Origin of the sequence: Klebsiella sp. JN_Kp126 (genome assembly GCF_033843325.1) — a bacterium.
In the GTDB taxonomy this organism is placed as follows: Bacteria; Pseudomonadota; Gammaproteobacteria; order Enterobacterales; family Enterobacteriaceae; genus Klebsiella; species Klebsiella michiganensis.
Window position 1 is genome coordinate 1 of record NZ_JAWXQV010000102.1, and the last position, 46,803, is coordinate 46,803.

The 46,803-nt window shown below is 57.4% G+C and carries 53 protein-coding genes and 2 pseudogenes; 5 read left to right on the forward strand and 50 right to left on the reverse strand.

Annotated features, from left to right (window positions below; translation table 11 throughout):
• From SIK97_RS28745 to SIK97_RS28950, 43 genes and pseudogenes are all read right to left on the reverse strand, one after another.
• Positions 1 to 1,225: pseudogene (locus tag SIK97_RS28745) on the reverse strand (hypothetical protein); the annotation flags it as partial.
• A 9-nt stretch (positions 1,226 to 1,234) separates the two neighbouring features.
• Positions 1,235 to 2,110 carry a tail fiber assembly protein gene (locus SIK97_RS28750; protein WP_319610980.1) on the reverse strand — a complete coding sequence of 292 codons (876 nt, stop codon included), beginning with the start codon at positions 2,108 to 2,110 and terminating at the stop codon, positions 1,235 to 1,237.
• Positions 2,110 to 2,865: a phage tail protein gene (locus SIK97_RS28755; protein ID WP_319610981.1), complete on the reverse strand. Its 756-nt coding sequence runs from the start codon at positions 2,863 to 2,865 to the stop codon at positions 2,110 to 2,112. The genes SIK97_RS28750 and SIK97_RS28755 overlap by 1 nt, the downstream gene beginning before the upstream one ends.
• 2 nt (positions 2,866 to 2,867) lie before the next feature.
• Positions 2,868 to 3,452, reverse strand: a complete 585-nt coding sequence (locus SIK97_RS28760) for a YmfQ family protein (protein WP_049086209.1) — start codon at positions 3,450 to 3,452, stop codon at positions 2,868 to 2,870.
• A complete protein-coding gene (locus SIK97_RS28765) occupies positions 3,437 to 4,513 on the reverse strand; it encodes a baseplate J/gp47 family protein (protein ID WP_319610982.1) in 1,077 nt (358 codons plus the stop codon). Before SIK97_RS28765 ends, SIK97_RS28760 begins: the two co-directional genes overlap by 16 nt.
• Entirely contained in the window at positions 4,500 to 4,952 is a 453-nt protein-coding gene (locus SIK97_RS28770) for a phage GP46 family protein (RefSeq protein ID WP_049138372.1), read from the reverse strand. Before SIK97_RS28770 ends, SIK97_RS28765 begins: the two co-directional genes overlap by 14 nt.
• Positions 4,949 to 5,488: a phage baseplate assembly protein V gene (locus SIK97_RS28775; protein ID WP_049138374.1), complete on the reverse strand. Its 540-nt coding sequence runs from the start codon at positions 5,486 to 5,488 to the stop codon at positions 4,949 to 4,951. The genes SIK97_RS28770 and SIK97_RS28775 overlap by 4 nt, the downstream gene beginning before the upstream one ends.
• On the reverse strand, positions 5,479 to 6,570 hold the full coding sequence (locus SIK97_RS28780; RefSeq protein ID WP_049138377.1) for a phage baseplate assembly protein: 1,092 nt from the start codon (positions 6,568 to 6,570) through the stop codon (positions 5,479 to 5,481). Before SIK97_RS28780 ends, SIK97_RS28775 begins: the two co-directional genes overlap by 10 nt.
• On the reverse strand, positions 6,563 to 7,819 hold the full coding sequence (locus SIK97_RS28785; RefSeq protein ID WP_049138380.1) for a DNA circularization protein: 1,257 nt from the start codon (positions 7,817 to 7,819) through the stop codon (positions 6,563 to 6,565). The genes SIK97_RS28780 and SIK97_RS28785 overlap by 8 nt, the downstream gene beginning before the upstream one ends.
• A complete protein-coding gene (locus tag SIK97_RS28790; RefSeq protein ID WP_049138383.1) occupies positions 7,819 to 9,705 on the reverse strand; it encodes a phage tail tape measure protein in 1,887 nt (628 codons plus the stop codon). Before SIK97_RS28790 ends, SIK97_RS28785 begins: the two co-directional genes overlap by 1 nt.
• Positions 9,706 to 9,803: 98 nt before the next feature.
• Entirely contained in the window at positions 9,804 to 10,187 is a 384-nt protein-coding gene (locus tag SIK97_RS28795; RefSeq protein WP_049138386.1) for a phage tail assembly protein, read from the reverse strand.
• A gap of 3 nt (positions 10,188 to 10,190) precedes the next feature.
• The gene (locus SIK97_RS28800) at positions 10,191 to 10,544 is read right to left on the reverse strand and encodes a phage tail tube protein (protein ID WP_049138388.1); all 354 of its coding nucleotides are present in this window, start codon (positions 10,542 to 10,544) and stop codon (positions 10,191 to 10,193) included.
• A gap of 9 nt (positions 10,545 to 10,553) precedes the next feature.
• The gene (locus SIK97_RS28805) at positions 10,554 to 12,035 is read right to left on the reverse strand and encodes a phage tail sheath subtilisin-like domain-containing protein (protein WP_319610983.1); all 1,482 of its coding nucleotides are present in this window, start codon (positions 12,033 to 12,035) and stop codon (positions 10,554 to 10,556) included.
• A gap of 1 nt (position 12,036) precedes the next feature.
• Positions 12,037 to 12,267, reverse strand: a complete 231-nt coding sequence (locus SIK97_RS28810) for a DUF2635 domain-containing protein (RefSeq protein WP_049138393.1) — start codon at positions 12,265 to 12,267, stop codon at positions 12,037 to 12,039.
• A 2-nt stretch (positions 12,268 to 12,269) separates the two neighbouring features.
• Positions 12,270 to 12,881 (reverse strand): hypothetical protein, encoded by a 612-nt coding sequence (locus tag SIK97_RS28815; RefSeq protein WP_319610984.1) that lies wholly within the window; start codon positions 12,879 to 12,881, stop codon positions 12,270 to 12,272.
• Positions 12,878 to 13,420: a phage virion morphogenesis protein gene (locus SIK97_RS28820; protein WP_319610996.1), complete on the reverse strand. Its 543-nt coding sequence runs from the start codon at positions 13,418 to 13,420 to the stop codon at positions 12,878 to 12,880. The genes SIK97_RS28815 and SIK97_RS28820 overlap by 4 nt, the downstream gene beginning before the upstream one ends.
• Positions 13,420 to 13,860 (reverse strand): gp436 family protein, encoded by a 441-nt coding sequence (locus SIK97_RS28825; protein ID WP_016807456.1) that lies wholly within the window; start codon positions 13,858 to 13,860, stop codon positions 13,420 to 13,422. The genes SIK97_RS28820 and SIK97_RS28825 overlap by 1 nt, the downstream gene beginning before the upstream one ends.
• Positions 13,860 to 14,486, reverse strand: coding sequence for a hypothetical protein (locus SIK97_RS28830; protein WP_227508092.1), 627 nt, complete (start codon positions 14,484 to 14,486; stop codon positions 13,860 to 13,862). The genes SIK97_RS28825 and SIK97_RS28830 overlap by 1 nt, the downstream gene beginning before the upstream one ends.
• Before the next feature lie 75 nt (positions 14,487 to 14,561).
• Positions 14,562 to 15,461 (reverse strand): Mu-like prophage major head subunit gpT family protein, encoded by a 900-nt coding sequence (locus tag SIK97_RS28835; protein ID WP_104897177.1) that lies wholly within the window; start codon positions 15,459 to 15,461, stop codon positions 14,562 to 14,564.
• 2 nt (positions 15,462 to 15,463) lie between these two features.
• Positions 15,464 to 16,435, reverse strand: a complete 972-nt coding sequence (locus SIK97_RS28840; protein WP_181147499.1) for a phage protease — start codon at positions 16,433 to 16,435, stop codon at positions 15,464 to 15,466.
• Between the two features lie 232 nt (positions 16,436 to 16,667).
• Entirely contained in the window at positions 16,668 to 17,510 is an 843-nt protein-coding gene (locus tag SIK97_RS28845; protein WP_049138408.1) for a phage minor head protein, read from the reverse strand.
• Positions 17,503 to 19,074 carry a DUF935 domain-containing protein gene (locus tag SIK97_RS28850; RefSeq protein WP_049138410.1) on the reverse strand — a complete coding sequence of 524 codons (1,572 nt, stop codon included), beginning with the start codon at positions 19,072 to 19,074 and terminating at the stop codon, positions 17,503 to 17,505. Before SIK97_RS28850 ends, SIK97_RS28845 begins: the two co-directional genes overlap by 8 nt.
• Positions 19,074 to 20,645, reverse strand: coding sequence for a terminase large subunit domain-containing protein (locus SIK97_RS28855; protein WP_407028916.1), 1,572 nt, complete (start codon positions 20,643 to 20,645; stop codon positions 19,074 to 19,076). The genes SIK97_RS28850 and SIK97_RS28855 overlap by 1 nt, the downstream gene beginning before the upstream one ends.
• A 26-nt stretch (positions 20,646 to 20,671) precedes the next feature.
• Positions 20,672 to 21,247: a DUF3486 family protein gene (locus SIK97_RS28860; RefSeq protein ID WP_049138412.1), complete on the reverse strand. Its 576-nt coding sequence runs from the start codon at positions 21,245 to 21,247 to the stop codon at positions 20,672 to 20,674.
• Entirely contained in the window at positions 21,237 to 21,524 is a 288-nt protein-coding gene (locus tag SIK97_RS28865; RefSeq protein ID WP_077258652.1) for a hypothetical protein, read from the reverse strand. Before SIK97_RS28865 ends, SIK97_RS28860 begins: the two co-directional genes overlap by 11 nt.
• On the reverse strand, positions 21,525 to 21,812 hold the full coding sequence (locus tag SIK97_RS28870) for a hypothetical protein (RefSeq protein ID WP_016807465.1): 288 nt from the start codon (positions 21,810 to 21,812) through the stop codon (positions 21,525 to 21,527).
• Between the two features lie 9 nt (positions 21,813 to 21,821).
• Entirely contained in the window at positions 21,822 to 22,124 is a 303-nt protein-coding gene (locus SIK97_RS28875; protein ID WP_016807466.1) for a DUF2730 domain-containing protein, read from the reverse strand.
• A complete protein-coding gene (locus tag SIK97_RS28880; RefSeq protein WP_049138414.1) occupies positions 22,105 to 22,335 on the reverse strand; it encodes a TraR/DksA family transcriptional regulator in 231 nt (76 codons plus the stop codon). The genes SIK97_RS28875 and SIK97_RS28880 overlap by 20 nt, the downstream gene beginning before the upstream one ends.
• Positions 22,332 to 22,937 (reverse strand): hypothetical protein, encoded by a 606-nt coding sequence (locus SIK97_RS28885; RefSeq protein WP_049138417.1) that lies wholly within the window; start codon positions 22,935 to 22,937, stop codon positions 22,332 to 22,334. Before SIK97_RS28885 ends, SIK97_RS28880 begins: the two co-directional genes overlap by 4 nt.
• Positions 22,925 to 23,332 (reverse strand): hypothetical protein, encoded by a 408-nt coding sequence (locus tag SIK97_RS28890; RefSeq protein ID WP_319610985.1) that lies wholly within the window; start codon positions 23,330 to 23,332, stop codon positions 22,925 to 22,927. The genes SIK97_RS28885 and SIK97_RS28890 overlap by 13 nt, the downstream gene beginning before the upstream one ends.
• Positions 23,325 to 23,543, reverse strand: coding sequence for a hypothetical protein (locus tag SIK97_RS28895; RefSeq protein WP_319610986.1), 219 nt, complete (start codon positions 23,541 to 23,543; stop codon positions 23,325 to 23,327). Before SIK97_RS28895 ends, SIK97_RS28890 begins: the two co-directional genes overlap by 8 nt.
• Positions 23,544 to 23,545: 2 nt before the next feature.
• Positions 23,546 to 24,133 (reverse strand): glycoside hydrolase family 108 protein, encoded by a 588-nt coding sequence (locus tag SIK97_RS28900; RefSeq protein WP_319610987.1) that lies wholly within the window; start codon positions 24,131 to 24,133, stop codon positions 23,546 to 23,548.
• A 97-nt stretch (positions 24,134 to 24,230) separates the two neighbouring features.
• Positions 24,231 to 24,746 (reverse strand): hypothetical protein, encoded by a 516-nt coding sequence (locus tag SIK97_RS28905; protein WP_319610988.1) that lies wholly within the window; start codon positions 24,744 to 24,746, stop codon positions 24,231 to 24,233.
• 2 nt (positions 24,747 to 24,748) lie between these two features.
• Positions 24,749 to 25,150: a Mor transcription activator family protein gene (locus SIK97_RS28910; protein ID WP_016807473.1), complete on the reverse strand. Its 402-nt coding sequence runs from the start codon at positions 25,148 to 25,150 to the stop codon at positions 24,749 to 24,751.
• Entirely contained in the window at positions 25,147 to 25,701 is a 555-nt protein-coding gene (locus SIK97_RS28915; RefSeq protein ID WP_319610989.1) for a gp16 family protein, read from the reverse strand. Before SIK97_RS28915 ends, SIK97_RS28910 begins: the two co-directional genes overlap by 4 nt.
• Positions 25,698 to 26,141, reverse strand: a complete 444-nt coding sequence (locus SIK97_RS28920; RefSeq protein WP_319610990.1) for a hypothetical protein — start codon at positions 26,139 to 26,141, stop codon at positions 25,698 to 25,700. The genes SIK97_RS28915 and SIK97_RS28920 overlap by 4 nt, the downstream gene beginning before the upstream one ends.
• Positions 26,134 to 26,631, reverse strand: a complete 498-nt coding sequence (locus tag SIK97_RS28925) for a hypothetical protein (RefSeq protein WP_319610991.1) — start codon at positions 26,629 to 26,631, stop codon at positions 26,134 to 26,136. Before SIK97_RS28925 ends, SIK97_RS28920 begins: the two co-directional genes overlap by 8 nt.
• A gap of 80 nt (positions 26,632 to 26,711) precedes the next feature.
• Positions 26,712 to 27,329, reverse strand: a complete 618-nt coding sequence (locus SIK97_RS28930; protein ID WP_319610992.1) for a DUF3164 family protein — start codon at positions 27,327 to 27,329, stop codon at positions 26,712 to 26,714.
• Positions 27,330 to 27,344: 15 nt separating this feature from the next.
• Positions 27,345 to 27,632, reverse strand: a pseudogene (locus SIK97_RS29760) (hypothetical protein).
• A gap of 2 nt (positions 27,633 to 27,634) precedes the next feature.
• Complete coding sequence (locus SIK97_RS28935) at positions 27,635 to 27,874, reverse strand: hypothetical protein (protein ID WP_237186557.1); 240 nt, start codon at positions 27,872 to 27,874, stop codon at positions 27,635 to 27,637.
• A 4-nt stretch (positions 27,875 to 27,878) separates the two neighbouring features.
• On the reverse strand, positions 27,879 to 28,826 hold the full coding sequence (locus SIK97_RS28940) for an AAA family ATPase (RefSeq protein WP_319610993.1): 948 nt from the start codon (positions 28,824 to 28,826) through the stop codon (positions 27,879 to 27,881).
• 36 nt (positions 28,827 to 28,862) lie between these two features.
• Positions 28,863 to 30,956: a Mu transposase C-terminal domain-containing protein gene (locus SIK97_RS28945; RefSeq protein ID WP_319610994.1), complete on the reverse strand. Its 2,094-nt coding sequence runs from the start codon at positions 30,954 to 30,956 to the stop codon at positions 28,863 to 28,865.
• Positions 30,957 to 30,958: 2 nt separating this feature from the next.
• Positions 30,959 to 31,207 carry a helix-turn-helix domain-containing protein gene (locus SIK97_RS28950; protein ID WP_016807483.1) on the reverse strand — a complete coding sequence of 83 codons (249 nt, stop codon included), beginning with the start codon at positions 31,205 to 31,207 and terminating at the stop codon, positions 30,959 to 30,961.
• A gap of 163 nt (positions 31,208 to 31,370) precedes the next feature.
• Here SIK97_RS28950 and SIK97_RS28955 point away from each other — a divergent pair, with 163 nt between their 5' ends.
• The gene (locus tag SIK97_RS28955; RefSeq protein ID WP_117055035.1) at positions 31,371 to 31,940 is read left to right on the forward strand and encodes a hypothetical protein; all 570 of its coding nucleotides are present in this window, start codon (positions 31,371 to 31,373) and stop codon (positions 31,938 to 31,940) included.
• 159 nt (positions 31,941 to 32,099) lie between these two features.
• Here the strand turns inward: SIK97_RS28955 and SIK97_RS28960 are convergent, their stop codons facing one another.
• Positions 32,100 to 33,380: a PucR family transcriptional regulator gene (locus tag SIK97_RS28960; protein WP_319610995.1), complete on the reverse strand. Its 1,281-nt coding sequence runs from the start codon at positions 33,378 to 33,380 to the stop codon at positions 32,100 to 32,102.
• Positions 33,381 to 33,382: 2 nt separating this feature from the next.
• Positions 33,383 to 34,645 carry a cytosine permease gene (gene codB / locus SIK97_RS28965; RefSeq protein WP_057173675.1) on the reverse strand — a complete coding sequence of 421 codons (1,263 nt, stop codon included), beginning with the start codon at positions 34,643 to 34,645 and terminating at the stop codon, positions 33,383 to 33,385.
• A gap of 518 nt (positions 34,646 to 35,163) precedes the next feature.
• Between codB and SIK97_RS28970 the strand changes: the two genes are divergently transcribed.
• The 3 genes from SIK97_RS28970 to SIK97_RS28980 are packed head-to-tail and all read left to right on the forward strand — an operon-like array spanning position 35,164 to position 38,321.
• Positions 35,164 to 35,775, forward strand: a complete 612-nt coding sequence (locus SIK97_RS28970) for a methylthioribulose 1-phosphate dehydratase (protein ID WP_014228378.1) — start codon at positions 35,164 to 35,166, stop codon at positions 35,773 to 35,775.
• 24 nt (positions 35,776 to 35,799) lie between these two features.
• A complete protein-coding gene (locus SIK97_RS28975; RefSeq protein WP_057173677.1) occupies positions 35,800 to 37,296 on the forward strand; it encodes an FGGY-family carbohydrate kinase in 1,497 nt (498 codons plus the stop codon).
• Complete coding sequence (locus SIK97_RS28980) at positions 37,293 to 38,321, forward strand: 2-hydroxyacid dehydrogenase (protein ID WP_032748675.1); 1,029 nt, start codon at positions 37,293 to 37,295, stop codon at positions 38,319 to 38,321. The genes SIK97_RS28975 and SIK97_RS28980 overlap by 4 nt, the downstream gene beginning before the upstream one ends.
• Before the next feature lie 38 nt (positions 38,322 to 38,359).
• Here SIK97_RS28980 and SIK97_RS28985 read toward each other — a convergent pair whose 3' ends face one another.
• Genes SIK97_RS28985 through SIK97_RS29005 form a run of 5 tightly spaced genes read right to left on the reverse strand, consistent with a single transcriptional unit; the run spans position 38,360 to position 43,830 of the window.
• A complete protein-coding gene (locus SIK97_RS28985) occupies positions 38,360 to 39,304 on the reverse strand; it encodes a carbohydrate kinase family protein (protein WP_057173679.1) in 945 nt (314 codons plus the stop codon).
• Positions 39,305 to 39,315: 11 nt separating this feature from the next.
• A complete protein-coding gene (locus tag SIK97_RS28990; protein WP_004848729.1) occupies positions 39,316 to 40,317 on the reverse strand; it encodes an ABC transporter permease in 1,002 nt (333 codons plus the stop codon).
• Positions 40,317 to 41,303, reverse strand: coding sequence for an ABC transporter permease (locus SIK97_RS28995; protein ID WP_047724256.1), 987 nt, complete (start codon positions 41,301 to 41,303; stop codon positions 40,317 to 40,319). The genes SIK97_RS28990 and SIK97_RS28995 overlap by 1 nt, the downstream gene beginning before the upstream one ends.
• Positions 41,300 to 42,805, reverse strand: a complete 1,506-nt coding sequence (locus tag SIK97_RS29000; protein ID WP_047725149.1) for a sugar ABC transporter ATP-binding protein — start codon at positions 42,803 to 42,805, stop codon at positions 41,300 to 41,302. The genes SIK97_RS28995 and SIK97_RS29000 overlap by 4 nt, the downstream gene beginning before the upstream one ends.
• Before the next feature lie 44 nt (positions 42,806 to 42,849).
• A complete protein-coding gene (locus tag SIK97_RS29005; RefSeq protein ID WP_004848735.1) occupies positions 42,850 to 43,830 on the reverse strand; it encodes a sugar ABC transporter substrate-binding protein in 981 nt (326 codons plus the stop codon).
• Positions 43,831 to 44,368: 538 nt separating this feature from the next.
• Between SIK97_RS29005 and SIK97_RS29010 the strand changes: the two genes are divergently transcribed.
• The gene (locus SIK97_RS29010) at positions 44,369 to 46,678 is read left to right on the forward strand and encodes a molybdopterin-dependent oxidoreductase (RefSeq protein ID WP_057173681.1); all 2,310 of its coding nucleotides are present in this window, start codon (positions 44,369 to 44,371) and stop codon (positions 46,676 to 46,678) included.
• Positions 46,679 to 46,803 lie beyond the last annotated feature (125 nt).

Below are 46,803 nucleotides of genomic sequence, written 5' to 3' on the forward strand. Positions count from 1 at the left end.
TGTCAATGCCAGCCCAGCGCGGCAGGGCGCCGTAGAAATAGACTAACCCGCCTGATGCCATCACCGTCCCATATGAGCCTTCCCATTTCATCTCGCCGTGGAAATGAGCTGGCAGACTGCTTTTATTTCTGATGAGTGGTGCGGTGATGCCAGTCGTCCAGAAATTAGCATTCATCGGCGCATTGTACGGCTGGCAACCAGCACCGATAAGAACAGGAGACCGTCCGGGGGTAACGGTTACGTGGCAATCATTACCCAGCCCACAACCATGGAATGATGTATCGCCACCACCTTTTTCATAGGCTATAGCGGTCAGGCATCCGCCCCTGAAAAGACAGAATGTCGGGGAGTTTAGTTCAGCATACGTACCGGCTGCAGTGCCATTGTTAAAAACTATGCCATAGCGGTTTGTCGTGAAGGTACAGCGATTAGCCCTCACACCATCACAGCCAATTAATTTAACCGCCGCAGTGTTTTTATTTCCACGAAATACAATTCCCTCAAATTCCTGCAGCACGACATACCCGCTTGCTCCCTTTACGGTAAACGCCGTGACATATGCAGGTTGAGCTGCATCGTCAACTTCAAGGGAGTCATTAAATCCCGCACCACCATCGCCCAGTTCTGAATAGTCAATAACTGCCTTTCCTGACAGACATCGAGGAAGCCTGGAATATTTTTTGTAGTCATCGTCGGTATATTCATAAACAACAGGCGTTCTGACGGTATAGGTTTCGCCGTTAATTAGCAGTGGTCCGACATTATCGTTATCGTGTGCGGCCTGGAATGCCGGCCCCCAGTCCCATGTGGAAGGGAATACAGTCGGACGGTCGGTAATATGTCTGGCATATTCCCAGATATTGGGAGCCTGGGCGCTCAAAGCTTCACTGACCGAACGCACAGGGTTGAGGAGTTGTTGTCGTATAAATGTTGAGAGATTACCGCCGTACAAGGGGTTATCAGACCCAAGTTTCTCCAGTATGCCACTTTCACCGAGCACAGAAATCGCATCACAAATCTGGTCAAACTTACCTTTATTGGGTGCGATCCCTGCTTTGCTAAGTATATTCAGCAATTCAGCCTGCACAGTATTGAACCAGTCCGCCCCCGGCCAGCTTATACCGCCTTGTTCCTGACTTTCCCCAAACCAGCGTGGCGAAATAGACTGAGTGTCTTTTGGTTCCGGCATCTCCGGGACGCCGCTGACGTTGTCGAGATGGTACATAACGACTCCTTACGGTTTCTCGGGCCAGACAATATCAGTTGAAGCGGTATCTACACGGCTTACTGCGAGCCTGTACTCCTCCCAGCGTGCAAGCTGAGTGGTCTCTTCATCAGTGGCCTGACCGCTGCTGATAGCGTAGCTGAGTAGTGAAATCTGTTCAGACGCGGCAGATAGCAGCTTAGCCTTCTGGCGGTCAGCCTGAGCGGTAAGGTAAGCCCGCTCGGCCTCTGCATTTTTTACCCATGCTGAGCCATCCCACTCATCAAACTGGCCCGGCATTTTGAGGGTATAACCGTCAGGAACGGGACCCACTTCAAGAATGGTGATCGTCTCGCGGGTTTCGGTATTCCAGGCAAGCTGGCCGCGCAGGTCTTTGAGGTAAATCCATTCTGTGCCGTTCCAGCGGGTGACGAACGTCGGCTTGTCTTCTGGCGGGGCAACGAACGTGCAACCCTCCGGCAGAGTGAACCACGCATCAGAAACGATGTGCTTCGTGCCGTTGCTCTCATAATAAAGCTGACCGGTCTTATCTTCGACCTGCGTCCACTGGCCATCAGTGAACAGTAATACATAACCGGCATCAGCAACCGGAGGCTCAATGGTCACAGCCCGTTCAGGCAGGGATTCACTCAGCGCGGAAATAACAAAACCGGTGCCGTGAATATTCCAGTAACGGGTCCCGCGAATATCGTTCACATATTCCCATGCACCATTTTTAAATATACCGGTCTGGCCTTTATCCGGCTCACAGGGAATATGCGTGGTATTAGCAGGCAGACCGGTTCCTGCCGGGATCGTCATAAAGACGGAACCAATATAAACACCATCGGCATCGTACTGATAAAGCCAGATGGCCTGCGGGCTTTGAGAGAATTCAAATGACATTACGCTAACCTCACAATGGCGTTAAAGGCGATATTTTTGACGGTGTTTTCGGCATTGCCTGTGCTGGCCACAATAGCCGTGTGCGCGTGAGCGCCTATATAGACGGTGTGATGGTGCGCCGGGGCGGTGCTGGTGTTGTTGCGGGTGCGATGAGAATCGTTATCTGACCCGACCACATAATCGCTGTCCCAGACATCACCCGGAGCAACCATTCCACCTTGATGAAAGTGCTCATTGTCGTCACTGGTTGTTTTGGTGCCGAGGTCGGTACTGTTAATCGTCGCATTATGGGCGTGAGCCTTTATGCCGTCGGCTTCAAAAGACAGCAGCGCACGCCCGGAGACGGGCAAAAACTTGATAGTCTGGCCGCGCATGTCCGGCAGAATGCCGGAGGGATACGCCACGGCAAGGCGCGGGTAAGCGGTTTTATCGAAGCCCTGACCGAGCATCAGCGTAAAGCCGGTCGGCGCTGTCGCCCCCGGCCACGCAAACGGAATACCCGGCGGCAGCATATAGTCCGAGGAGAAAATACGGATGGCCTGCGCAAACTGGTCCAGCTGCGTTTTATCCGGTGTGATATTGGCCAGCGCCAGCACGTTCAGCATTTCCGCCTGAATAGCGTTAAACCAGTCCGCGCCCGGATAACTCGGCGCAATACCGTCGCCGCCTTCGGTAAACCAGCGACGCTCAGTAAATAATACCGGCTTAATGGCGGGCATATCGGGAACGGAAGAGGCATTATCCAGGTGATACATAATTAAACCTCGTAAAGAAAATCATAATCGTGGCCAGCGAGTCGGTAACGACGTAAAAAACATTCCAGTATCTGCGCCTGCAGGCTGATTAACGGCGTCAGGACGTTGCTGATACTGCGAAAGCGGATCATCGGCATATCCGTGACCGTCACCTGCAGCAGGTAACGGTATTTGTGGGAATAAATCGGATACATGATGTCGCGCATGATGTGATGCGGCAGGATTTCGGTCACCTGAATGGTGAAGCCCAGCGCATCCTTCACGGCCTGTTCAATCTGCCAGGTGGCCAGCCCGCCCTTGCGGTGATACTTCTCCACCACGGCGTCACGACGGCGATCGAAGCCGTCAGGGATGGCGTTGCAGTCAGGCAGGCCGAGATAGTCCTCCCAGTCGGCCAGCAGTAAGTCGGTGGTCTCCGGGCGCATCTCGGTGACCAGCAAATCCGCGTTCGCCTCCGCCAGCTGCAGGCGGGAGCTGAAGCCCCGGAGCAGTGACGTCAGCGCCGCCGTCTGGTCGCGTGGCCACGCTTTACCACGAGGCATCAGCTGCTGCAGGACGTCCTGCCAGTCCTCTACACGATGCGCCATTTGATTGCTCCCAGCGTTAGCAGCTCATAGTTCTCGCTGGCCTGATTGGTGGTGAGGTCCAGCTCGTAATCCGTGACACCCGTCGATGAGCCGATGGCCGTTCGGATGGCGGAGAGCAGCAGCGTATCGCCCGGCGAGACCGAGCGGAACAGCGCCTGCAGGCTCAGAGTGACTGCAGAACGGATGGCCGCAGTGTCGGGAATGATGCGGATGGTCAGCGGCACCGGCTTGAGCGTCAGCGGGATGGGCCAGACCTCAATACCGCCAGGTTTGCCGACGTAAGTCCCGGTCGCCGGGTCCTGATGGCGGAACAGATACGCCTGCATTGCGTTGCGGTCAGTGACGGTCGGGATAATGTCAGAGCGCTGGTCGTAGACCCACGCAAGACCCACCGTTCCCAGCCCGTGCCAGCAGTCAAAGGCCCATGCCCGGCTGATGCCCGGCAGTTCAGTTGCCCAGATAACATAATCATGCAGTGCACCACCGGTCGGCGGATTGCGCTTGCGGTACAGCAGGCGCGTCAGCAGCTCGGCCACGGACTCGACGTCCGCGCCGCCTGAGATACCGGCATTAGCCACCACGCCGTCGCTGTTCACCCCGGCCACCGGGGAAATCAGAGTCAGGACGTCACCGGCTTTCAGGTTGCCGCTGAGACCCGTCTCGTCAGCCTGCACGGTGACGGTGATTTTGCCCGCTGACGGGTCACTGGTGGCGGTGACGTGGAAGCGGACGCCGCCCTGTGTCTGCATTTCGGTATCGAGCGCCAGCGGCTTTGTGCCTGTGAAGGTGACCGGGCCGCTGGCATAGGATGCGGCCTTACGAATAACGCCCTCATAGCGGGCGGTATCAATAATGGTTTCGTCGGCGGACTGCTCTGACGGGATAATCTGGTTTTTAATCCACGTCTGATAATCGTAGACGTCGCGTAAAGCGCCGCTGAAAGCCGTATTTAACGCGCGTTCAACACCGACAATCGGTAATTCCTGGTCGAGTTCAATCTCTAAATCCTGAATACCGGCACGAATAAGCTGGCGGAGCGTCGGGACATTAAACGTAGCCATTTTCTACCGCCTCCCAGCGTTTCTTTATTTCGACGGTTAACTCGGTTTTATCCGGGCGGGTGAGAATAATGGTCAATGCCAGCCAGTTAATACGGGGAATGGTGGCAATTACCTGCGCATTTCGCGCATAGCCGTAGCGTAATAACGGCTGCATGGCCAGACGGGCGTAATTCTCCGCGCGGAGCCTGACCTCTTCGGTCAGCTTTTCACGGTCAATCAGCCAGAGCTTTGAGCCCCATTCAAAATCACTGAAGGAATTACCGCACCAGCCACGACGGTCATCGGTGCCGTCGGGTATTTCGTCGCTGGTATCTGCCCGCGCATCAGTAAACAGGCAGATATACACCAAAGAAACAAGGCCCTCGTCAAACGAAAGGCCATTGTGTTCAATCTCTATATCTCCACCTGCAGGCAGGTGCCAGTTTATTCTGATGGTCATCTGGGCTCGGAAGTATCATTACCATCCCCGTCTTTATGAAAATGCTTAAGGAAGCTTTTACCCTTAACCGTAATATCTTCAGTAAAGTTAGTGGGGCCGGTGACATTTATCTGTTTACCGATAATGTCACAGCTCTCTTCGGCAACCACATTTACCGTCTTCCCTGTTATTTCAATCACGCCATTCTTTTTCAGGTGAATAATATGACCTTCCTGATGATAAAGAATAACGTCGCCGGATTCACCGCCACGGGGACGACTCCCTTTATCCTCCACTGCAATGGCCACCATGCCACCGCGACGGCCACCGACAGCAACGACAATCGCCTCGGAACCTGCAGGCGGGACGCTGGAAAAGCCATAGTTCTGGAAGCGCTCGACGTCGTCATTGGTCTCATCGGCCAGCGACTGCACCTGCAGGTTCTGCCGACCGAGGCTGTCCGTCACAATGCGCACCAGCGCCCGGTCCACCATCAGGCGCAGACGTCGGCCCAGTGCGGCGATAGAGCGGGAAAAGTTAACTGCGTTCAGTCCCACGTGACCCCCACAGAAGTTTTTGACTTCGCTTTTTTACCCTTACTTTTAGCTTTCTGTTCGGGCATATCCAGCGACTCAGGCGGCACCAGTGTCAGCACGGTCAGACGCCCCTGATCACCTTCCATAAAGGAAACTGTCTTAATCAGCCAGGTAACATCGAGCTGCTGGATCTCGTCGGTTATTTTTACCAGACGGTTCGTCTGCCACAGCGGGCCGCTGATGCCGTTCTCACGCCAGCCCGCCACGGTGATTTCGGTGGTATTGGCTTCGCCCATCATACGGGTCTTGTACCACTCGCCGCGAGCGCTCGCACCGCCGACCGTCAGACTGTCCTCGTTGACCAGAATCTTCGGACGATAGCGGGTGATCTCCGGGTCGCTGACCACTGTCTGGCGACCGCCGACCATTTTCACCGGCTGCTCGTCCCACGTCGCACCGCCCGCGCTGGCGGAACCTTTGACGATGTACTGGCTGGCACGCTCGCGCCAGCTGAAGCGGCCACGTGCAGCCAGAATATTGTCGCCGAGAGTGAGCGCCACTCCGGCCCGTTGGGGGGAGGCGCGGGTGATAACCAGCCGCCCGTACGCGTCTGAGGTCACCAGAACGCCGCGCTGTTTGGCCAGACGGTCTAGCAGTTCAAAGCCGGTTTCACCCTGTTCGAGGGTGATGCTGCCAAAGGCGTCGCCAGTGTCGGTCTCGTTAACCACCTCGATGCTGTAGGGCTTGCAGATGGTGGCCGCAAGCTGCTCCAGCTTCTGACCCTTCCACTGGCCGGACTTATCGACCACCGAGCTGTCCACCAGATCGCCGGTCTTATCGCGACCCATGACGCGCAGGGAGACATTCTCCGCGTCATAGCTGGGAATGAAGTCGTCAATGTAGCCGGTCATGACGCGGTCGCTGCCGATGGAAACCGTACAGGACTGGCCGGGTTTGATGGAGCGAGGGGCTGCGGATGACCATTGGGCGGTGACGGTCAGATCAAACTCGCCCGCCACGGACTCCAGCGAGCGGTTAATGGTCATGTCGGTCCAGCCGCCCCAGACCTTGCCATCAACGTTCAGGGTTAACTCTTCAGTCATTGCTGATGATCTCAATCGTCTGTGACGGTGTAATAAAGGAGGGATAACGCAGCCGGTTTCGGGTGACCAGCTCGTCCCGGCTCTCCGCGTCGCCGGTTTCACGGTAAGCCAGCAGCATCACTGGTACTGTCCGGGCCGGGGTGACACGGCGCAGCTCCGGCAGCTGGATACTGCGGATACGCACATCATTGACCACGGCGAACCGCAGTTCGCGAAGGGAGCGCCACAGCTCACGGAGGCCGCTTTCGACGGCTTCCGCTGCGGTCTCGCCGAGACGCTCCGCCAGCTGGTCGCCGGTGTTCTGTGCATCCTGGCCGGTCTCGAAGGTCGCGGTGGCCACCGCTTCAGCCTGAGCGACCAGCGTGGAGATAATGACCAGACGCCGGAAGTCTACGATGTTGGTCTCCATCGCCGCCGTGGTCTCCGGCGTCGATGCCGGTGTGACGCTGCTGGCAAAGCCGGTATCGGTGTTCACGCTGATGTTATCGACAAGGGATTTGGTTGCTGACTGCGCGGCCCGGTCACCTTCCCATTTGTCGCGCAGCTGGTCATAGACCCGCAGGGCGAACGGCGGCTCAGAGACGAGGTCTTTCATATCGCTGATGAGGCCGGTGATATCGCGGATCATTTCACCGGGGGCTGCGGCCACAATACCGGCGAGGTCCTTAAACCGGTTGAGGCGGTCCATCCACTCGCTGAGCGCATCCGGCAGAGTCGGCAGGCTTGTGACAAAGCCCTCCATGTCCTCCAGCAGAGTGTCCACCATGCTACCGACGCCATCGAGCGCTGCAAAATAATCACCGCTGGCCAGCGCTTCCTTGACCTTGTCCGCCGCGCTGAGCGTGGTGGCGCTGGTGTCTTCGGTACCTGACGGGAACAGCTGCTCGCCAGCCTCGTAGACCTCAAAGGAAACATAGGCAATACCGCCTTCCTCGGTGGAAAGACGATGCGTGACGCGGCCTACCTGAACCTTCTGGACGCCGAACCACGGATGCACCAGCTCACCGGGACCGGCGGTATTGAGCGCCGCCAGCAGGCGGTTCATCTGGTCGATATAGTCACTGCCGAGGAGGATCGCGTTAATCTGCTGCTGAGTCAGCACCGCGCCGTGGTCTTCCGTCCAGCCGACCTCTTTTTTGGGGTAGGCATGAGGGATAGCGCGGCGACCGCCAGCTCCCTCGACGTCACGGAAAAAGAAAGGTACGCCACGGAACGAGGCATCGCGAAGGTCTTCCCATTTTGCGGCCATCAGTCCTGCTCCACATTGCTGACGCCAGACTGGGCGCTCATTGTAACGCCGGGGGCATTGACCTTAACGCGGGTAACCTGAACCCGATCATCTTTAACGGAGACCTCGATACTGCCTTTCAGCTCAGGCTGCTGCAGGAACGGATAGCCGGGTTGATTCTGGGGTTGCATTGAAGCCCACGGCCGCGGGTCAGAGATTTGTGGATCATTGCCGATGGAATTAAACCAGTTCGTCAGAGAATCCCACTTACGGGACATGTACTGACGGTTGCGCTGGCTCGCAACTGCAAAATCACGGTCCTCCTGTGAGGCGTTATTGTCTGCGGCGGTCTGGCGGGTCAGATCGTCAATGCGGCCAGGAAGTTTATACTGGGTCTCCAGCTCGTCATACAGCGCTACCGCACCAACTACCGGGGCGGCAACTTTACCCACACCGCGTAAGACTTTGGCCATACGACCTGAGCCAGCACCAGCCCCGTCACCTGCACCACCAGATCCACCAGGAAGGTTACCGGCTCCCCCCATGCCACCCGCGCCCATGTTAACCACATAGACCGGCATCACACCGGAGCCAAAGACGTCGGAAACGCCTTTGGGGATGCCCTTAGATTTTCCGCCCCCGAACAAATCCCATGCACCTTTCCCTATCTGAAAGGCTTTACGGGCGGCGATAACACCACCGACCGCGATGGCAATATTCTTACCTGTTTCCAGCCAGTTCTGGACAGTCTTCTGATCTACTGAGTTAATCGCGTCTGCCAGCTCCTGCACTGGCTCAGCCAGGTTACCATTAGCGAACTTAAGCCACGTCGTGTTAAGGCTTTGTAGTGCAGATGTAAAATCCTGCGCCGCATAAGTTGCATCTTTCTGGATGGATGCACCATCAGCTACAACGGAATTGTATCGGCGTAGGTTCTCCCGACCTTTCTGACTTGAAACACCAGAAATAAGGTCGAGGCTGGTCTGAGTGAAACCAACTTCCATCAGTTCACCGAGCTGGCCTTTGCCGCTTTTTTTCCCGCCTCTGGCAGACCCTTCAGATAACATCATGAGTATTTCCGGGAGAGAATATTTCAGCTTTCCGCTCTTATCCCTGATTTTTACCCCTTTTTTCTCCAGTGCCGTTGCAATTTTAGGGTTCTGGACTTCTCGGATAAAATTCTCAACTAACGTCGCCGCCGTATCACGATTACCCGTCGCATCCATTGCTGACTCCATAACCACACCCACATCCTTGATACCCTTGACGCCACGACCACCAGCGGCTGCATAAAGAGAAAGCGAGGGGCCTGCTTTTTCAGCCAGATCCTTCAGTTCATATGCCCCTTCTTTACCCAGTCTATTCAGCACATCCATAGCAAGAGTGGAGTTTTTGTCGTCGTTGATACCGTATTTTTGGAACTGGGCAAACAAGGCACCGACAGACTCACCACTACTGCCAGTTCCGGCGATTGTTAATGCGGCTGACTTAAGGTTTTTGATACCGAACTCAATATCACCGGTCATTGCGTTGACTGTTTCCAGGAAACCAACAAGCTCTTTATCGTCAATACGGGCCTTTATAGATACGTCCTGCACGTCACTATAAATGCTGGTAATTTGCTCCTTTGTTTTATCGGCAGAAATGCCCAGGCGGGTCAGCCGACGGTCTGTATCAGCAAAGTTACGCAACATTGCACCGCTGGCAAAACCCGCAATCATGCCGGTATAGCGGTTTCCAACTGCATCAATGGCACGACCTGCTGCTTCTGACGTAGCTTTAATCACGTTCATTGCCCGCTGGTTTGTGCGGGCGAACTCGGACATGTTGGCTCCGTACTGGCGGGCTTTCGCGGTCAGGTTACCTGACAGATTGATGAGTATTTCAGTGGTGAGGCGGTTTGCCATGTTGCTTCCTCAGCTGCTCAGTCAGGCTCAGCAGCTGCCGGAGTGGCAACTGCTGCAGGTAGAACATATCGAAACGTTGGGACAAATTGACGATGAGGTTACTGAGCGCCGTCGCCAGCGGCATCAGGTCGCCCCCGGCCAGCGGTCTCCGTCACAAGGTCATCCATTTTGCTCGCGGTGCTGGACAGCAACTCAAGGTCTTCCGGGTGGAAGCTGTAAAGCTGTTTAAGCGACAGTGGACCGGGAATTTCCCCTACCGAGAGGATTTGCTTACGCAGCAGTGCCAGTCCCATCAGTACCTCAGAGCAGTACGCCACGGCCTTGCCGTTCTCCCCGATGACCACGCGCTCAGCCTCCAGCTGAGCATCAATAACATCTTTTGAGGTCAGCTCGCGAAAGGTCACTTCTTTGTAGCGGATCTCATCGTCAGTGCCTTTACCGGCGATGTAACCGTGCTTTAAGGTAATTTTCATCTCAGCCATGACTTACACCTTCACCAGTTTTTCGCCAAGGAAGTTGGCGCTGATGGTGCCCGCGTCTTCATCCAGCGTGGCCGGTTCAGCGGTCGCCGCGCCGGTCATCATGTAGGTCAGACCGTTATCGCCTTCAAACATGACGGTAACCCCCTCCCAGCCACTGATTTCAACCACATCGACATCCTCTGCAGCAGCGATGGTCATCTGGATCGAGGGACCCGCCATCTTTCCTGCCAGCCCCCAGACCTTGCCGCCGCCCATATGCTGGGTACGTGTTTTGCCCCCCGGATTGAGGGTGGACTTACCTGTGGTTTTGATTTCGCGGCCATTAATACGGATGGCCGCCTGACCCAGAATGCTCATAAAGGCTCCTTAAAGTTTGAACTGGATAAGACCGGCCAGCACACGCAGCTGGTTGACCAGGTTCGGGTGGCAGATGAAGTTCAGGCGGTTTTTATCGTCGCCGTCAAGGTTCACATCCAGCGTGTCTTTGTAGTCGTCGAAGTCCTCAACCAGACCCGCAGGGATCAGCTCGGTCAGCGCGATATCCAGCAGCTCGGCGCGGGCAATTTTCGGCGTCATCACCGGCTGACCCGGATCAAGCTGGTCGAGCACATCATCCCCGGCCAGCTTGTGACGCGGGTAGCGGTTGGTGAAGCGGTTTTTGATGACGTAGCGGATACGCCCCAGCGTCGCCGGTGACTGCACGTCAAGGTACGAGGTATCGGTATCACCGTACTGGTTGACGCGGTACATCGTGATTTCACGCTCGATGCAGACGTTGTCGCTGGCGTCAACGTAATGGGTGGCGATGCCGTCATGCAGCAGCAGATTGCGCTCCTGCATATCCCAGCGCACTGTCTTGACCGACGGCAGGATGCCCGGCAGCACCAGTGTCTGCAGCGGACGGGCCGGGTCGTTGGCCAGATAGTAGGATGCGATGCCGCCATAGGATGCTGCCCACAGCCAGTGCGGTTGCGGTGAGATGTTCGTCCCGATGCAGGAAATCAGCCAGTCGTTGCGTGTTTCACCAAAGGTGCCGCTTTCAGCATGGGTGCCCCGGAAGGCCGTCCAGAGTTGCGCCTCAATCATTTTGAGCGGGCCCCAGCGTTCGAGCAGCTCATCCCGGATGGTGTTCAGGCTGAGAGTGTCGTTGTACGGAAACACAATATCGGTGTACCAGTCATCGCCCAGCGCTGCAACGACGGGCGCAATATCCGGGGTGCCGGTGCCGCCGGTGAACGCAGTCACAGCCACCGCAACGCCTGCCGGTGTCTGCTCGCCTGTGTAGTAGTTGAGACGGACGTCCATCGCATTGCCAGTCGCGCCTTTCCAGTTGGTGGTCAGGGTGACTGACGTTGTTGATGCGGCTTTCAGCGCGGCGATAACTTGTGTGTCCGGGAGTTTATTGACGGCAGTGATGATAGCGGCAGCGATGGTGTCCGCCGTCGCATCGGCGCTGACGCCGACCTGCACGGAAATACCATTGACCAGCAACGCCAGCGTACCGGCAGCAGTGGCCGGGCCGGTGATGGCCAGCTCTGCTTTTGCGGCAGTACCCGCGGCGATATCAGCCAGGCCCATCGCCCACACTTCGGTATAGCTGTTGGCCTTGCGCAGGGTTTTGAGCATCCCGGCCAGCATGGAGCCTTTGCCGTAGAGCTGGTCAGCGGTGCCGTCGCTGGTGATACGGTTTTGCGTCAGAACGGCAGCGGTGCCGGTCGCACTCTGCTGGCCGATGACGATAATTTTGCGCGACTGCGCCGGGGCGCTGTCGAGCGCCTGAGAATTATCAATATCGATGTACACAAGCGGAACGCGGATATCAGCAGGAATATTACCCAGTGACGACATATCACTTCTCCTTTGCGGTTCGGGTCTGGCGGACTTCCGCCATTTCGGTAACGGCTTCCGCCGGTTCAGTGACGGACTCCGCCTCAATACCGGTGATAACAACATCACCTTCGGCTTCGCGACGGTACCAGTACGCGCTCACGGGGAGCGTTTCTCCCTCGGGACTGAGGCGCTGGCCATCAGCTTTACGCACATGCAGTCCCGCGCGGGCGGGCTTAATATGTTTCTTCATCGTTACGGCTCTCTTACGTTAATGACGCCTTTAATGGGGTCGGTGTCGTCGCTGACCTGCAGCGTGACCCCCAGTCGCAGGAAGTCCGGGAGGGTAGCAAGGTCGATCTCATCATCCAGGCGGAACTCCTGCTCCCAGGTCACCGCCCACATGGTCAGCCCCAGATCGTTAAGCCCGCCGGAATAGATATTGTCGGCGCTGACGGAGGTGGCCAGACGCTCGGCCTTCATACCGTTAGCGGCTCCGCGCTGGACAATACGGCGTACCAGCTTTCCGACCAGTACTTCGCAGCGGGTATCGCGCGTATAGCCCCATGCATCGGTGGCCATGACGTATGCCGCCCAGGTGATATCGCCGACAGTACCGCCAGCCTGAGAGCGGACATTGCGCACGCGGAGTGCGGCCAGACGGATGCAACCATCACGATCCGTCAGGTAGGTTTTGACCTCTGCCGGGGTGCTGAACTGGCCGATGTGGCGCTCAATAACACTGACGCGGTCAGGCTTGTTTTGCTGAGGTTCGTTCAGCAGCTCCGGCTTCAGCCACGCCACAATGTTCTCAGCAGCGGAGACCGTAGAGCCGGTTGTCAGCAGGGACGGACGTTCGTTAGTCACGGTAATACCTCTTTCCAGAAGTCGCCGATGACATGCATCAGCTCATCACTGTTTGAACCGGACAGCCCGAGGTACTCGCGCTGCGTAATATTCATCTGGCGTGTATGGGAGCCCACTGTCTGCCAGACTGGATGTTTTAGCGCCCGGCCAAACGCCTGATGGATGAGACGCTTATGGGCGCTGACCGGGACGCTACCTGCAAAGCCGTCCTGGTGAACGCCACTGTAGCTGAGCGGCGAACCCACACGAACGCGGCCACGTTCTACGATGTACTGGATGCTGTCGAGCAGATCGCCCTTGCCCTGCAGCAGGCTCTGATTCCCGCTGCGGGTCTTGCGGTAACCCTCGGACCACTCCTCCCAGCGCTCGCCAGCCGGTGAGGTTTTCTCGTCACTGATGCGGCGGCGGGTCTGCGATTCCACGACAGCACCGATACTCTCCAGCAGCTCCTGCTGCAGCGAACTGTCGGAAAGTTTCTCGATGGCCATGCGCATCTGCTGCAGCTTCTCAGCGCCGATAACCTCAACCGAAATCCCCATCACAGCACCCCTTTGAGGTTGTTGCGGGTGAACAGACGTTTGTTATCGCTGACAACAATCATCCTGCCGTTATCGGTCTCAGGGGCCGGAGTGTCGGTCGGCAGGCCGAGGTCGCGCGTGCCGTTCGCCATCTCCTTCAGGGTCTGGATGGCGCTGTCGTAGCGCTTCTGAATCAGATCGGTGATCTGATTGTCACGCTCGGACAGCCAGTAAATGGCGATGGATACGGCTACCCGATGCAGCGGGCGCGGAACGGTGGTGATGTTCAGCGGCAGCTGATAGCGCTTCGACAGAAACGAGTTGATCTCCGCGTCGGCATCCTCGATGGCCGTGGCTATCTTCGTCTCGTCGAGCTGGTTCGTTGCCTTGTCGATGGCCATAGTCCAGACCAGCGACCCGTCCGCAGCCAGCAGATCATCACGGGTAACGTAAATTCCCATCAGTCTTTCTCCGCCACCTGCAGAACCGGCACTACCGCCACCACCAGATTAGGCTCAGCCTTCAGTCGCTCGGCGGTTTCGTGACTGATGAAGCACTCAACCACCACATCACCCTCCAGCGCGTTCGCCTCGTTATCGCCATCGGGATCGTCGCTGACAAACACATGCACCGGCTCGCGCGGCCAGAAGCGACCGCAGCGCCAGAATCCGCGCTCATGTCTGGCGCGAACCTCCAGCACCACCACATCATCGGTTGCAGGGGACGCGGTGATAAGGTTCTCACTTCCGCCACCGACGGCCAGACCTTCGGGGGTCAGGTTTGTCTGTAATTCACGCTGTACGGAATTAAGGTGCTCCGCTGAAATGTGAATCGCAGGGGCAGAAATGCTGACGTTGTCCCCGGTCAGGGTAATGACGTCATCAGATGACGGAGGCGCACCAGCATCGCCAGGCTTCAGGCTGACGGGGGACGCACCCACCGCAATGTAATGCCCTGGCAATGTGACTGACCGTTCAGCTCCCTGCAGGTCAGATGCATCAGCCTGTGCCACTTCCGACGCTGAAACCTTGCCAGCGCGACCTTTAGCGTTTTGCTTACCCGTTGTTTTTTCTTTCGTTCCACTCACTGTTCCATCCTCTTTAAAGGTGGGTTACAGCGGGTTTAACGCCCGCTGTAACGGTTTTAAAACGCAGACTGGCGATTACGCTGGGGTGGTAATGAACGGGCTATTGACGATTTCCACATCTTTGTAATAGATGTTGGAGTTACCGCCATCGACCAGCATCGCGTCGATAAGCTTCTTCGCGGCGGCGCGGTTTTTCCTTCCAACAACCAGCGTGGTCGGGGTGATTCCCAGCGGTTCGCCAGAATCGCGCTTCATTCCCTGAAGAACTTCTACAGCCTTCTCATAATTGGCCACTGTCAGCGGCGATCTGGACCCACAGGCGGTCTGCCAGAAGCCAAAACCGACGTTGCTTCGACCATCGACGCCAAACAGGAACTCGTTATTTTTAAAAGTGTGCTCGCTATCAAGATCGTCCAGGGCATGGAAGTCGAACGGTCGGCGCTTTTGATACAGGATCGGTTTAAGTACCTGTGACTCATCAATCAGGAACCACGGTTCGCCCGTCTCGGTACCATCACCCACGATGTTGCTGTAGGTACCACCCGCCATCGGGTGGTCGGTATCAAAGAAGTTCTGACCGTCAAAGCACAGCGAGGTGAACCCAGCAACCAGCAACGGGAAGCTCAGTTTGTCCGGGAACTCGGAGACCTGTCGCCCGAATGCTTTCGCAGTAATGCTGTACTGGCCCAGCTGATCATCTTCAATATTTTCCCGCTTAACGCGGATGGAGTTTTCCCACGTCTTGTTCGGGATGGTGTAACCCTGCTGGGAAAGCAGCGCTAACTGACGTTCGCCAATCCACTCTTTAATTTCTGGCAGATCTGACAGCCAGCCATACGTGTTGGAGGCGGCGCTGCTCGGGACTTCAGTTGCAATGCGCAGGTACTGCGGTTTGATGCCCGCGAGCCCTTGGGTAAATGCAGCGCTCAGCGATGTGGAGAGCGCATGCAGGATTTCTGCTGACGGTGCTGGCATTGTTATTGCTCCTGTTTCGGTTTAGCGGCGAGAAACTCTTCCTGGGTGAGGCCCATGCTGCGGCACATCGCCAGCTCAGTTTCGGTCAGCGTGGTCTGCTGCCCGTTGTTCTCTTTGCCTTTGGACGGGTCCTGATTAACCAGTGGCTGCGCAGTTTTCACGAACTCGGCAAACTGCTGACGGCCTTCTTCGCTGCGGCAAAGGGCCAGATACATATCGCGGTTAGCGGGCGCGACTTTCCCGGCGGTCACGGCATCGTCAACAAGCGCGGTAGCCGTCTTCTCATCCAGTGTCTTCAGACGTTCTTCCGCTGTCTGAGCGCGGTTGAGCGCAAGCTGGTAGGTCTCCTGCGGGATGAACTTCGACAGGTCCGGGTTTTGAGCACGGTTCAGCGCGGTCTGCTCGCTGTTCTTGATGGTCTGGATCGCTGACACGGCATCGTCAACAGACGCTGTCGCAGCAAGACCCAGCGCCGTGGCAATCTGCACAGGTACAGTCATGGTGTTCTCCGAGTTAAGAGCGGGTAAATACAGGTTGGGTTTGTTGGTCAGGCCAGCGCTGGAAAGATGCGAGACCTGACCGGTAGGGAAATGACGGAAAGCCGGGCTGTAATAGCGGTACTTCTTACCGCGAACGAGCGCCTCGCCGTCAGGCGTCCACTCGATATGACCGTCAATGCTGCCGTCGGCGTTGACGCGCATGGCATCAATCCATGCATAAGCCGGAGCTTCTTCACCTTTAGGCCCAAGCAGCTCGGTGGAATGTTCGGCATCAAACGGCAACGTCGGGTAACGAAAGGACGTGGCAATGATGGCCTGCGGATTGTCGTTTACCCACGTACGGCCATCCCGGCCAGTGAATGTGCCCGCAGGGATCATCGGCAACCATTCCGGCAGCGGCGTGCTGGCATCCGACAGGTCGGGAAGCTCGAAGCAAAGGGCCAGAAATTCGAGTTGTGTTGCAGGCTTTGGCATGGTGCTGTCCGTCGTTAAAGGTAACTGACGGACAGTGTCGGAGAAAAACAAGAGGAAACCGGATTTACCGGCTTCCATGCTTATAAATAGGGTGTTAGGGAAATGCAGCGGGGAACCACGTTCAAACCCCGTTCAAAAACGCCGTGGCGCGTTTAAGAAATTTTCAGAGAATCATCGTACCACAAATGCCGATAAAGTCCCTGAGCGTGTTTTAGGTGGATTAGCGCCTTAGTTAGTTATCACTGTCGAAGGCGCTTTGCTTAGCAGCCAACTGGCGCTCCAGTTCGGTCTGACGGCGCGTACCCGGATTGTAGTCCCAGCCCGGATCAATCCCCTCCGGCACCATCTCTTCTTCACCGGTACGCTTGTTAACCCACTTCACACGTTTGACTGGCGGGGCTTCGGTGCGGACCGGTACGGTCTGGCGGATAACGTGGCCGGTTGGCTGGCCGCTGTCGTCGAGCTGCTGCACGTTGCGCGAGACGCCATTTTTCTGCAGCTGATCGTACTCGTATTTACTGACCTGGCGAACCCCGCATTTACACCCCCAGCCATTGGGGCAGAAATGAGTCAGCCAGAACGGGTCGTCAACGGGTAGACAAAGGTCAGCCCATTTCAGGTGCTCGGCGCGGTGCTCGCGGGACGGGCCCAGCGTATAGAGCAGATAGGGCATTGCGCGTTTAGTGCGCTGGATGCGGTCCCACTGACCGGCACTGCGGGCGGTGCGCATGTTGGTATCGTAGATAGTTCGCAGACGACGATCGCTGCCAAGCTGCACCGGCGTTGTCTCACCTGTCAGCGGGTCATCCATCAACTGCTGGCCCCACCATCCCCGTTTCACCAGCAGGGGCTTCAGCACCTCCCGGAACTCGGCGAACGACTGGCCGCTGGCCATTGCCTCAACGACCAGCGTTTTGACGTCAGAGAGCAGGTCGAGCTGCGTCATCTTCGCCACGGTGAAACCGATGCTGTGCTCCTGCTTCCACACATCACGGTAATCGAAGCCCGGCGTCAGCTTTTTCGACTTCAGCCAGGCCAGCGCCTCTTTGGGGATAATATCGGGAGCCTTAGCCATCGTTCGCATCCCCCAGCGTCCGCGCCTTAAAGCTCAGCATCGCCAGCTGCTCGACGAACGCGGCAGGCTCCAGCGTCTTCTGCAGGTCCGGCAGACGCGCCAGAAACTCCTCAAAGCTCCCCGCATCTTTCGCCAGCTGCAGTACCGGACTGGTGAAGGCGTCTCCGGTCTGCTCCCAGTCTTTCATTGCCTCGCTGGTCATCGCGTCAATCTCATCGTCCTGTGAACGGTTAAGCGCAAGCTGTTCACGGTTGAGTGCCGGTGCCGGGCTGAAGGCGGAAAAGCTGTTAGAGGGTGAGAGTACCGCCGCGCCGTTCTCCGGCTCAGCCAGACCAAACTTGTCCCGCACCTCGGACTCCTGCACCCGCAGACCACGATCAACCAGGGGGATCAGCGCATCGACAAACGCTTTGAGGTCCTCCGGCTCGCTGATGGCCAGCTTCACTCGCGGGTATTTTTCCTGCGGCCCGTAGTTGAACTGGATAAACGGGCGTACCAGGAACTCATTGAGGGTGTTTTCCAGCTGACGGGCATCCCAGCGGGCAATATCCATGCGCACCCGGTCATGCACGTCGGCCTGAGACCGCGAACTGCCGTCATCGGTGGTCATGGTCTGCCCCAGTACGGCCTTACTCGTCTGGGCGTCGCACCACTCAGCCATTTCTTTAAAGAGAGCACCACCGCCGTTACGGCTGGCCGTCTCCTGCATATCAAGCTGCATGCTCTGCGGGATGGCGCACCCGGCATCAGAGGCGATGGAGGCGATAGCATCGATGAGGGTCTTAATCTGCTCAGGGCTGGCGTTATTCCCGTATTTTCCGACGACGATGGGAATACCAAATTTCTCAGCAAAAGCCCACCAGTCACGCACGGTAAACGACTTGAGCATGTACATCACAGCCACAAGACGGGCCAGACCGTTACGCAGCGGTAGTCCAGACTTGAGTCGCGGGTAATGCATCACATATTTGCCTGGCGTCAGGGGAATACCGTCTACCGGTTGTTCGTCGGTCAGCAGGCGAAACTCACGCAGTGTGTCGCTGTCGGGTTTCAGAAAACGCGGGTCAACCCACTCATAATCCCGAGGTATCCAGCCATCGCGGGTACTCCACAGAATTTCACAAACCCCGACCCCTTTACCGAGGCCATCGAGCAGATCGAACAGCAGCTCAGGGATTTGCGGTTGCTCGACAAGATCGCGAACAGCATCAGCCAGCAGTACGTCATGCTCATCGTCGCTTGCCGCTTCCACTGCCGGGGGAATACTGGCCACGGTCAGCTTACGGGTACGTAATACGCTGGCGTAGTGCAGGTCCCGCTCCTCCATCTCTTCAGCGAGGATGAAGTAGTCCCGTGCGTTTCCCTCGGTCACATTGCGCAGGACCCCGGCTAATCTCGCCGGGGATAGTGTACTCGCTACGCTGATACCCGCAGAGGGGGGCCTGACGCTGGCGCGTCTGGCCCGCGCTTCGGCCTGGGTCATGTCGGTTTCATTAACGGCGACGGTTTCATCGGTTGCCGGGTTAAGCAGGCGTCGGATTGCGCCGGTGAGTTTCTTCAGCATCAGAGCAGTCCTCGCTGATTTTTAAGGCCACGGGTAATGCGCAACTGGCGATGACTGTCGCTGTTGCGCTGCTGTTGGGGAGTGTTAAGTCGGTGCAGTTCGTAGCGCTGGCAGTCTTCTTTGCTGGCGAGAAAGGCGAGGAAGATCGCATACGCGCTGTCGCCGTGACGCTTGTGGCCATCGCTGCCGGTATTCTCCCGGTCATCAATACCCGGCACCCCGCGCTGAACGACAATCTGTCCGAGGTCGCTGATAACATCCTCGTGCTTCGGGAGGAGCAGCTCATCGTCTTCGAACGCCGCTTTGAAGCGCGGCATGTTCTCGCGGTAGTGGGCGACGGACGGCATGACCACCTCCACCTCTGCACCGTACTTCTCCGCCGCCTGCTCAGCCAGATAGTTACCGTTCCCCCGGCCATCGAGCTTGATACCGTCGCGGCGCGGTAGCCGGTCGCAGATAAAGAACAGTGCCTGCTCCTGCTGCTTGTAAGGAACGTTGGCCAGCTCGACAAGGAACGGCACGGTACGGGTGGTATCGTCGTTGACGGTCATCGGCGCAAAGACGGTCAGGTGGCCAGACCGTGCAAAGTCCTCGCCGAGGCAGTGGCGAAGTTTTTGCGGCAGCGTGTTCAACACGGGCAGCACCACCTTATCCAGCCATTCCTGCATATCCAGCGCACGTATGATTTCCGGCATGGCATTGAACGCAGCCGTGCCGGTGAAGCGCAGAACGGGACCGGTGCCCCTCGCTGCTCGCTCACGGATGGAGCGGGCAAGATAGGTGCCGCCGCCGTTCTTCGGCTCGCAGTAGTATTCCTCGCGGGCGTCTTCTTCGGTGGCTGTATCGCTCAACAGGTTCGTCAGCCACTCCGCCTCGGCATCGGATGACCACTCCTGGTGGGTGACCTGACAGATACGCTTATAGAGGCCCTCTCGGATAGCTGTTTCAATATCAATACGATGAACGGAATATCGACGCTTACCCGCCCGACACTCTGTAATCAGGGTATTAAACAGGTGCTCAATACCATTATGGGTGGAGATGATTCGGACTTTCGCACCCCACATGGTGAGCGCCAGTGCCGCTTTAAGCAATGCGGCGAGGTCACCCTGGAAAGCTGCTTCATCAATCACGACATTGCCTTGCATACCACGCAGGTTGGAAGGATTTGACGAGAGCGCCTTAATTTTAAAGCCACTGGCAAAGTTGATGACGTAAACAAGAATGTCCTTGTCTTCATCCGCCAGGACTTCCTCGCCGACATCATCCGCTGCAAGGTTGTAGGCTTTAGCCCACATGGCGCAGGCGTCGATAAACTCACGTGCCATGTCTTTGGTGGTGCCGACATAGAAGGTGTCGCAGCCGCCAGCGGCGCGTGACATAGAACCATTTAATGCCGCATCAGCAGCTTCTGCCCAGGTTAAACCTGTACGACGTGACTTTTCTCCGATCTTGATTTGCGCCTGATCTGCAATCCAGCGGCGCTGATAAGGCAGGAGTACCTGCTCCTCATCAAACTCACCAGCAAGAATGGCAGCAGCAGAGGCACTGGTGATGGCATCGTTGGTCATTGCATTCACAGGGAGCATAGTCGTCATCAGACAATCCCCAGAATCTGGCGACGGATATCAGCGGCGGTTTCCGCAGACAGCCCGGCACTTTTGGTGATTTTCTCCGCCTGTGCGGCGGCTTCTTCGGCGAAAGCCTGGCGGATCTCTTTCTCGCGTTTGTGGCTGGCCATCGCGGCGGCTTCCAGACGCTGAGCAACCAGCGCCAGCTGGCCGAGGGCCTTCGGCTCAACCGGGCCTTCTTCTTCAGCGAGTGACATCGACGTTTCGAATGCCAGCGTTTTCACAAACTCCATCAACAATTTGCCGACGTCAGACGTCGGCGCAGAACCCAGCTTGGCGGCCCAGATTTCGGCCATTTCGCGGGAGGCGCGAATTTTGGCTCCGAACTCTTCCATCCGGCTGGCGTAGCGGTTCAGGCCCGTGCGACTGAGCTTCATGTCTTCCGGCAGGTTGTGGCCGTCAATCAGTTCGTTGATAGCCTCGCGGATCTCTTCCTGGGTATGACGTTTCTCGCGCAGCATCTGGTGCAGCTGGTCGCGAACGCCATCCGGCAGCAGGTCGATTTTTGAGGGGCGACCACGGGTCTGTTTTTCAACTGCCATGTTTGCTCCTTGATGCCTTTGCCATCTGAAGCTGGTTTTTCCGCTCTCTGGCGATAGCCCGGCCCAGCGTTTCGTATGCCCGTCTGAACTCAGGATTCTTGTTCAGAAACGTGTTGGTAAAGCTATCAGGGGAGCTACGGTCATAAGGTTTTCCGGTCTTTTTCTCGCTGAACGGCGCGATAACCTGAGACTCAATCTCTGAGCAAACCATCACTGCGGCCAGTTGATAAAAAATACGCCGCTGTGCTTCGGTATAAGGTTTAGTTTTAGCCATCATTTATCCCCTCGCGCGGGGCTTTTTCACCCCCGGAACCGTGGCCAGACCGCTGGCGACGTCATCACCACGGCCGGTGATTTCCGCCACATAACAGCCGGAAACATCCGTCAGACTGACCAGACCCTGCTCACGCAGCCACGCCAGATGCGTGCGCACCGTATCGCGGGAAACGCGATGGCCATAAGTCTGCAGGCAGGTCTGCAGAATCGACTCGTTGGCACTGTCGCCGCATTCGACAAGGGATCGCAGAATAACCAGGCGCTGGTCCTGGTCGAGAATGTCACGCATAGTCACCTCTTATTTTTCCTTCAGCTCATTTTCCAGAAGCAGATCGCTGACGTGTTTCACCTGGCGAATCGCCGGACCCAGTTCGCGCAAATCGCCCCGCAGGTTGCTCATTTCCAGCTGCAGCTGGTGAAGGTCTTTCTGGCTGGGTAGCCCCGCGATAGTGTTTTCAATGCTCTGCAGTCGGGTGCGCATCAGCTCCAGTTCCTCGCGTTTAACGTAGGTTTTGGCCAGCAGAAGCTGGATGACGTTCACGGCGGACATGAACAATGCCCAGATGATCGCCCAGTTACCCTTAATGATTTCCCAGCCCATGCTTCTCCTTATTCTCTCTGATGGTCTGACAGGTGAAGCAGGTCGCTACGTACGGCAGCGCCCGGAGTCGCTTAGCCGGAATCGCTGCGCCGCAGTCGTTACAGAACCCGTACTCATCCGGCAGCTCTTTAACGCGCTTTAAATGCTGGTTTAAGAGCCGTTCCCGTTCTTCCATTTCAAGGTCACTGGCGCGATCAAACGCTCTGGTCATTTACCCACCATGACCTTGTGTTTGCTGGATTTGCTGTACCGTGCGAAGCCGTCCAGCGTCCTGAAACCCAGATAGCCCAGCGCCGGGGTCGCCAGCATCAGCGCAATATCCCAGTCCGGTTCGGGCATGGAAAACGCATGGCCAAAGGCACCGGCTACCGCGCCAGCCTGCTGGCCCAGAGACATGATCATCACGTAAGCAATACTGCTGTAGAGGGATAAACGGGCCATCAGCGGGCGAGTCTGGCGGACATATTCGTCCGTGGCGTTATCGCCGTTGCGGATGGTGTCCTGCTGTTCGTGGTGCGCAGCCTGCTGGTCGGCCATCTGCGCCTTGTCCCGCTCCAGCTGGAACTGCTGCAGCTGTACCTTGAGGCCCTCCAACTGGACAAGCTGCTCGGGTGGTAGCTGCGCCAGCTTCTGCTCCAGAACACGCTGCTGGTCGGCGGGATTAATCGCACCGTTCACGGTCTCGACAATGCTGGCCACAGAGTCGGCAGCTTTCGCGGTATCGCTACCGAACCAGCCACCGACGGTACGAACCAGAGAAGGCCCGGCTTTGAGCAGAACGGAGGCCACAGTGGAAAGGGTTATCGGATCCATTTGAGCGGTTCCTTATGTGAAGCCCACAAACAGAGAAGGAAGGCGGTCAGCCCCGCCAGCGGATTAAACAGCAGGGTCCACGGGTCTTTTGCATGCGTGGGTGCTACGGCCAGTAACAGGGCACCAGCTCCCCAGATGATCCAGGACAACACGCCTGACCACCGGCGGGCAGAATTACCCGGCTGCAGCAGACGATACGGGAGATTACCAAGCCAGACGCTTGCACCGATTAGCAGCACACCGGCAAAGGTCAGCCACCAGACAACAAACGCCTGACGGCCAGTGAAGCTGCAGAACAGCAGCGACAAACCGACTAGCACGACCACCGTCCAGCCGGACTGAAATACCCGGAGCAATGCCAGCTTCAGCCAGTCGGTATTCAACGATTTAAACATTATGTTTTTCCTTATATCGCTGGCACTGCCAGACGATGTCCCTTGTATCGACGGAGTTCCAACCTTTGCGGTAATAACTGGCATGAGTCCCGTCGCAGCCTGTGTAGTCCTGAGGTATGGGGGGAGGACCGCCCGCAACCCGGTGAAGCACCTCCTGACGGAGGCGGTCGCGCCGCCCCGCAAGTAACGATGAGTCCCAGCCTTTACCCATACTCAGCTCCGGGGAACCGAGACCTGACCGCCGATGACCTCCTGACAGGCATTCGCCAGTAAATCCAGGCGGTTAAACCAGCCATTGAGGTACTTGCCCTGAGAGGCATTGGCTTTGATGATGTCGGCGTAATAGCGGGAACGGCGCAGAAAACAGCGGGTCAGCAGCCATTCGGCATCGGCACTGCTGACAGCAGCGCGGGTGTCTTTACCGACGATCCCGTCGACCGCTTTACCCGTGAAGCCGACCGCCTCCTGCAGGAGCTGGATCGCTTTTTTAGGGTTGTGTTGTACGGCGGAATCGAACACAAAAAGGGAGATGCCATCAGGCCACTGTGAGCAGTAAGCCGGATACCAGTAATCGCGGAAATAGATCTGCCCGGCCTGTTCTTCGGTCAGGTCCTTCATTCGGGTATCGGGTTTACCGTCACCATCGACGTCAGTTTTGCCATCGGCCAGACCGTCGCGCTTGTCGGAAATACCGTATTTGGTTTCTCCGCCTTTGTCGGTGGGGTCATTAACATAATGACCCTCGCGGGCGTGAATGAAAGCGAGTGCGTGTAAAAACACGGGGGAGAATGTTGTTGTCATGCCTGCACCTTTGGGATTGAGTCAATCTGACAAATCCCATTTTGCGACAGGCAAAAAAAAAGCCGGATTTACCGGCTTCCTTGATATTTCAGTGCAGCTATTTTTCTTTGATAGAGCAGGTGTATGAATTTATATTTGAGGTTACAGACTTCATTTTCACTTCAAATTTATAACCATCTAGAGCCTGACTATCTTGGTGCACATTGTCGATAGAATCGGAGGATAAGGCTAACTTAAAGGAATCCTCAACTACTTTGAAGTCCTCTTTTGTATCGCGCCCCAAAACCCCCTTAACAAGTTTAAAACATACAGCCAGAGCCGAAACACCTTCGAAAGCTGGATCTCGAATATCAGACAATGAGATCACCGCAGCTTGTTTAACTCCAAGCAGCCATGAGCTATTAAGAATGTTATCGACAGAATGTGATGTATATACCTGCACACCATCTACAACATTTCCCTTCTTCCAGTCTTTCTTATCAAAAAGTTCCATTTTCTCGAACTGAGAGATTAGAGCTTCGCTTGATGGGAACTCTTTTTTTTCAGCTTTAACGAAAAATGAAACAATCCAAACAATGAATCCTATACACAACAAATTGCCAATTAATTTCATAATCACTCCCTGTCAAATAAACCGTACTGACGCTTCTGAACTTCCAGTCTTCGCATCCTTTTAATCGCTTTATACACCGTTTTGTGTGTCACCCTATAGCGTTCCACTAGCTCAGGAATGTTATCACCTTTGAAGTCTCGCCATATATGCATATCTCTGACCAACTGTTCGAGAACCTGACCTCGCGGGAAATATAGTTGCATTCCCCCGATTCTACTGCATATAGCTGCAACCAGCTCGACGGAATGACGCGGGTCATACCCCAGCCGCGTCAGTTCCTGACGCAATAAAACATTCAGCTCTGACAGTAGTGATGGGAAACGGGTGCTCTCCATCTCATCATCAAGGTGTTCGAGAATGCTGTCATCACGAAAATCACCAAAGAGATCGTCACTCATACTCATTTTTTCCACCTTCTGGCTGCGTCAGCGTAAGCGCTGCAGATTGTGTCATAGTCCCGACTTTCTTCGCCGGTATCCGGGTTTTCAGGGAGCCGGAAATGGTGCTCTAACATAGCCTCTTTAATCCCTCGGATGTGCCATTGCTTCAGGCTCTCAAGGAAATTCGCTTCGGCATCACCGCGCAACCATTCCAGGCTGGAGACACCAGCACCGCCATTACGGATACGGGTCTGGCGCTGGACAAAACGGTCGAGCGCAATATCGCTACCGTCCCGGATAAAACCCTCTTTAAACATTGTTTCCCATATTGCGCGGATTTTCAGGCTCACATCCGACGGAGTAGACATGCGGCGCTTAGAGCGGCGCTGAGGCTTGCTTTTGAACCCCTTAGCCTCCAGCGCCTGGATAACATTCTGCAGTTCGATGATGGTCATCTCGCGGCAGCTCGACTTGCCCGGAACTACCGCCCCCAGCAGGGAGCGGTAAGTGTCATCGTCAAGCGCCAGTTGGCCCTTCGCGATATGGATAATCTGGATTGCATTTGAGCGGGTCATAGGCCCCCCTCAGGTAACTGGCGATCAAGACGCTCAATTTCAGCGATGATAAGCGCGGCGGCTTTAATCAGGTTTCGCCGAGTATCTTTCGGTTTGAAAATGTCGTCATACCAGTCTGCTGGCCAATAGCTTTCGGCTTCCATCGGTTCGATATAGCAGATTGCCGCTGCCGACAGCTGGAAACCGACATACGTATCATCCTGTTCTGTCGAGAACCCCTTAACTGTCTGCTGCCGCTGGCGCTCTGCTATAACGTCGTTAATTGCTTTGGTTCTATTGCAAGACTCCAGCATTTCTACCAGCGCCTCGACCGTTTTCAGCGAAAAGCTGGGGAGTGTGGCATTAATAGTCCTGATGCGCTCGATAGACGTATGGGGTCCCCATGCTGGCATCGCCTTACGGGCAGCAATATCAGCTTTAATCTGCTCTAAATTAACCATGAGATTTATCCTCCGACCGCATACGTTCGGCATACTGCTGCTCGCGCATCATCTTCTGAGCAGCCTGCATCAGCAGACTGACGGCCATACGGGCGCGGGCAGCGGCATAGCGGTTACTGGTTTTGGTGTCGCGATAGAGCGTTTCGGCAAGGCCCAGTTGTTCGGTCGCTTCCTCCAGAAGCCCCATAACTGACGGACCAAAGGGGCTGACAGGCTGTGACTCCACGCCCACAATCTGTGCCAGACGCGCCATCTTGCGATTTTTCTCATGGTCTATCATGGGGCCCATCCCGTTATGACGCAGTTGCTCAATCATGATCTCGACGTCAGCGGCTTCTTCAGCCACCTTGCTGCTGTCGGTTTTGTGGTTAAGAAAACGCGAACAGGCGGCTGATAATTCGCTGGCTTCTTCGGAAAGAACCAGCACCTGAGATTCAAATCCCCATTTGGCGAATGCAGCCTCAAAAATACCTTTTGTTTTAGGATTCATAATATGCCCTTACTGGATTTCGGCGTGAGCAACCCCACGGCGCTGACGCCGGAAATTAAACAAAGTTAATTAACGAATATTCAGAGCTTGGCTAAATCCAGCGATATCTGCTTATAAGTGCCATTATCCTGACGCTCATATAAACGCAGGTATTGGCTGGTTCCCGTAACCTGAATCGCATCCGCGACAGCGTCCATCGCTTCATTCCATTTGGCATCATCAATATTCAATGAACGCAGGCTGAGCACCTGATTGATATCAATACGACCCTGTTTATTGACGCGAAAGGCATGATCGACCATCGCCATAATCTTTTCGTCAGCCCCGGCAGACCACTCATGAATGCAGTCATCAATCAGCTTCTTCGCCGCCTGAATCCGCTCGTCAAAGATGCGATGTTCGCCCACGGCGCGAACCAGCTTATAGCGGCCATCAAAGCTGGGCAGCGTGACATTACCCTTAGCGCCACCATATTCAACGCCAAACTCTGCTGCTGACAGGTCAACAAAATCATCGACTTTTGCCATAGAGCCCAGCTTAAACTCGATCAGTGACTGGCGCTGCAGGCGGGCTGCTTCAACTACGCCGATAACCAGCTCATCACGCAGTTTATCCAGAGGTTTAATCTGTGATTCAGGAACTAAATGCCCCTGAGCGTTAATCCGGTAACCTTCCGGAATGGTATTTAAAGTATTCATTAAAGCCTCACTGAATTAATAGCATTCTGAAAAAACAATATTCGAAACAACGCGGCGACTTAATTCCATTTTTTCAGCAATAACAGGAATAGTCAGACCCTCTTTATAAAGCTCACGACACAACCACCGGTCATGCTCACTGGCCGATTCCATCTTGATTGATAACCCCCAGCGTGTAGCCTGAGACAGCACTGCTGACCGCGTACGGTTAAGATGCTCTGCGATTTGCTACACAGGAATTTTCCCGGCGTTATCACGGACGAACTGCATTTCGGGCTTAGTCCACTTACGGCGCTTTTCCATACTTACCTCCAGATAACATGACAACCTTCAAGGGTGGCCATCCACACGGAACGGGTCCCGGTGGGACAGCGTTCAATCAGGTGATTAGCCCTGTTCACCAGCTCATTCGGCGGACAGGTGATTTCCAGACACGGGCGGCGCATCCACACCCTCATCTCCGTAACATGACTACCGCGCGCCTGCAGCCATGCCTGCGCAGCGGTGGCCATACCAACATGTTCAGCAATACGTTCAGTAATCATGGTGTTAACCCCTCAGTAACGTTGAAACATCAACATCCAGATCCAGATCACGCAGTGCCTTTCGAATGTAGCTCTCGCTCACAGCTTCACCCGCGCCGTGGGCCGTCATCGCCGCCAGTCGCAGGGAGTGACTGAGGATGCGCAGTGCGCCGGGTTTCTGTGCTATCTGCTGGAGCAACTCACGCTCTTTTTCGCCGATGATATGCCAGGCATCAGCAATTGCGGCCACATCGGCCTTTTTGGTCTTATTGATCGCCACGCGTTTGGCGATGCGGGAGAACAGGCGGGCGAACTCGACAGTGCGATTGCCGCCGGTCATGTTGGAATAGACTCTATGGTTACCCATCAGCACCAGCCCGACACGGGTGGCCTCCTGCAGCAGGCGCAGTTCTTCGAGTGTTTCAGCGCCCAGATGGTCCGCTTCATCAATGATGACAAGGCCCTGAGTACCATCAAGACGGCGGCGCAGTGCGCGGGCCAGCGGGCCTTTACGACGTGGAGCATCATTCATCCCCAGCTCATAGGCCAGTTCGGTCAGGCACTCCAGCACACTGGCGCAGGACGGGGTGATCGTTATCAGCCAGACGTTATCGTTACTGCGACGATATTCACGTGCCGCCTCTGACTTACCTACGCCGGGGTTGCCGCAGACCACGCCGATGCACTCCGTCAGGTGGGCATAGCGAAAGGCTGTCCAGATTTGTTTAACGGTCGGGGTCTCAATAAAACGTGGTGGCGCTGGCAACTCGGCGGCAGAATGCTGCTTTGTAACCCAGCGTTGCAGAGCCAGTTCGACACGATCGTTATCGCCTGCATATTTATTATTCATGAAGCCACTGACGACGCTGGAAGACAGTCCGGTTTCACGGGCAACCTGAGCAAAAGTAAAACGGGTACCATCAACAAGGTTGCGCAGAACCTCGCGAATATCGGAAATATTCACCTCAGACATAATTCACTCCATTATTTGAAGGGTATTTAAACGGCCTTAAATAGCGTTTTTACGTTTATTTGATTCCAGCATATCCAGCGAGTTATTCAGATACTCATCTTCGCTGTATTCTTCTTCCTCCATTTCTGCCAGCACTGCAGGTGCAGTACCGCGTGCGGGGCGATAGACGTTGCCATGCAGCCACTCCTGCTCTGCCGGAGCTGGCAGAGTGTGGACGTTCTCGGCCTCGGCCAGGCGGACTTTCTCCTCTCCGCGCTGGCGCATCCCTTTGATACGTTGCTGGCGCTGGTGATATTCGGCAGTCACAGGGAATGCCTGTTGTTTATTACCATCCCAGACAGCTTCACAAATAAATGAACCGTCCGGGCGACGAATAACCACTCGGGTTGCGTCGTGAATATCGTAATTAACGAGCACTTTATTGCCGTGCTCGTTATTCAGCTCAGCGGAGTAATACAGATTATTGAATAAACGGATCTCACAGCGATTGACGGTACGCTCTATCTGCGGCATGAACATCTCGCGCAGCTCCAGCTCCGACAGCCACTCAATTTCTGTCGCTTCTTTTTCCAGCTTGTAGCGCCGAAACTGCGCCGGGGTGAAGTGCTCACCGTCACCGCGAAGTGGCAAAGACTCATGCGGGCGGTTGTTGTACCACTCCACACCAGCCTCAATGTGCTCAATGAGTGATTCCCATGAGGGCAGATCGCGCAGGGTCTGCTGCTGTTTTGCCGTCAGCTCTTTCCCTTTGTTCGCTGCATTCGTCGCGGACTGCAGCGCTTTTGTCATGCGACGAACGGTACTGCGGTCTGCGCCGGTGCCGTAATAGGTGGCGAACTGGCGTGAAATACGCATGGCCAGCGAACGGTTAAGGCGTTCGATAATACCGCGACCCTGCGGGTTTTCAGGGATCCCCAGACGGTGATCAATACCGAGGCGGGGAAGAATACCGGTCAGCTCAGCATCGAAGGTATTGTTGGTCTCGCCACCACCGTTATCGGAGTAGTACAGGAACGGTTTGCCGTGGTTTTTAATGCCGTGGCGCAGGGCGTCGGCAACAGCTATCACACTTTCAGACAGCGCCAGACTCCAGCCGACAATATAGCGACAGCTACCATCCAGGATAAACGTCACCTCCGGCGAAAACGGGTTGCCGTGGTCAGGATGGGCGACCTTCATCTTCATGCCGTGGCCGTCACCAATCCAGACGTAATTAACCGGTAATGACTCCCAGTCACGGCGGACAAAGCCCTCATACTGGCGGAACTCGCTACCGGTGATACGACCTTTTTGCTTAACAACAACGGGTAATTTATTCATGGCATAGCACACCTGATCGTAAGAAGGGATGGCTGCGGCCATCATCGAATCATCCTGGTAACGCTCAGCCCATTCAGCTGCAAAATCGTCGTAGGCTTCCTGAATACCGCGACCGTCAGGGCGACGATAAAAACTCAGGAACTCGGGCAGCCATCTGATTTCTTCAGGCTTGACGACCTGACGTTTACCCGGAGCAAGCAAAAGAAGACGTTCAGCGGCAGAGCGGGTTTTGTTGAAATCCGCCACCCAGCGCTTGAGTGATATTTCACTCAGCGACCGTGACGCGCCTTTTTTGGCGTTCGCCATCGAGACGGCAGCAGCCAGTCGCTCAGGCAACTCACCACTCTGCGCCTGACGCACAATCTCGCGGATAGCTTTTGCACGGCTGTATCCCGGCAATCCACCAAGGTGAAGCACTTCAACGACCAGCGCCATACGCGCATCAGCAGTCTTGCGCTGCGCCGCTGTCAGGCCATTCAGCTTCTGTTCCATCAGCGCCGGGCATTTGCGGTACACCGCGATTTTGCTCTCCTCGGCACCTTTGGCGCGTGGCGTAGCCGATGCGGTAGCAGGAAGGACAGGCTGCTCTTTAGGTGAACCGTTCATCAGCTCTTTTATCTGGCGAGCACGTAGTGCTTTCTGAGCTGCCTCAGGAAGGCAGTCAATATGATATTCAAAGGCTTTGCTTCCAGTGCGTTTACGAACAAGTTCTTCTGAACCAGCGGAGAACCGGCAAAGCGCCTCTCTGATACCCTTAGCTGTTTTTGGCAGGCCAGGTATGCCAACTAATTCCTTAGCAACATAGAACATACTCAGACCGCCTTATTGACGTAGCTACTGGTTCTGTAACGACTTGGCCAGATTATTTCGGGGGAAACACCCAGAGCATCAGCGACGATCTGCTGATAAGGCTTACAGGGAGTACGCAACACACTCTTCAGGGAATCCTTGCTGTAACCAGCCTGAAGGGAGAGCGTCCGGAGGGACAAACCACGTTTGTGGATTTCGGCTTTTATGGTCTCGGGATGCCAGTCAGCATTCAGATCTTCATTTCGGCTCATGATTCCTCTATCCTAAAAAGTTATCCGCGCGGATAACTGCGCGGGTATCTGTATGGATAAATCATAAGAACGCAATGAACACAAGTCAACGTTCTTTTTGTTTATCTTTTTATTGCTTTACATTTTGTTGTTTTTCAATCAATTACACACAAAGGAACTTGCTATGGATAAAGAACGTAAATGTTCTTTTGGCGATAATGTAAAAGAACCGATCATTGAGCGAATCTTTTCTCTGGTAGAGCGTTATCCATCAAGAAACGAGGCCGCAAAGGCGTGGGGTATAAACATCAATACCCTACAGAACTATTATAAGAGGCGTGATATTGCTCCCACCCCCAGGAAGCAACTGCTGGAAGTTATTGCAAATCATGAAGGTGTATCGCTTGATTGGTTGGTTGAGGGAATCGGGGAACCACCGGTGAACACAAAGAAAGAACACAATAAAGAACACGCACATTCAGGGCTAAGTGATCCAGACGCCAGACTCGCGACACTGTTTTCGATTTTGTCTGACGAGGAAAAACAATCACTGTTTGAAATTGTTGTCCGCAAAGGTGTAGATACGGTGTTACGGCTGCGTGACGATCGCAATATTAAGCTACTGCAATGCAATGATATGGAGAAAGAGCGGCTTCTAGTGTGGCTTGATAGTGGTATGAAAAAAGAGGCATTTGAGGCTAGTGAAGTTGTAGCAGAAACAGGCCTTGTAAACTCTGGTAAGAAGGCCGGTTAATCAATGAATGGTGTTTCCCAAACCTACACCGACGTTTACCGGCCTTGATTTTCGAAGTATGTTAGAATTGATTTTGAACGTAATGCTTTGCCTTTTAAAGGCGCGTTTGTAGAAGTATCAAAAGTTTTGCCGTTCGGCTCACTTTCTCTTTGACTGGTATCAAATGCCTAAACAGGGCGAAGCCAGTAATCCCGCGGATTCCCGTTTATTTCCTTCTCTTCCCGGTAATATCAAATGATTTCCTTCATAACAGGCGACCGAGGCGTTGAGATGAAACTGCGGGTGGCTGACCGGATAGCCGGTCAGCTTTTCAATACGCTGAATGCGTTGATGCAACGTGTTGCGGTGAATGCCCAGCCGCTCGGCGGCTCTTACCACGTTGCCGCTCTCCTGAAGCAGCGTTTCCAGGGTCTCCATCAGCAGCCAGGGGCTTTTGCGATCCGGCTCAATCAGACAGCCGAGGGTGTCGTGCATAAAGTCGCTCAGCAGGGCGGGGTCGCTAACGGCGGAGAGCAGCTTGATAAACCCCAGCTGCTGGTAGTCGCTGATGCGCTGGGCCGGACGCAGGTTATCGCTGAGGTCCAGCGCCTGACGCGCCTGCGACAGCGCGCGCTGATATCCCTGCAGCTGCTGCACCGGCGCCGAAAGGCCGCACAGCAGCGATAGCCCGTCGTCGCCCTCCGCCAGCGCGATCAGCCACGCCTGGAGCCACGTTTTTTGCTGATAAAATTCGCCTTCCTCATCCGGAAGCAGAAAGAGAAACATATTGCTGCGCTCGACCAGCGGAAAGGGATTACCCTGCTGATTGAGCTGCTGCTGCAGGCGCTGGCGTACGGTGCGGCGGGCCTGCTGCAGCCAGGCTTCGGCCTGCTCCGGCGGAAACTGGCGAAACAGGCGCGGTATCCCCTCAAGGCGCAGCGCCGCCACCCGCAGCGGGCGGGTAAAATCCAGCTGCTGGTGGAGCGCCCGCTGATGCAGGATTTGCAGGTCGGGATAGTCGCCGGTTAACAGCTGCAGCAGAATATCGCGCTGCGATTGCAGGGCGTTTTCGCTGCGCACCAGCGCGGTACCGATGCGTTCGGTCACGATCACCATTTTCAGCAGATAGGGCTGTTCGATCAGCGGAATGCCCAGCTCGTCGGCCAGCGCAATCAGGCGCGGCGGGATCGCCTGAATGTACGCGTCGCCGGTGAGGATCACCATCCCGGCGATCCCGCGCTGCTTGCCCTCCATCAGCAAATGGATCAGGTTTTCTTCATCGCGGGGATGGTTGATTCCGGTGATAAACACCAGCTCCCCGCCCATGATCCATTCGGCGATATTTTCATTTTCCGCCACGTAGTACCAGCGAACCGCCAGCTGCAGCCCCTGCTTACCGGCGCGCAGGCGCATGGCGGAGAGCCCCTCCAGGGCGAGGATTTCGCTGACCGTCAGGCTCACGGCTACTGCTCCGTGACCGAATCAGCGGCGGGCTGACGTTTGCTCAGACGCGTCAGCGCGATATAGACCAGTGCGGAAACGGTAATGCCAACCAGCGGGGCGATCCACGGCGACAGGTAAGCCACCACCGCGCCCACGGCGTAGGCGCCCAGCCCCAGCCAGTTAAAACGCGGCAAACGGGCGGTGTGCAGCAGCGGATAGCGGCCGCCGCGATAAAACCAGTAGTCGGCGAGGATAACGCCGCCGATGGGCGGGATGATGCTGCCCAGCAGCACGAGGAAAGGGATCAGCATTTCATACATACCGCCAATGGCCAGCAGAATGCCGACGCCGGCGGCGACCACGGTCAGGGTGCGGCGACGCTCGCTGCGCAGCAGATGACAGGCGGCGGCCGAGACGTTATAGATCGTCGGCCCCTGAATCGTCAGCAGGTTGAGGCACAGCATTACCACCGCGGCGACCGACAGCCCCTGCAAAATCAGCACCTCGACGATATCGGCCTGCTGGTAAACGATGGCGCACCAGGCGCCGGCGATAATCATCAGCCCGTTGCCGATCAGGAAGCTGCTCATGCTGGCGACGATGGCGGTGCGGCTGGAGTTGGCCAGCCGTGTCCAGTTCGTCGCCTGGGTCGCGCCGCTGGCAAAGGTGCCGAATACCATGGTAATGGCCGCCGACCAGGTCATGGTTTCACCCGGTTCGATTTGGGTCATCGCCTGCCAGCCGCCGGCGTGATGGGCGGCAAGGTACATCGACACCACCAGCAGAATAAACATCAGCGGTACCGATACGCGCGACAGCGCATCCAGCCCCTTATAGCCCACCAGCGCGGTGACGCAGAACAGGATGCCGAACAGGATCATCAGCGGAATCGTCATCGCCGCAGGCAGGGCGAGGATTTTGACCAGCGAGATGGCGACCGTCGCGGTTCCCCAGGCGTACCAGCCCAGCTCGGCGAAACCGAGAATAAAATCGGCGAGCTTGCTGCCGATTTCACCGAAGCAAAAACGGCCCATCAGTACGGTATTTAGCCCGCTGCGCGCGGCAATCCAGCCGAGCGAGGCGGCGTACAGGGCCAGCAGAAAGTTACCGATAACCGCAATCCACAGCAGGTTAACGATGGAGAAAGAGACGCCAAGCTTGCCCCCCGCGAACATGGTGCCGGTGAAAAAAGTAAAGCTGAACAGAACCATCGAGATGGAAAAAACGCCCTTGCGCCCGGCGGCGGGCGCTTCGACGAGCGGAAAATCATTGCTGTTTGACATGGTGGAACCTCTGAGTGGCTATCCAAATAGCGATGGCAGAGGGGTAGCAAGAGGTGTGCCAGAAAAAGCGGGGCAGGGGTAACACAATGGGGTGGGCAGTATGCACATAAAACGACGTTAAACGGCCGCTGTTTGCCATAAATGTGTGCACAGTGCCATGTTTTGCACCGCCGTGGGGCAGTGGGATGTGACTCCTGCCCCCGCATTTTGTCGGACGACGGCTGGCGTCTTACCCGACCTGGGGGGCAGGTCAGAATCGACAAATGATGCCAATTTTACGCCGTTTCCCGGCGGCACGATCCCCCATCTTTTTAACCGCCCGCAGGCGGTAATTTTGGCGTCATGAAAATGCTCAGTTGTATTGTTGTTAAAAAGAGTAATTTCATATGCTTTTCTGATATAACCATTATCAATGTAAGTCTTTCCTGAAATATTGTTCGCTTACGCCGGCGGTGTTAGTATCGGGTAAATAGCCATTTAGACGGCTAAATACAACATCGCTAAACTAAGGAACTGCTATGTGGCAAGAAAGACTCGCGCAACTGGTCACCACCTGTCATTGGATCGGCGCGAAAGGCTGGGCACCGGCCACCGGCGGCAATATGTCGGTGCGTCAGGATGAGACCTGGTGCTGGCTGAGCGAGTCGGGGCGTGATAAAGGCAGCCTGACGACGGAGGATTTCCTGCAGGTGGAGATCGCCAGCAATAAAGCGCCTTCCGGACGTAAACCCTCTGCTGAAACCGGCCTGCATACCCTGGTGTATCGCCTCTTCCCGGAAGCGAATGTCGTGCTGCACGTGCATACCGTCAACGCGACCGTGCTGTCGCGGATTGAAAAAAGCGCCACCCTGGCGCTGCAGGGCTATGAGATGCAGAAAACCCTGACCGGCCAGCACAGCCATCTCGAAACCGTGCCGGTCGCCATTTTTGATAACGACCAGAATATCGATGCCCTGGCGGCGCGCATTGAAGATTATGCGCAGACCCACCCGCTGCGCTACGGCTTCCTGCTGCGCGGCCACGGCCTGACCTGCTGGGGCAAAGACATTCACGAAGCCCGTCGCCAGCTCGAAGGACTGGAATTTTTGTTCGAATGTGAGCTGATGCGCCGCCGCTACGAGCGCGACTAATTTCTCTTCACCAACGGGTCAGGCATGGATTTTTATCTCGGAATCGATATCGGCACCTCGCGCGTGAAAGCGGTGCTGTTTGATGAACGCTTTCAGGCGTGCGCCAGCGCGGCGCAGAACACCGGCCCGCGGCTGTCGGCCAACGGCCACGCCGAGCAGGATATGGCCCAGCTGTGGCAGTCGGTGGTGGCGATTTTACGCGATATTGCCCGGTATCCGGCGCTGCAAAGCGGGCGTTTACGCGCCATCGGCCTTGCCGGGCAGGGCGAAGGGGTCTGGCTCAGCGACGCCGAAGGCGAACCGGTCGGGCCGGGTATCCTGTGGAGTGACACCCGCAGCCGCGACCTGATGAGCGAACTGCTCAGTCGCCCCGGTTTTGACCGTCGCTTCTTTGACGATACCGGTACCCATCTGCAGCCCTGCAACACCAGTATGCAGCTGTACTGGCTCAAGCATCACCAGCCGGAGCGGCTGGCGGCGGCCCGCTATCTGTTTTTCGCCAAGGACTGGATCCGCTTTCGCCTCACCGGCGTCGCGGCGCTGGATCTTACCGATGCCAGTACCTCTTTGCTGAATCAGCAGAACGGGAAGCTATCCACGGTGGTGCTCAATGAGATGGGCCTGGCAGATTTACAATCTCTGTTCCCACCGCTGCTGGCGCCGGACGCTCAGGCTGGAACGCTGCGTGAAGAGGTCGCGGCGCTGACCGGGCTTCCCGCCGCCACGCCAGTCGCGGCGGGGGCGCTGGATGTGTGCAGCGCGGCGCTGGGCTGCGGCGCGGTCAACGATGGCGATATTTATACCATTCTTGGCACCACCTGCTGCACCGGTATCGTCTACCACGGTCGCCAGACGGTCAACGAGGGGACGCGCTACGTCACCCATACCGAAGCGGGCAGCTTTATTAACCTTTTTCCGATGCAGGCCGGGACGCCGAACATCGACTGGCTCCAGCAGCAGATTGCGCTGGAGCCGGATTTACAGCAGCTGGAACAGCATATCGCCAGCGTTGAGCCCGGCAGCGGCGGCGTCTTCTGGCAGCCCTACCTCAACGGCGAACGCGCCCCGTTCTTTAGCCCCGAGGCGCGGGCCGGTTATTTCGGCATTAGCCAGCACACCACCCGCGCGGAGCTGCTGCGGGCGGTGTTCGAAGGGCTGGCTTACGCTATCGTCGACTCGCTTCAGGGCTACCCGCAGGGCGGCGAACTGTACCTGACCGGCGGCGGCGCGGCTTCGGCGACCTGGCTGCAAATCATTGCCGACTGCACCGGCAGAACGGTGGTTTCCAGTCCTTTCAACGAGCTTAGCGCGCGCGGCGCGGCAATTCTGGCGGCGCGCAGCGTCGATGCCCTGAGCCGCTATCCGGCGCTGGAGCAGACCCGCTATCGACCCCATCCGCAGGCGCACAGCCGCTACGCCGCGCTCTATCCGGTGTATCGCCTGCTGCGCGAGCAGATGCTCCCGGTGTGGCAGGCCCGCCGCGAGGCGCTTCAACGTATTTCTCAGGAACAACGCATATGAAAATTGTTTTTACCGCCGAACACGCCGGCGACCTCAGCGCTTTTCAGCAACTGGGCGAACTGCGGGTAGAAGGCTGGGCGCTGGGCAAGCCGAAGCTGAGCGCAGGCCAGCTGATCGAACTGGCCCACGACGCCGAGGTGCTGGTGACCAGCTACGATGAGGTGACGGAAGCGGTGATCGCCGCCTGCCCGCGTTTACAGGTGATCGCCTGCACCCGCGCCAATCCGGTGAACATCGATACCAAAGCCGCCCAGGCGCGCGGTATCCGCGTGCTCTATACGCCGGGGCGCAACGCGGACGCCGCCGCCGAGCTGACGCTGGGGCTGATGCTGAGCCTGGCGCGGCATATTCCGCAATCCCACGCGGCGCTGAAGCGCGGCGAATTCACCCACGCCGAAAACGCCGCGCAGGCCACCCAGAGCGGGCTGCGCCGCGATGTAGTGTGGGACGTTAGTCCGCAAAGCCCTTATGAAGTCTTTAAAGGCAGCGAGCTGCGCAACAAAACCCTGGGGCTGATTGGCTACGGTAATATTGGCCGCCGGGTGGCGCGCATCGCCCGCGCCTTTGGCATGGCGGTACTGGTGGTGGACCCGTTTGTCGCCGCCGAGGATATCAACGAACCGGGGCTGCAAAAGACGACCCTTGAGGGGCTGTTCCGCGAGGCGGATATCGTGAGCCTGCATCTGAGCAGCGGCCCGCACAGCGATGGGCTGGTGAACGCGCCGTTGTTGAACAGCATGAAGCCGGGCGCGCTGCTGATCAATACCTCGCGCGCGGCGGTCGTGGACGAAGACGCGCTGATTCACGCGCTGCGCCACGGCCCGCTGGGCGGCGCGGCGCTGGATGTCTACCATCGCGAGCCGCTGTGGCGCGACCATCCGTTTGTCACCGAGTTTGATAACGTGATTATTACGCCGCATATCGCCGGGGCGACGCGGGAGAGCATTGCTAAACATACGGCGATGATTGCCGCCGACCTCCAGCGCTATGTCGCCGGAGAGCCGCTGCTCTACCAGTGGCGTTAAGCCGCGCTTGCCGCCGCGCAATGCGGCGGCGAAGCTTGTTATCCGCGACGGTGGGTCGCCATAAACTCCTGCGTATGCTGCCAGTCCACTACGCCGGCATCCGATCCCATGCCGGTCGCCACCAGCGCGGCGACGGCGGAAGCCACCTCGCACGCCGCTTTGACGCTTAACCCCCGGGCCAGCGCGGCAATAAAGCCGCCGCAGTAGCTGTCGCCGCAGCCGGTAGTATCTACGGCATCGACCCGGAACGGCGCGATATGCTCGACGGCGCCGTCGCGGGTCAGCAGCCAGGAGCCGTTTTCGCCGTCCTTCAGAATGCAGGTTCCGACGCCAAGCGCAAAGAAGACGCGGGCAATCGCTTCCGGCTGGGTCTCCCCGGAGAGATACGCCGCTTCTTCAAGGGAAGGCATAAAGTAGTCCACCGACGGCAGCAGCGGGCGCAGCAGATCCAGGGTGCCCGCGTCGGGGGCGATTAAATCAAAGCTGGTGGTGACGCCGCGGGCTTTCGCCGCCCGCAGCAGCAGCGCGCTTTGCCCGCTATCCATCGCCGCCAGCAGGCCGGTGCCGCCGTGGTGCAGGAACCGGCAGTCGAGGATCGCGTCAAACTCTTCTTCGCGGATAAAAAGCGCATCGGAAGCGCCCCGACAGTGCAGCGCCGGGCGCTCGCCGTTGGGGCGGATGGGCAGGATCGTCGCCGACGTTTCCTGCTCCGCCGTGCGCTGGACCAGCGAGCAGTCGATCCCCAGCCGCGCGTAGCTGGCGAGGATAAAATCGGCTTTTTCATCTTCACCGAGGCAGGCCACCGCGGCGGTGCGAATGCCCAGCTTCGCGGCGTTAATATTGGCCCCGGCGGCGGTTCCTGCGGGGTTAAGACGAATTTGTTCGATAAAGGCTACCCCGCCGCGCGGCGGGATGTCGATCACCGGGCGACCGGCGATATCAAGAATAGTCAGGCCGACAAAGACGGCGTCAAAAGCTGCCATAGGTGCTCCGCTTAACGATGAGTCTGGCGCAGACGCGCCTGCCAGAAGGAGAGGGCCAGCGCGACCACCAGAATCACGCCCACCAGCGCATCCTTCACCAGGTAGTTCAGCCCCATCAGGTTCAGGCCGTTATCAATAATCGCGAGAAACAGCACCCCGCCGAGGGTGCCGGCGATACTGACCCGGCCGAGCCGGTTAAAGGCGGTGCCGATAAAGACCGCGGCGATGGCGTCCATCAGGTAGGCCTGGCCGGCCAGCGGCGTAAACTGGCGCAGGTTGGCGGAGAGAATGACGCCGCCGACGGCGCACAGCGCGGAGGCCGCCACCAGCACCCACAGCATGGTCCGGCGGTCGCGGATCCCGGCGATACGCGCCGCTTCGCCGTTCTGGCCGATAGCGCGCACGTACTTGCCAAACAGCGTGCGTTCGGTCAGCAGCCAGGCTACCAGCCACAGCGCCAGCACAATCACCACCGGCGTCGGAATACCGGCGATATTGCCGACCGCCAGATCGTGATACTCCGGCGCCATCCGGCGGTAGGAGATAGAGCCGCCGCCGTCGGTATAGATACGCTCGGCGCTGCTGGCGATAAACCAGGTGCCGAGGGTGGCGAGGAACGGACGAATCTGGCAGACAAGGATCAGAAAGGCGTTCAGCAGGCCGATAATCACCCCGCCGAGCAGCGCGCAGCCCACCGCCGCCTGCCACGGCAGGTGCCAGGTCTTCAGCGCCACCAGCGCAAAAGCGGCGCCGAAATCCAGCGCCACGCCGACGGAGAGGTCAATCGCCCCGGCGCTAACGATAAGGGTCATCGCCATCGCCACGATCAGCAGAATCGCGCTGCCCTGCAGCAAATTGGCCCAGTTATCGAAGGTCAGAAATACCGGGTTCGCCCAGCCGAACAGGGCAATCGCCAGCAGGGTAATGACGCCGAATCCTGCCCGCGATAGCCACGCCAGCGGACCGCTGCCGGTTTGCCCCGTTGAGGGGGTCTTGAGCGTCAGTTGGCTCATTAATGGCCTCCTTTATGTCTGACCGCCGAAGCCGCCAGCACCACGAGGATCAGGCCGCCTTTGATCGCGCCCATCCAGAAAATATTCACTCCCAGCAGGCCGAGCCCGTTAGAGAGCGCGTTGACCAGCACCGCGCCGAGCAGCGCCCCCCAGATGGTGACCACGCGCCGCCGCGAGAACGCCGCGCCGATAAAGGTCGCGAGGACGGTTTCCAGCAGCAGCGGCGTCGCCGTGCCGCTGGAGCTGCCTGAGCCCTGGCTGAGCAGCGGCAAAATCGCCAGGCCGGCGGCGATGCCTGCCAGCAGCCAGACGATAATGGTCAAACGGCGAACGTTGAGTCCGCTCATCTGCGCCATATCGCGGTTACCGCCCACCGCCTGTAAATGCTGGCCGAAGCGGGAGTGGTGGAGCAAAAACTGAAACAGCGCGAATACCGCCAGCAGATAGATCAGCGGCCAGGGAATGCCGAACAGATCGTTATCGCGAAAGGCCACCATCAGCGGGTCGCTCACCGCGATGCGCCGCTGGCCGGTCAGCAGGTCGGTCAGCCCGGTGAAGGCCACCGAGGTTGACAGGGTCGCCAGCAGCGGCGGCAGGCCCGCCGCCAGCACCAGCGTGGCGTTGACGGCGCCGCAGGCCAGGCTAACGGCGATCAGCAGTAACAACAGCGCCAGGTAAGGGGTATTCCACTCCGCCATGCCGAGGCTGAGCAGCGCGACGCCGAGCACCGCGATGGCGGGCAGCGACAGGTCGATGCCGCCGGAGACCACATCATCGCCGCCGACGGCAATCACGCAGACCAGGCCGAAGCAGAGGATCGCCAGCGGCACGCTTTGCACCAGCATCATGCTGATATTTTGCCAGCTTAAAAAGAAAGGCGACTGCAGGCTGAGCCAGACCAGCAGCGCAAAAAAGAGAATCAGGGGAAATTTTTCGATAAGCGTCGTGATGCCCGGAAGGGGGCGACGCTGGATACCTGCACTCATACCTGTTGTTCCTGTCCACCGTTAATCGTCACCAGCAGCGCGTCCAGCGTCAGCCCCCGGGTCGGGAGATTGGCCACCAGCTCGCCGCGCCACATCACCAGGATGCGGTCGCAAAGGCCCAGCAGCTCCGGCGCGTCGCTGGATGAGACCAGTACGCCGCGACCGCGATCCGCCAGCTCGCGGGTGCGCTGATAAATATCGCGGCGCGCGCCGATATCCACCCCGAGAGTGGGTTCATCAAGAATAAAAAGCCGCGCATCGGTGCCCAGCCAGCGGGCGAGAATCGCCTTTTGCTGGTTGCCGCCGCTCATAAAGCGCACCGGAAGCTCCGGACGGCCGGGGCGGATAGAGAGCTGGTCGATCCAGCTGCGCGCTTTTTCCAGCGCCCGGCCGCGGTGCTCCCAGCCGAAAGTGGCGGTCTCCGGTAGCGAGGCCAGATTGATATTGTCGGCGGTGGTGAAGGGGAGAATCAGCCCCTGATGGCGGCGGTCGCGCGGCACCAGGGCCAGTCCGGCCCGGGTAGCCTGATACGGCGTCCGCAGCCGCTTCGGCTGGCCGTCAACGCTTATCGTGCCGCTGCGGGCGCGGCGTAGCCCGTAAAGCAGATCGATCAGCACGTCGCGCCCGGCGCCCAGCAGTCCGGCGACGCCGACGATCTCGCCCGGCTGAATATCAAAGGTAATATCGCGTAACTGCTGCCCGTCGCTGAGATGGCGAACCGACAGCACCGGGGCAGCGGCATCGACCTGATGCGCGCTGCTCTGGCGCGGGGTATAGAGCTGTTCGATATCGCGGCCGACCATCATTTTGATCAGCGCGTCGGTATTCTGCAGAAGCGCCCGGTCGGGGTAGCCGACCACCTCGCCGTTACGTAGCACCGTGCCGCGATCGCAAAGGGCGGCGATTTCGTTGAGATAGTGGGAAATGTAGAGAATCGCGATCCCCTGTTCCCGCAGGCGCAGAATCGCGGAGGTGACCAGGCCGGCTTCCTGCGCTTCCAGCGGCGCGGTGGGCTCATCGAATACCACCAGCTTTGCCGCGCCGTCGATCAGCGCTCTGGCGATTTGCACCAGCTTGCGTTCGGCGAGGCTGAGGTCGCGGATCAGGCGGCGGGGATGAATATCCAGCTGCCAGCTGTCGCGGAAAAACGCCCGGGTGGCCGCGTTCATTCGCCGCCGGTCCAGCGCGCCCCAGCGGGTGCGGTACTCCTGGCCGAGAAACACCGATTCCGCCACCGTAAAGTGCGGGATCAGGTTGAGTTCCTGGTGAATAACGCGGATACCCAGCGCTTCAATCGCCGCGGGATTGCCGAGCGGCAGCGGCGCGCCGTCAAGGGTGGCGCTGCCGCTGTCGGCCCGGTAGACGCCCGCGAGGATTTTTATTAGCGTCGATTTTCCCGCGCCGTTCTCGCCGATCAGGCCGTGAATTTCACCGGGATTCAGAAGCAGCGTGACCGCATTTAATGCAGTCACGTTGGCAAAGCTTTTGCCGATCTGGTTCATCGCCAGACCAGCGGCGGGGTTAACCCCGCCGGAGGATGGAGTGATCACTGCAGTTCGCCATATCCCAGCTGTTTGTAGACCGCTTTTGCCTCCTGCGGGCCTTTCACCGGCACCACCGGAATAAAGGTCTGCAGGGGCAGCTTCTGTTTGTCGAAGTAGCGCGCGACGTTATCGGCGGAGGTCTGGCCGATCAGGTGCGGCTGCTGGGCGACGTTGGCGACGAACGGGCTGCCCGGCTCGGCCATGATCTCCAGGGTTTCCGGGCCGGCGTCGATCGCGGTGACCTTGACGTCTTTATCGCGGCCGGTCTCTTCCAGCGCCTGGACAATACCGATAGCCGGCTGATCCCAGCAGGCGACATGGATGGCGTCGAGTTTGCCTTTTGGATACTGGCTCAGCAGTTCGAGGGTTTTCTTACGCGCATCTTCCGGCGAGTTGGCAAACTGCTCGGCCAGCTCCGGTTGAATAATGTGAATATCCGGATAATCTTTGAGGACATATTTCCACTGGTCATAACGAATGCCGCAAATACGCAGGGAGCTGGAGAATGCGTTAAATACCGCAACGTTGCCTTTGCCGCCCAGTTCATCGGCCATATAGCGACCAATGGTCGATCCCAGGGTGTAGTTATCGGAGGTGGTGTTATTGACCGAATATTTTGAAACGTGGTCTACGGTAAATACCGGAATGCCGGCATCGCGTAGCGCTTTGAATTTAGGCTCAACGGCGCTGTCGCCCAGAATACTAATTACCGCATCGACCTTGCGCGACAGTAAAATATCGTGGTTATTCGCATGAACCTGGTTATCGCGGCCGCCATCGACGCCGATCACTTTACCCCCCAGTTTCTCTACCTCTTCGGTCGCACCCTTATAGGCTTCACGATCCCAGAAGTGCTGCGTCCCGACCACGGCGACGCCGATAGTTTTCCCCTGAAGTGATAAGGCATCCGCCGCCAGAGCGTTGACGGAGGCGAGCGAGAGCAGGCCCAGCGCGATGGGCAATAATTTCATTTTCTGCGACATTCTTATTATGGTCCTGTGATGGAGGTGGCTGTGCGGAGCAGTAGCATGACAACAACAGCCACACAATCTCAAATACAAAATATGTCTAAGTTATACCCGTTATACTTCAAGTTGCATGTGCGTTGGCTACGTGCGTTCACCCGAATCACTTACTTGAGTAAGCTCATCGGGACTCTCTTACTTGCCGCCTTCCTGAAACTTGAATTATTTAGGGTATATTAACGATGTTATATCGCAGATTTGCCTGAGGAAAACGTAAATTTGTTATTTGTAACCTGAAAATATTTCATGATGCAGCTTAATCCCTTTTTATTTTGTGGGCTTAATTTGCTTGCAACTCTTATTTATTCAAATAAAGATTGCTGCTTAATTAAAATTATTCTGTCGCTGTAATATATCGCATCCTGGAATGGCGTAGAGCTATTCTGCGTAGAAAATCCTTTCTCTGTAGCAGATTGTATGGTGATACGTATTTTATTCCCAGGATTCGCACGCTTTATTATGGCGGCCTTTATCGGGTGAGAAGAAAACAGGCAAGATGAAAAAACAACATAATCTGACCGTAATGCACTGGGGAACCTGGCAGGTCCAGGCCCGTGACGGCAACATTGAGGCGGTGACGCCGGTGCCCTGGGATAAAAATCCCTCACGTATTGGTCAGTCGCTCCCCGATGCGGTCACCAGCAAGACGCGCATTCGCCGTCCGGCGGTGCGCGCGGGCTACCTGCAAAATGGCCCGGCTTCGCGCGAGGGGCGCGGCAAAGAGCCGTTTGTTGAGGTGAGCTGGGAGGTGGCGCTCGATTTACTGGCCCGCGAACTGAATTCGGTCAAAGCGCGCTGCGGCAATGAGGCGATTTTCGGCGGCTCCTACGGCTGGGCCAGCGCCGGCCGTTTTCACCACGCGCAAAGCCAGCTGCACCGCTTCCTCAAGTGCTTCGGCGGCTATACCGCCAGCACCAACACCTACAGCAGCGCGGCGGGCGAGCGCATCCTGCCGCATATTCTCGGGCCGCTGAGCCCGCTGCACCGCCAGCACACCCACTTTTCCGAGCTGGCGCGCGAATGCCAGCTGTTTGTCGCATTCGGCGGCCTGCCGCTGCGTAATGCGCAGGTCAACGGCGGCGGCGCCAACGACCATATGCTGAAATACTGGCTGGAAAAGATGCAGGCGCAGGGGACGCGCTTTATCAATATCAGCCCGGTGCGCAATGACCTGAGCGCCGTGGAGAGCGCCGAGTGGCTTGCGGTTCGTCCGGGAACCGATACCGCGCTGCTGCTGGCGCTCTGTTATGTGCTGATTAACGAATCCCTCTACGACAGCGGTTTTATCGCCAGCCATACCGTGGGTTTCGCGCCCTATCGCGCCTACCTGATGGGGGAGAGCGATGGCGTCGCAAAAACGCCGGAGTGGGCGGCGGCGATAACCGGTATTGAGGCGCAGCGGATTGCCGCGCTGGCGCGCGAGATGGCCAGCCAGCGCACGATGGTCAATATCTCCTGGTCGATTCAGCGGGCGCGCCAGGGCGAGCAGGCCTACTGGGCGACGGTGGCGCTCACCGCGCTGCTGGGGCAAATCGGTACGCCGGGCGGCGGACTGGGGTTTGGCTACGCCTGCACCAATCTGGCGGGGGCGGCGCGTAAGGCCTTTTCCGGGCCGCGCCTTCCCGCCGGAGAGAACGCGGTAAACCAGGTGATTCCGGTGGCGCGCCTTTCCGATATGCTGCTGCATCCGGGCGAGGCATACGAGTTTGACGGCCAGCATCTGCGCTATCCCGACATCCGCCTCGTCTACTGGGCCGGCGGCAACGCGTTTCACCATCATCAGGATATTAACCGCCTGTGTGAAGCCTGGCGGCGGCCGGAAACGGTGGTCGTTCATGAACAGTTCTGGACCGCGCAGGCTAAATTTTCCGATATCGTTCTGCCGGTCACTACTTCGCTGGAGCGGGAAGATATCGGCAGCGGCGGTCACGACGGCTTTATGATCGCCATGAGCGCGCAGATCCCGCCGGTGGGCGAAGCGCGCGATGATTACGCCATCTTCTGCGACCTTGCCGAGCGGCTGGGCTGCGGCGAGCGCTTTAGCGAGGGGCGCGACGCCGGGCAGTGGCTGCGGGAGATCTACGAAGCGTCGCGGCCGCGCGCGCGGGAAGAGGGGATCGCGCTGCCGTCGTTTGATGAATTCTGGCGGCAGGGGGTGCTGGAATACAGCGCGCCGGAGAAACCGCAGGTTTTCCTGGCGGATTTTCGCGCCGACCCGCAGCGCTATCCGCTCTCTACGCCTTCCGGCAAGATCGAACTTTTTTCCGAAACCATCGCCGGGTTTGGCTATTGCGAGTGTCCCGGCCACCCGTGGTGGGATGAGCAGGAGGCGGCCTGGCAGCGGCAGGAGGCGGCGCGCTGGCCGCTGCATCTGCTCTCCAGCCAGCCGCGCACCCGCCTGCACAGCCAGTACGATCACGGCAGCGTGAGCCGGGCGACGAAAATTCAGGGGCGCGAGCCGCTGTGGATGCATCCGCAGGATGCGCAGGCGCGGGATATCAGCGAAGGCAGCGTGGTCAAGGTCTATAACGCCCGGGGAGCCATTCTTGCCGGGGTGCACCTCAGCGAGCAGATTTTGCCCGGAGTGGTGCAGATGTCGACCGGCGCCTGGTACGATCCGCTGGATCCGGCTGAAAAGGGGTCTCTGGATAAGCACGGCAATCCCAACGTGTTGACCGAAGATCGCGGCAGCTCGCGGCTGGGGCAGGGCTGCAGCGCCCAAAGCTGCTGGGTGGAGATTGCGCCGTGGCGGGACGCGCTGCCGCCGGTGACCGCTTTCGACCCGCCGAGGTTTATTGGCGCTTAGGCGCAGAGAATCGCCAGGCGGCGGCTGGCGCCTTGCCCGGCTTACAGGATCATCGCCGTTTGCGGGTCGGGTAGATACTGTGAACGCCTGCAACCATTTTTAGTTGCCGATACTTTCTCCGGCTC

What these genes read in the sequence shown, in the direction of transcription:
- SIK97_RS28950 (WP_016807483.1), bottom strand. Translation starts at nt 31,207, where the DNA reads ATGAGCCGAAATGAAGATCTGAATGCTGACTGGCATCCCGAGACCATA.
- SIK97_RS28985 (WP_057173679.1), bottom strand. Translation starts at nt 39,304, where the DNA reads ATGGCAGCTTTTGACGCCGTCTTTGTCGGCCTGACTATTCTTGATATC.
- SIK97_RS28770 (WP_049138372.1), bottom strand. Translation starts at nt 4,952, where the DNA reads ATGACCATCAGAATAAACTGGCACCTGCCTGCAGGTGGAGATATAGAG.
- SIK97_RS28870 (WP_016807465.1), bottom strand. Translation starts at nt 21,812, where the DNA reads ATGCGTGACATTCTCGACCAGGACCAGCGCCTGGTTATTCTGCGATCC.
- SIK97_RS28955 (WP_117055035.1), top strand. Translation starts at nt 31,371, where the DNA reads ATGGATAAAGAACGTAAATGTTCTTTTGGCGATAATGTAAAAGAACCG.
- SIK97_RS28785 (WP_049138380.1), bottom strand. Translation starts at nt 7,819, where the DNA reads ATGGCCGCAAAATGGGAAGACCTTCGCGATGCCTCGTTCCGTGGCGTA.
- SIK97_RS28805 (WP_319610983.1), bottom strand. Translation starts at nt 12,035, where the DNA reads ATGTCGTCACTGGGTAATATTCCTGCTGATATCCGCGTTCCGCTTGTG.
- SIK97_RS28860 (WP_049138412.1), bottom strand. Translation starts at nt 21,247, where the DNA reads ATGGCAGTTGAAAAACAGACCCGTGGTCGCCCCTCAAAAATCGACCTG.
- codB (WP_057173675.1), bottom strand. Translation starts at nt 34,645, where the DNA reads ATGTCAAACAGCAATGATTTTCCGCTCGTCGAAGCGCCCGCCGCCGGG.
- SIK97_RS28930 (WP_319610992.1), bottom strand. Translation starts at nt 27,329, where the DNA reads ATGAATACTTTAAATACCATTCCGGAAGGTTACCGGATTAACGCTCAG.
- SIK97_RS28885 (WP_049138417.1), bottom strand. Translation starts at nt 22,937, where the DNA reads ATGGATCCGATAACCCTTTCCACTGTGGCCTCCGTTCTGCTCAAAGCC.
- SIK97_RS28925 (WP_319610991.1), bottom strand. Translation starts at nt 26,631, where the DNA reads ATGAATCCTAAAACAAAAGGTATTTTTGAGGCTGCATTCGCCAAATGG.
- SIK97_RS28760 (WP_049086209.1), bottom strand. Translation starts at nt 3,452, where the DNA reads ATGGCGCATCGTGTAGAGGACTGGCAGGACGTCCTGCAGCAGCTGATG.
- SIK97_RS28895 (WP_319610986.1), bottom strand. Translation starts at nt 23,543, where the DNA reads ATGGGTAAAGGCTGGGACTCATCGTTACTTGCGGGGCGGCGCGACCGC.
- SIK97_RS28945 (WP_319610994.1), bottom strand. Translation starts at nt 30,956, where the DNA reads ATGTTCTATGTTGCTAAGGAATTAGTTGGCATACCTGGCCTGCCAAAA.
- SIK97_RS28865 (WP_077258652.1), bottom strand. Translation starts at nt 21,524, where the DNA reads ATGATGGCTAAAACTAAACCTTATACCGAAGCACAGCGGCGTATTTTT.
- SIK97_RS29005 (WP_004848735.1), bottom strand. Translation starts at nt 43,830, where the DNA reads ATGTCGCAGAAAATGAAATTATTGCCCATCGCGCTGGGCCTGCTCTCG.
- SIK97_RS29010 (WP_057173681.1), top strand. Translation starts at nt 44,369, where the DNA reads ATGAAAAAACAACATAATCTGACCGTAATGCACTGGGGAACCTGGCAG.
- SIK97_RS28875 (WP_016807466.1), bottom strand. Translation starts at nt 22,124, where the DNA reads ATGGGCTGGGAAATCATTAAGGGTAACTGGGCGATCATCTGGGCATTG.
- SIK97_RS28835 (WP_104897177.1), bottom strand. Translation starts at nt 15,461, where the DNA reads ATGCCAGCACCGTCAGCAGAAATCCTGCATGCGCTCTCCACATCGCTG.
- SIK97_RS28900 (WP_319610987.1), bottom strand. Translation starts at nt 24,133, where the DNA reads ATGACAACAACATTCTCCCCCGTGTTTTTACACGCACTCGCTTTCATT.
- SIK97_RS28880 (WP_049138414.1), bottom strand. Translation starts at nt 22,335, where the DNA reads ATGACCAGAGCGTTTGATCGCGCCAGTGACCTTGAAATGGAAGAACGG.
- SIK97_RS28855 (WP_407028916.1), bottom strand. Translation starts at nt 20,645, where the DNA reads ATGACCAACGATGCCATCACCAGTGCCTCTGCTGCTGCCATTCTTGCT.
- SIK97_RS28910 (WP_016807473.1), bottom strand. Translation starts at nt 25,150, where the DNA reads ATGAGTATGAGTGACGATCTCTTTGGTGATTTTCGTGATGACAGCATT.
- SIK97_RS28905 (WP_319610988.1), bottom strand. Translation starts at nt 24,746, where the DNA reads ATGAAATTAATTGGCAATTTGTTGTGTATAGGATTCATTGTTTGGATT.
- SIK97_RS28940 (WP_319610993.1), bottom strand. Translation starts at nt 28,826, where the DNA reads ATGTCTGAGGTGAATATTTCCGATATTCGCGAGGTTCTGCGCAACCTT.
- SIK97_RS28780 (WP_049138377.1), bottom strand. Translation starts at nt 6,570, where the DNA reads ATGACTGAAGAGTTAACCCTGAACGTTGATGGCAAGGTCTGGGGCGGC.
- SIK97_RS28845 (WP_049138408.1), bottom strand. Translation starts at nt 17,510, where the DNA reads ATGGCTAAGGCTCCCGATATTATCCCCAAAGAGGCGCTGGCCTGGCTG.
- SIK97_RS28975 (WP_057173677.1), top strand. Translation starts at nt 35,800, where the DNA reads ATGGATTTTTATCTCGGAATCGATATCGGCACCTCGCGCGTGAAAGCG.
- SIK97_RS28850 (WP_049138410.1), bottom strand. Translation starts at nt 19,074, where the DNA reads ATGCTGAAGAAACTCACCGGCGCAATCCGACGCCTGCTTAACCCGGCA.
- SIK97_RS28765 (WP_319610982.1), bottom strand. Translation starts at nt 4,513, where the DNA reads ATGGCTACGTTTAATGTCCCGACGCTCCGCCAGCTTATTCGTGCCGGT.
- SIK97_RS28970 (WP_014228378.1), top strand. Translation starts at nt 35,164, where the DNA reads ATGTGGCAAGAAAGACTCGCGCAACTGGTCACCACCTGTCATTGGATC.
- SIK97_RS29000 (WP_047725149.1), bottom strand. Translation starts at nt 42,805, where the DNA reads ATGAACCAGATCGGCAAAAGCTTTGCCAACGTGACTGCATTAAATGCG.
- SIK97_RS28980 (WP_032748675.1), top strand. Translation starts at nt 37,293, where the DNA reads ATGAAAATTGTTTTTACCGCCGAACACGCCGGCGACCTCAGCGCTTTT.
- SIK97_RS28990 (WP_004848729.1), bottom strand. Translation starts at nt 40,317, where the DNA reads ATGAGCCAACTGACGCTCAAGACCCCCTCAACGGGGCAAACCGGCAGC.
- SIK97_RS28995 (WP_047724256.1), bottom strand. Translation starts at nt 41,303, where the DNA reads ATGAGTGCAGGTATCCAGCGTCGCCCCCTTCCGGGCATCACGACGCTT.
- SIK97_RS28890 (WP_319610985.1), bottom strand. Translation starts at nt 23,332, where the DNA reads ATGTTTAAATCGTTGAATACCGACTGGCTGAAGCTGGCATTGCTCCGG.
- SIK97_RS28920 (WP_319610990.1), bottom strand. Translation starts at nt 26,141, where the DNA reads ATGGTTAATTTAGAGCAGATTAAAGCTGATATTGCTGCCCGTAAGGCG.
- SIK97_RS28935 (WP_237186557.1), bottom strand. Translation starts at nt 27,874, where the DNA reads ATGATTACTGAACGTATTGCTGAACATGTTGGTATGGCCACCGCTGCG.
- SIK97_RS28790 (WP_049138383.1), bottom strand. Translation starts at nt 9,705, where the DNA reads ATGGCAAACCGCCTCACCACTGAAATACTCATCAATCTGTCAGGTAAC.
- SIK97_RS28820 (WP_319610996.1), bottom strand. Translation starts at nt 13,420, where the DNA reads ATGGGGATTTCGGTTGAGGTTATCGGCGCTGAGAAGCTGCAGCAGATG.
- SIK97_RS28840 (WP_181147499.1), bottom strand. Translation starts at nt 16,435, where the DNA reads ATGCCAAAGCCTGCAACACAACTCGAATTTCTGGCCCTTTGCTTCGAG.
- SIK97_RS28825 (WP_016807456.1), bottom strand. Translation starts at nt 13,860, where the DNA reads ATGGGAATTTACGTTACCCGTGATGATCTGCTGGCTGCGGACGGGTCG.
- SIK97_RS28755 (WP_319610981.1), bottom strand. Translation starts at nt 2,865, where the DNA reads ATGTATCACCTGGATAATGCCTCTTCCGTTCCCGATATGCCCGCCATT.
- SIK97_RS28795 (WP_049138386.1), bottom strand. Translation starts at nt 10,187, where the DNA reads ATGGCTGAGATGAAAATTACCTTAAAGCACGGTTACATCGCCGGTAAA.
- SIK97_RS28810 (WP_049138393.1), bottom strand. Translation starts at nt 12,267, where the DNA reads ATGAAGAAACATATTAAGCCCGCCCGCGCGGGACTGCATGTGCGTAAA.
- SIK97_RS28750 (WP_319610980.1), bottom strand. Translation starts at nt 2,110, where the DNA reads ATGTCATTTGAATTCTCTCAAAGCCCGCAGGCCATCTGGCTTTATCAG.
- SIK97_RS28800 (WP_049138388.1), bottom strand. Translation starts at nt 10,544, where the DNA reads ATGAGCATTCTGGGTCAGGCGGCCATCCGTATTAATGGCCGCGAAATC.
- SIK97_RS28915 (WP_319610989.1), bottom strand. Translation starts at nt 25,701, where the DNA reads ATGACCCGCTCAAATGCAATCCAGATTATCCATATCGCGAAGGGCCAA.